This is a genomic window from Flammeovirga aprica JL-4, from assembly GCF_012844305.1.
GTDB lineage: Bacteria > Bacteroidota > Bacteroidia > Cytophagales > Flammeovirgaceae > Flammeovirga > Flammeovirga aprica.
In genome coordinates this window covers 1-50,330 of the sequence record NZ_JABANE010000064.1, presented here as the reverse complement: position 1 = coordinate 50,330, position 50,330 = coordinate 1, and the positions used below count along the sequence as shown (strand labels likewise).

At 34.7% G+C, this 50,330-nt stretch carries 34 protein-coding genes; 29 read left to right on the top strand and 5 right to left on the bottom strand.

The genetic code is table 11. The features are described from left to right. Together HHU12_RS20940 and HHU12_RS20935 are read right to left on the bottom strand one after the other, a co-directional pair. Positions 1 to 1,013: IS91 family transposase (locus tag HHU12_RS20940; protein WP_169658694.1), on the bottom strand; the 1,013-nt coding region annotated here is incomplete at its 3' end. After that, complete coding sequence (locus HHU12_RS20935) at positions 997 to 1,740, bottom strand: tyrosine-type recombinase/integrase (RefSeq protein WP_169658693.1); 744 nt, start codon at positions 1,738 to 1,740, stop codon at positions 997 to 999. The genes HHU12_RS20935 and HHU12_RS20940, both read right to left, overlap by 17 nt. Positions 1,741 to 2,059: 319 nt before the next feature. Between HHU12_RS20935 and HHU12_RS20930 the strand changes: the two genes are divergently transcribed. The 8 genes from HHU12_RS20930 (at position 2,060) to HHU12_RS20895 (ending at position 7,087) form a co-directional block, all read left to right on the top strand. Then, complete coding sequence (locus HHU12_RS20930) at positions 2,060 to 2,791, top strand: hypothetical protein (protein ID WP_169658692.1); 732 nt, start codon at positions 2,060 to 2,062, stop codon at positions 2,789 to 2,791. 79 nt (positions 2,792 to 2,870) lie between these two features. Beyond that, positions 2,871 to 3,467: a hypothetical protein gene (locus HHU12_RS20925; RefSeq protein ID WP_205959943.1), complete on the top strand. Its 597-nt coding sequence runs from the start codon at positions 2,871 to 2,873 to the stop codon at positions 3,465 to 3,467. 132 nt (positions 3,468 to 3,599) lie between these two features. Further along, complete coding sequence (locus HHU12_RS20920) at positions 3,600 to 4,088, top strand: hypothetical protein (RefSeq protein WP_169658690.1); 489 nt, start codon at positions 3,600 to 3,602, stop codon at positions 4,086 to 4,088. 45 nt (positions 4,089 to 4,133) lie between these two features. Next, positions 4,134 to 4,406: a hypothetical protein gene (locus tag HHU12_RS20915; RefSeq protein ID WP_169658689.1), complete on the top strand. Its 273-nt coding sequence runs from the start codon at positions 4,134 to 4,136 to the stop codon at positions 4,404 to 4,406. Positions 4,407 to 4,487: 81 nt separating this feature from the next. Then, positions 4,488 to 4,901 (top strand): hypothetical protein, encoded by a 414-nt coding sequence (locus HHU12_RS20910; RefSeq protein ID WP_169658688.1) that lies wholly within the window; start codon positions 4,488 to 4,490, stop codon positions 4,899 to 4,901. A gap of 232 nt (positions 4,902 to 5,133) precedes the next feature. After that, positions 5,134 to 5,607 (top strand): hypothetical protein, encoded by a 474-nt coding sequence (locus HHU12_RS20905; protein ID WP_169658687.1) that lies wholly within the window; start codon positions 5,134 to 5,136, stop codon positions 5,605 to 5,607. 155 nt (positions 5,608 to 5,762) lie between these two features. After that, positions 5,763 to 6,260 carry a hypothetical protein gene (locus tag HHU12_RS20900; RefSeq protein WP_169658686.1) on the top strand — a complete coding sequence of 166 codons (498 nt, stop codon included), beginning with the start codon at positions 5,763 to 5,765 and terminating at the stop codon, positions 6,258 to 6,260. Between the two features lie 89 nt (positions 6,261 to 6,349). Next, on the top strand, positions 6,350 to 7,087 hold the full coding sequence (locus tag HHU12_RS20895; RefSeq protein WP_169658685.1) for a hypothetical protein: 738 nt from the start codon (positions 6,350 to 6,352) through the stop codon (positions 7,085 to 7,087). 65 nt (positions 7,088 to 7,152) lie between these two features. On the opposite strand, the gene HHU12_RS20890 is transcribed toward HHU12_RS20895, so the two are convergent. Both HHU12_RS20890 and HHU12_RS20885 read right to left on the bottom strand, forming a co-directional pair. After that, entirely contained in the window at positions 7,153 to 8,571 is a 1,419-nt protein-coding gene (locus HHU12_RS20890; protein ID WP_169658684.1) for a sulfatase family protein, read from the bottom strand. Between the two features lie 260 nt (positions 8,572 to 8,831). Beyond that, positions 8,832 to 10,187: a sulfatase-like hydrolase/transferase gene (locus HHU12_RS20885; RefSeq protein ID WP_169658683.1), complete on the bottom strand. Its 1,356-nt coding sequence runs from the start codon at positions 10,185 to 10,187 to the stop codon at positions 8,832 to 8,834. Between the two features lie 402 nt (positions 10,188 to 10,589). Here HHU12_RS20885 and HHU12_RS20880 point away from each other — a divergent pair, with 402 nt between their 5' ends. The 17 genes from HHU12_RS20880 to HHU12_RS20800 all read left to right on the top strand — a co-directional run bounded on the left by HHU12_RS20880 (position 10,590) and on the right by HHU12_RS20800 (position 42,934). Continuing rightward, on the top strand, positions 10,590 to 12,923 hold the full coding sequence (locus HHU12_RS20880) for a glycoside hydrolase family 2 protein (RefSeq protein ID WP_169658682.1): 2,334 nt from the start codon (positions 10,590 to 10,592) through the stop codon (positions 12,921 to 12,923). A gap of 8 nt (positions 12,924 to 12,931) precedes the next feature. Further along, a complete protein-coding gene (locus HHU12_RS20875) occupies positions 12,932 to 14,704 on the top strand; it encodes an alpha-1,3-galactosidase-related protein (RefSeq protein WP_169658681.1) in 1,773 nt (590 codons plus the stop codon). A 485-nt stretch (positions 14,705 to 15,189) separates the two neighbouring features. Continuing rightward, positions 15,190 to 16,617 carry a hypothetical protein gene (locus HHU12_RS20870; protein ID WP_205959942.1) on the top strand — a complete coding sequence of 476 codons (1,428 nt, stop codon included), beginning with the start codon at positions 15,190 to 15,192 and terminating at the stop codon, positions 16,615 to 16,617. A gap of 31 nt (positions 16,618 to 16,648) precedes the next feature. Beyond that, positions 16,649 to 17,371 carry a T9SS type A sorting domain-containing protein gene (locus HHU12_RS20865; protein ID WP_169658679.1) on the top strand — a complete coding sequence of 241 codons (723 nt, stop codon included), beginning with the start codon at positions 16,649 to 16,651 and terminating at the stop codon, positions 17,369 to 17,371. A gap of 235 nt (positions 17,372 to 17,606) precedes the next feature. Then, a complete protein-coding gene (locus tag HHU12_RS20860) occupies positions 17,607 to 19,877 on the top strand; it encodes a beta-galactosidase (RefSeq protein WP_169658678.1) in 2,271 nt (756 codons plus the stop codon). Between the two features lie 149 nt (positions 19,878 to 20,026). Beyond that, complete coding sequence (locus HHU12_RS20855) at positions 20,027 to 21,931, top strand: glycoside hydrolase family 71/99 protein (protein ID WP_169658677.1); 1,905 nt, start codon at positions 20,027 to 20,029, stop codon at positions 21,929 to 21,931. Positions 21,932 to 22,348: 417 nt separating this feature from the next. Then, positions 22,349 to 24,262, top strand: a complete 1,914-nt coding sequence (locus tag HHU12_RS20850; RefSeq protein ID WP_169658676.1) for a hypothetical protein — start codon at positions 22,349 to 22,351, stop codon at positions 24,260 to 24,262. Positions 24,263 to 24,668: 406 nt separating this feature from the next. Further along, complete coding sequence (locus tag HHU12_RS20845) at positions 24,669 to 24,905, top strand: hypothetical protein (RefSeq protein ID WP_169658675.1); 237 nt, start codon at positions 24,669 to 24,671, stop codon at positions 24,903 to 24,905. Between the two features lie 176 nt (positions 24,906 to 25,081). Then, complete coding sequence (locus HHU12_RS20840) at positions 25,082 to 25,978, top strand: Rpn family recombination-promoting nuclease/putative transposase (RefSeq protein WP_169658674.1); 897 nt, start codon at positions 25,082 to 25,084, stop codon at positions 25,976 to 25,978. Between the two features lie 270 nt (positions 25,979 to 26,248). Then, positions 26,249 to 27,883, top strand: a complete 1,635-nt coding sequence (locus tag HHU12_RS20835) for a right-handed parallel beta-helix repeat-containing protein (RefSeq protein WP_169658673.1) — start codon at positions 26,249 to 26,251, stop codon at positions 27,881 to 27,883. A gap of 148 nt (positions 27,884 to 28,031) precedes the next feature. Further along, positions 28,032 to 32,012 carry a hybrid sensor histidine kinase/response regulator transcription factor gene (locus HHU12_RS20830; RefSeq protein WP_169658672.1) on the top strand — a complete coding sequence of 1,327 codons (3,981 nt, stop codon included), beginning with the start codon at positions 28,032 to 28,034 and terminating at the stop codon, positions 32,010 to 32,012. A 911-nt stretch (positions 32,013 to 32,923) separates the two neighbouring features. After that, complete coding sequence (locus HHU12_RS20825) at positions 32,924 to 37,789, top strand: sulfatase-like hydrolase/transferase (RefSeq protein ID WP_169658671.1); 4,866 nt, start codon at positions 32,924 to 32,926, stop codon at positions 37,787 to 37,789. 217 nt (positions 37,790 to 38,006) lie between these two features. Further along, on the top strand, positions 38,007 to 38,768 hold the full coding sequence (locus tag HHU12_RS20820; RefSeq protein ID WP_169658670.1) for a GNAT family N-acetyltransferase: 762 nt from the start codon (positions 38,007 to 38,009) through the stop codon (positions 38,766 to 38,768). A 198-nt stretch (positions 38,769 to 38,966) separates the two neighbouring features. After that, positions 38,967 to 39,908, top strand: coding sequence for a DNA-processing protein DprA (locus HHU12_RS20815; protein ID WP_169658669.1), 942 nt, complete (start codon positions 38,967 to 38,969; stop codon positions 39,906 to 39,908). A 239-nt stretch (positions 39,909 to 40,147) separates the two neighbouring features. Beyond that, positions 40,148 to 41,218 carry an L-dopachrome tautomerase-related protein gene (locus HHU12_RS20810; protein ID WP_169658668.1) on the top strand — a complete coding sequence of 357 codons (1,071 nt, stop codon included), beginning with the start codon at positions 40,148 to 40,150 and terminating at the stop codon, positions 41,216 to 41,218. Positions 41,219 to 41,435: 217 nt separating this feature from the next. After that, positions 41,436 to 42,299 carry an HAEPLYID family protein gene (locus HHU12_RS20805; protein WP_169658667.1) on the top strand — a complete coding sequence of 288 codons (864 nt, stop codon included), beginning with the start codon at positions 41,436 to 41,438 and terminating at the stop codon, positions 42,297 to 42,299. A gap of 113 nt (positions 42,300 to 42,412) precedes the next feature. Then, positions 42,413 to 42,934: a hypothetical protein gene (locus tag HHU12_RS20800; RefSeq protein WP_169658666.1), complete on the top strand. Its 522-nt coding sequence runs from the start codon at positions 42,413 to 42,415 to the stop codon at positions 42,932 to 42,934. Between the two features lie 56 nt (positions 42,935 to 42,990). Here HHU12_RS20800 and bluB read toward each other — a convergent pair whose 3' ends face one another. Continuing rightward, the gene (gene bluB / locus HHU12_RS20795) at positions 42,991 to 43,599 is read right to left on the bottom strand and encodes a 5,6-dimethylbenzimidazole synthase (protein WP_169658665.1); all 609 of its coding nucleotides are present in this window, start codon (positions 43,597 to 43,599) and stop codon (positions 42,991 to 42,993) included. 374 nt (positions 43,600 to 43,973) lie between these two features. Between bluB and HHU12_RS20790 the strand changes: the two genes are divergently transcribed. From HHU12_RS20790 to HHU12_RS20775, 4 genes are all read left to right on the top strand, one after another. Continuing rightward, the gene (locus tag HHU12_RS20790) at positions 43,974 to 46,754 is read left to right on the top strand and encodes a TonB-dependent receptor (protein ID WP_169658664.1); all 2,781 of its coding nucleotides are present in this window, start codon (positions 43,974 to 43,976) and stop codon (positions 46,752 to 46,754) included. Positions 46,755 to 46,814: 60 nt separating this feature from the next. Further along, entirely contained in the window at positions 46,815 to 48,254 is a 1,440-nt protein-coding gene (locus HHU12_RS20785) for a right-handed parallel beta-helix repeat-containing protein (RefSeq protein WP_169658663.1), read from the top strand. Positions 48,255 to 48,419: 165 nt separating this feature from the next. Further along, the gene (locus HHU12_RS20780) at positions 48,420 to 49,535 is read left to right on the top strand and encodes a sensor histidine kinase (RefSeq protein WP_169658662.1); all 1,116 of its coding nucleotides are present in this window, start codon (positions 48,420 to 48,422) and stop codon (positions 49,533 to 49,535) included. Then, positions 49,532 to 50,206: a LytR/AlgR family response regulator transcription factor gene (locus HHU12_RS20775; protein ID WP_169658661.1), complete on the top strand. Its 675-nt coding sequence runs from the start codon at positions 49,532 to 49,534 to the stop codon at positions 50,204 to 50,206. The genes HHU12_RS20780 and HHU12_RS20775 overlap by 4 nt, the downstream gene beginning before the upstream one ends. The last annotated feature ends 124 nt before the right edge of the window (positions 50,207 to 50,330 follow it).

The window sequence follows — 50,330 nt, the reverse complement described above, 5'->3', positions numbered from 1 at the left end:
ATTTTGATCCAGTCCCATTCTACCTTTTGGGGTGTTTTCTGGCCGATAGACTTTCTAATTTTCTCTATTTTGACTTTTTTGATAGCTCCATTGTAAAACCCAAAATGCCTGATCCTCCTAAAACCCTTTGGAAGCAAATGCATGCTGTATCTTTTGATAAAATCTACATCAGAGAGTGTCATCTCTTTTTTGTTTGCACCAGTTCTGTAATCCTTGTAAGAGAAAGTGACTTTTCCTTGTGAGTAATCCAATAAGCGGTGGTTTGAGATGGCAGTTTTGTGCGTGTATCTTCCAAGGTATTCGATGACCTGTTTAGCACCTCCAAAAGGTCTTTTGGCATAAACTACCCATTCTTTTTCAAAACAACTTTTCGCTATACTTTGGTCAAAATACGCTTTTGATGTATCATTCTTTCTTATTTGATCTACAAGTTTTGCTCTGAACATTTTTGCTAATGCTTTCGCTGGGAAAAGGTACTTCCCCGTTTTATCACTGCCTTTCCAATGTTTACCATTGCAAAGCGCTCCTCCCGGAATAATGCAATGCAGGTGAGGGTGCAGACTCAAATTTTGTCCCCAAGTATGAAGCACTGCGATCATTCCCATTTCTCCCTCTAGACTTTTGCTTCCGAATGTTCTGACTGTTTCCCAGACAGTTTTAAAAAGCAGATTATACATCAATTCAGGCTCATGCAGAAAGAGATCATTCAATTTATGAGACACCGTAAATACAGTATGAAAATAAGGTACGTCCAGCACTTCCTCTTCTCGTTTTGCGATCCATTTTTCTCTATAAGTTGCCTGACATTTCGGGCAGTTTCTATTTCTGCAACTGTTGTATGAAATTCTTACTTCACTGCACTTTTCACAGTAGTCGATATGCCTTCCGAGTTTAGCCGTCCTACAAAGTGTTATCGCATGCAGGTCGAATTTCTGTCTGCTGAGAAAATGAGTAGAAGTCCTCCAAAATTGTTGCCGATTGAGAATGTGACTGATCTCAATTTTTGGTTTCATAGATCTTGTCGAAAGGCGAGAAGGAATTGGATTTTTTGACGGTTGTTAGATTGATATACTCCAATGTGGTTTGAAGCGATTCATGCCCGAGCAGTTCCTTTAATGTAAAAGGGTCCATCCCCATTTCGACGCAGTGTGTAGCGTAAGTGTGCCTTAAGGTATGTGTGGTGACTTTTTTGTTAATCTTCGCCGCCTTCACTGTCTGCTTAAGCATTCTTCCAATAGAAGTCGTCGCTATATGTTTTTGAGATCCGTATCCTTGGAAAAGCCATATATTTGGATTTTCAGTTTCAAGGTATTTTTTGATACCAACTTTCCTATTTTCAGCAAGAGGCACCACTCTGTTTTTATCATATTTTGTATCTCTGACATAGATCGTCATTCTTTGTAGATCGATATCGGCAATCTTAAGCTGAGCGACTTCTCTAATTCTTAATCCCGCCGAGTAAATCAGAGCGAACATCACCCTGTACTTCAGTAAGTCAGGTATTTTAAAGATGGCTTTACATTCCTCGACTGACAAGATATCAGGAATCGCCTTTTTCTTTTTCAATACCGGAAGCTTGATGTTTTTTTCTTCCCTTCCTGAATATTTAAAGATATATCTCAATGCATAAACATAGTGTTTGAAAGCAGTATAAGAAGTTTGCTTTTTTTCTTTGAGCTGAAGTAGATAATCATTAATTTCATCATCGGAAAGTTCAAGAGGAGTCTTGTTAAAATGCAATTTTAGCAATAGACTTGATGTAGTTATCAAAGGTAGACTTCGACTTTCCACTTAGAGACATGTTACGATATAATTCGTTGTACATCTCTTTGAAACCAGGAATATTAAAGGCCTTGTCTAGTATAGTACCTATTTTTTTTTCATCTTACGAAATTTAAGGTGTTATAAAATTCATTAAGATGTAAAGGTAAAAAATAGAGGGCTTTAGCTAGCGGAGCTTTTGTTCAACAATAGCTAATCTCCATCCATCGGGTGACGCACCTGTTGGTTGTAATTTAGCCATTACATTGGAGGTTATAAGTTAACTTTATCAATATCAATGAGATATATAATTAGTGCCATAATATTAATTTCTTCATTATACTCTTGTAAAAACGAGACAAAACTTCCAGTTTTAAAGCAATCAGGATTTAAAGAAAAGTCATGGATTGAATTTGACTGGTTTTCAAAGAAAAACTATTTTGATATATTTTATATTGGAAACTTAGAAGATACATTTCTGTTAAAACCTGAAATCAAATTTCATCATGAAATAGAGTATAGTGGCATAAAGTTTAATGATACTACTTTAAGACATTCCAGAAAAATTTATGACTTATATTGTGGACATCTATTAAGTCAAGAAGAATTTAAAGCTAATAGTAAATACTACAGTGATACAACAGTATTAGAAGTGAAAATTGACACTACACAAATTATGAATTATGGTTGGGGTAAAAGTTATCCATTATTCATAATTAATAGAAGTAATAGTTTGGCTTTTATTGGACATGGAATAGATTACCCTCACGTAGGACTTGAAATACAAAACTCTCAAGGTAAATTTATAAGTGTTGGCAGGTCATATTTTAAAATAGGTTGTTCTATGGGAGAAGATGAATTCAATCTATTTCCAAATGAGGTTTTAATTAGTCAAATTCCTATTTTTAGAGGTAAGTCAACAACAAAACTAAGGGTTCGTTTTTCTAATTTTATATCAAATGAAATTACATGTGAGGTTGATGAATCTATTTTTCATCATTATACCACTCTAATACAACCCAAACAATAGCTAATCTCTACCCACCGGTCGACATGTCTGCTGGTCGTAGTTTATACGTTATGTGTCAAACCACATGTAAGAGTAAGGAATGTATGATTTTTATTCTAAAGTAAATTATAAAATTATAGTCATTGGGGTGTTAAGTATGCTTGTCGCATCTGCATTATTATATGTTTTCTATCACACTAATTGGAATGATATGAAAGTCGAAGGGACTGATAGGGAAACTGCCAAAATAATCATGTTAATTTTTTCAGGTGGAAGTTTCTTTTTTTTAGTTATTTCATGCCTGCAGGTCCTTCTTGTAAAAAAGATGGATTTAATAGGAAGTAAGCTAATTATTACATACCCCTTACTATTCACTACAAAACAAATCGATATAACTAATATAGGTCGTATTTATCGTTCAAGGTATAAAATTACTAATAATAGATCATGGTTTGAGAAGAATAATTCAATACTTTACAAGGGGAGAACACTAACAATTGTATTGATGTCAGGACAGAATATTAAACTTGATTCATTAGAAATAACAGAGTTTGAAAGATTTTATACTTTACTAAAAGCAAGGGTAAGAAGAAAAGATGTTGAGGAGAATAAAAAAAATATTATTGAAATACAGTATTTGGTCAGTATAGTTTTAACAATAATATTTGTTATCTATATGGCTAAAGTAAAGCTTTAGTATTGAAGTAATAAAAGATTGATAATAGATCTTTTTAATATTATAAAGGCAATAAACAGTAGCTAAAGCTCCAAGTCTCGACACATCCTCGCTCGTAGCATAGTAATTTCGTCAATGACAATAACAATACAAATGAAATATATTATACTTCTAACATCACTATTCACTTTTTTGGGTTGCAATAGAAAAATAAATAATGAAGATACAGTTAAATCTCTGATTCACAGTATTGATAGTTTATCTGCAATTCCTCAACATGATAAAACGTGGAAATTGTTGGTGAATAGACTTTATGAAAAAGACTCTAATAATATATATGGCATAAAACGTAAGATAAATATCGAATACAATAATGGAAATGATAGTTTAACTATCCATCTTTTTCGAAAATTATCGGATTCAATTCCAAAGTCATCTAACTATCATCTTTTTTATGTATTGAGTCTTGAAAGAATGAGTCTTAAAGATGTTGCTCATAAACACTACCAATACCTTTTAGAGAATATTTCTGATTCTCTTAACCAGAAGCCATTCAATAAATATGAACTACTTACCATTTTATATGGTAAAGATTCAGCTATGAATGAATTTAATCAATTGCCGATATCAAATTCATACTAATACTTATTTACAAAGAAAAGTATTGAAAATTATTCTAATTTAGGTATGCATGATTTTATACCTTTTCCAGACACCTCATACATTCCTGATAAATATTATGTTGTTATACCTGACTCACTTTACAATACAGGAAAACTAAATAGTATGAATAAATTATATACCTATTTTGTTCAAAAAGGGATTAATATTTATCATGTTGGTACAGATAAACGAAATCAAGCTTTTATTTTCAGATCAAAACCAACATACCAAAATAAAATAATGAATATCAAAAGTGTAAAGGTTTTACACACTAATAAAGCCTCTGATAACAGCTAACCTCTATATTAAACAAACTTGGATTTATTAAAGATGAGTAAAACTTCATTATTGTATTTTATTTTTCTAAACTTTCTTTTAATGAGTTGTGATCATGGTGAAAATCTATACATTAGAAATTTTGAAAGTGATACTTTGAAAGTACAACTACATTATCCATTTAGAATGGAGCATAAAGGCTTTATATTTAGTGATCAAATACTACCCTTGGATGAGATAAAAAATCATACTCAATATTATCAGAAATTACAATATGACTATGATAGTATAGATCGAAAATTAAAATTTAACCTATTACCGAAGTCTACAACATTTATCCCAATTAGTACTATTGGATATTTTGAGTACATCAAATTGCAACCTAATGATACCATATGGTTGACTCATAATATAAACAGTGATATTCCCGTTGAATTATTATCTAAAAAAGGTATGCAAAACTTAATTTTTGATATTAAAATGGATATTCTGAAACAGTATTTATCGGAGGACTAAATTAAACAACATCAAAATCAACCGAAATATAATTCATCACTCGACAAGCCTACTGGTCGTATTTTAGTCATTAATAGCTGAAATAATTCTCCGCCAACCTAATCTTGCACCCTCTAGAAGATTGAACTATATTTAGAGAAATATAAACTGACACTGTAGCTGAAACTTTAGTTCTCGGTTGAAAGGCCTGCTGAATGAAGTTTAGCAAATAAGCTAGCAAACATTGACAAAAATGATTTTAAGAGAAAAGATAAAAAATTATATAACCCTTCTCGAAGAAATAGGGGAGAAAGAGTTTTTAATGCCAATTGAAGAAATAAGGCTTGGAAATCAGTTTGCTGAGTTGAAGGACATTGAACTACTTAAGAAAAATTTATTGGTTGATAAATACCTTAATCACAAAAACTTTCATGTCAAAAGAGTAATTGCGATTGCATTTAGAAGGTTAGAGAAATTTGATGACCTAGAAATAAATAATGCAATGAAAAAGTTCTTGAACGATCCTGCACATTGGGTGGTATATGATGCTATTTGGTATTTCAAAGAATCCAAAACAGTTGATAAAAATATAATTCAAATTATAGAAAATCTCTCGGCAAATACTGCATTGACAGAAGAGCAATTACAAGAAACATCACCTTCATCAGATCCTACGGTAAATATGAAATGGATGGCGGATGAAACCCTAGAATCAATAAAAAAGTAATGCTTAGTTCAGGATACTTTTTTGTTGATTACAAAACAATAGATTATAATAATTAAACATAGAGTTAGCACAAGCTAATATGACAAGTCTCTTCTAAGAAAGCTATGTTTATAGTTTAGCAACTTCGTTACCACAGGCAATCAACTTGATAACTAATGCAAAAATTAATTGGACTGTTCTTACTTCTTTTAACCTCATGTGTTTATTCTGAAAAACAAAAGGATGGATATTACCATTACTCCTATTGTACTGCAGTCGCAGGTGAAGAAAGTGAATATCATTTATATAAAACCTCGTTTGAAAATGAGGTTGATTCATCTAATCTAAAAATTAAGATACTTGATAAATTATCTCAAGGGTATCTAAATTTCCCTGTGTATATTGATTATAGCTCAATTGATGGTTCTTCGGGTCGGATAACTGTGCTTGATTCTTTAACAAAATATTTTAAACCTGATACTTATGATTTGAAAGTCAGGAGTATTGGCTGTAGTGATTTAAATATCGATTCATTGTTGATAGAAAAAGAGAATACTTTTGAATTACGAATTGAAATGGGTTTCGGTAGTGGATTTGCTGATTTTGATATACAAAGTAAAAGGAGGCTTACTAAGTTTCAAATAAGACGGAAAGGAAGAAAATTTGCGAAGTAATTTTATAATTTACTTTGTACTAACATCAATAAAGTTCTATCCTTGGTTTATTCATCTTATTACACAATACAAAGCCAAAATATCAGATTATGCCTAAATTCATTCTATTATTAATTTTTATATCTCATTCTGTAATTGGACAAAATACCAGAACCGATAAACGTGTTAGTGAAAAATTCCATGAATTTTTTTATTATGTACCTAAACCTAGTACAAGTAATTCAGAAGCCAATTTGAAGTCAAAATATTCTTCATTTAATCAATTCTCTTTAGAGAAATTATTCGTGTTATATGATAGAACTTCACCTTCCATTAATGATATTATTTTTTTAGAAAGACAAATAATCAGTCTAAGTGAAAACTTATTTAAAGAAAAGAAATATATCTTATTGGAAGCTATTGGTGGGGCTAGTGGATGTGTTGAACCCTGGTATGAGGAAAAAGAAATTGATGGCAGAGATATCAAAATTATAAGGTTGTGTTCTGGCTGTAGTGACTACAGATCCAATTATCATTTAGTGGTTATTTATAATGCCGTAATGAATCAACTATTGGGGATTGAACCTGAAGCTAAACATGTGATGTATAGTTCTAGAAATTTTGTTGAAAATTCTACAACTACCTTGGACTTCGATTTGGTGGAGAGGACTTACAGCTTTATTAATATAGAAACAAAGGAAATGATAGATAAAGGGTTCTGGACTAAACTCAATGGAAATTATTTTTTAGTCTCTGCAATGGATGACTCAAAGAATTATGAATTCGCATTGACAAAAAAGAAGCATTTAAAAAGTACTGATATTGGTAAATTTAAATTGATTCAGTAACTATGATCCATAAAAAAGCCACCTCCGCAAAGCAGAAGTGGCTTCAAAAATCTATATATTAACTATTACTTTGTTGCTTTCAGAAAATCAAATTCAGGATTGATACATCGTTCTCCATAACGTTCAAATACAGCCTTTAACTGCTCTTGAGATTCAGGATATTGCCCTTTATCATCTGTCTCTTCAATCCAAAGTTCCAATGTCTTTCTATGCTGAATTAATTCCGCTTTATAATCAGGGTTTGAAGCTAAATTATGAAGCTCATAAGGATCTTTTTCAAGGTCATACAATTCTTCAGCAGGGCGAGTGTCAGAAAGCCAATCATTGCTAAACTCTACACCATTTTTATAGGCCTCCATCACCGCTATCGTACTTTTCTTATGCGATCTGTATTGTAATTGCATCAATGGACGGTCGGTCATAAAGTTCTTGATATACTTGAATTTTTCAGTTCTCACCGAACGAATTCGATCAATCGTGAAATCACAACGGTCTCTCGCTCCGATTACAAAATCTCTATGATATTTTTTATCAAATACATTTTGACTTTCCATGTATTCGGGCACTTCAATATCCGCTAAATGTAAAGTAGTAGCCGTTAAATCAAGTAAGCTCATCAGATCCTCTCTTACACCACTTTGTTTTAATAGATCAGGATTTCCTGGAGATGAAATAATCATAGGCATATGAAGTCCAGCATCATATAAAAATTGCTTGTCGCGCAGGAGGTTATAACCGTTATCAGAGAAGAAAATAATGATGGTATTTTCATATAAGCCATCCTTTTTTAATTGCTTTATCAATTCCCCAATTTCATTATCCGTCACTTTTATTTGATTATAATGATCTGCAATTTGCTTTCTGATAGATGGAATATCTGGGTAGTAAGGCATCACTTTCACATCCTTAGGATCAACCAAATGCTCTGGCTTATTTTTGTTCTTTCCACCATAAAGCTCAATTACCCCAAAGAAAGGTTGCCCTTCTTCTCTATCATTCCAGCTTCCTGTACCTGTTTTACCAAAATGCTTTTTCTCCGTGTAACTTCCAGACCAGTAATCATTCCAGTCATACGACCAGTTGAAGTCATCTTTTCCTTCACTAAAAGTATGATAACCTTGAGCCTTGAAAAGTTCTGGAAGCACTTTTACATGTTCCGGGAGTGGTTTGTTGACCATTCGTCCTGTACGATGATTATGCGTACCAATAGTTGTTGGCATTGCTCCTGTAAAGATCCCCGAACGTGCAGGAGAACATACTGGAGACATCGAAAAACAGTTGGTAAAAGTTACACCATTTTGAGCTAGGAAATCGATATTTGGTGTTTGGATAGTTGAGTCACCATACACGGGCATCCAAGGGTCAATATCTTCCCCGAAAAGCCATAAAATATTCACTTGTTTTTTCTCTTGTTGTGCTGTATTCATTGCACATTGTGAAAACAAGAAGATAAACAATATGTAAGTACAATTAATGTATTTCATTTTTTATTGATGATTTAATTTCTCGGTTCTTGCACCGTAGTTAAATTATAAGTAGTCGATCTTAATTCATTAAATGTTTCTGGTTTTTAGAAATCAGGAGATTTCTGATGATCCGTGGGCACGAATGACGCTCATGCTTAACATTCGCGCCAGTGTACCACTTCTCCCTAGCGCAAGAGTTAAGCGCTAGCGTCTCTTGTGCTTAAAAGATCTTTTGAAGTCTCTGACTTCTATCAAAAACACTTGTATTTGTACGGTTTTTAGTTGACCGGCGGATCCACCTTTTCCCAAGTTGAATACACTTCATTTTCCCAATCCAATAAAGCATCTTCCAACTCCTTCGCCACCTTTGTTTCTATCGTATATAGATCATTTTTCTCAGATTGATCCAAAGCGATATTGAATAAAGTTTTCTTCCCGCTATGGTATTTTACCATCTTCCAATCGTTTTGAATAACAGACGCATATTGATCCTCATAGCTTCTCATAAAGTACAGATTTCTATCCTTGATTTTCTTTTTTCCGTTGATAGTAGACCACAAACTGACCCCTTGAATCCCAGTATTTTTATATTTCTTATGAGAGGCAATTTCCATTAAAGTAGGAAAGATATCAATCGTAGAAACTGGAGTGTCGATTTCTTTTTTGTGGTTGGAAGGATCAGGTGTATGGATCAACATTGGTACTCTAGCACCTCCTTCACCCAGCGTATTACCGCCAATTTTACCACCACTTAATGGAGCTTGAGAGAAAAATCCACCCTGATCAGAAGTCAGAATAATGATTGTATTTTCATCCAATCCTTTTAATTTCAAAGCCTCTCTGATATGCCCGATAGATTCATCTACTGCAGTGACCATTGCTCCATATTGTTGTTCCCTTTTAGGTAAACCTTTGTATAAATCAAGGTGCTCTTTTTTGCCCACATGTGGACCATGCACACCATAGTACCAAAGCGAGATCATAAAAGGCTGTTTCTTATCGTAATCTTTAATAAAAGAAGTGGTTTGATTGGTCAAATTATCCGTTAAGAATTCTCCCTCTTTCATTTCACCAAATCCTGATTTGAAATAAGGTGGATAATAGCTTTTAGGATGTCCCCAGTTGGTCGTGCCATTTTGTTCATCAAACCCCTGATGAATGGGATGATAAGGTGCATGACCAAGGTGCCATTTTCCAAAGAAAGCATTATAATAACCATATTCTTTTAAAGCTTCTGCATAAGTCACTTCTTCCAAAGGAAGGTAATTAATAGACGGACGTTGTACAGGATCTTTCTTCCAAAAACTGAATTTATCATCATTTGAGCCATCCGGATTAGAATGTACAATATGTCTCACCATCTGCATACGTACGGCTTCTTTTCCGGTCAAAATCGACGCTCTACTAGGGCTACAAGTGGGAGTAGAAACATACGTTCTCGTAAACTCCATACTCTCTTCCTTCAGCTGATTTATATTAGGAGTGACATATTTATTATTGCGATAGCCCACATCCATCCATCCCCAATCATCTACAAAAAGTAAAATGATATTGGGCGGTTCTTTGGCGTAGGTGCTAGTATTTAATAGAAAAAATAGGAGGAAATATCCTATATAAAAAAGTTGCTTGATCATATTCATTACATTTCAATCGTAAAATTAGATTTTGTATTGTTCCCTTTCATTTCGAAGTCAGGAGACTTCACCAATAATCAGTTCCAAGTGACACTATCGTTTAACACTTGAAACATGGTTTTTAATACCATTGACAAGGTCATTTTTTTCTCTAAAATAAGGGTGTTTTTGCGTTTTTTTTATGTACTTTTTAGTCAATTCAGCTTTTTATTTCATAATGGGTTATTAGCCTGAATCAGCATAAAAGCCTCATTTTTAATACTGTCAGTTAGGTTATTTTGTATCTGATAGAAAAGTCGTACGTAAAAGGACTGATCATGTACGGAGAACAACATCAAATTTTTATTATTCATTGATATTTGGGTAGTGACATCGAATATTTTTGAATGAAATGAGATAAAAATGTTGAAGCTGATAGGATTAAATATTGTACTACTTATACTGTCATTTCAAGCCCTTGGAAGTGATAGAGTGAACTTTAATAGTTCTTGGAAATTTGTAAGAGAGGAAGCCCCTCTTAACGTAGATAAACTTCATAAATTAGACTTTGATGATAGCCAGTGGGAGGAAGTAACTTTACCACATACTACACGACTAGAGCCTTTGGTAGTGAATGATCAATGGCAGGGGGTTTCTTGGTATAGAAAGAAATTTAAAGTGCAGTCGAACCCTGCAGAGAAGAGAATTTTTGTAGAGTTTGAAGGAGCGATGAACATTGCTGAAGTGTGGGTCAATGGGCAATATGTCAAGAAACATTTTGGGGGTTATTTGCCGTTTGTCATTGATATGACGGATTACGTTTCTCCTCAAAAGGAAAATGTGATTGTAGTGAAGTTGGATAATACAGATAGTGAGATTACGGGGCCGAAACCCTTAAAAATATTAGACTTCAATACTTATGGCGGTCTTTATAGAAATGTTTGGTTGATTGAGAAAAATCCAGTGCATATTACTTTTCCATTGTTGGAAGAGAAAGTAGCTGGAGGTGGTATTTTTGTCAATTACCCTGAAGTAAATGCGAATAAGGCATCATTAAAAATTAAGACGGAAGTAAAGAATACAACTTCCAAAGTACAGGAAGTAAAAGTGACGCAAACGCTTTACTTTAAAAATAAGAAAGTGATGAAATTCCAAGGTTCAGCTTTCGAACTTTCATCTAATAATACAAAAACAGTTACACAAGATTTGAGTGTAAAGAAACCAAAACTTTGGGATACACACTCACCGAATTTATACCAATTGATGACCGAAGTGACTGTAGATGGTAAAGTGGTGGATCAACAGCGAACGACAATTGGTATTAAGAAAGTGGAATTTGTAGGGACTGAATTGTATATCAATGGACAGAAAAGATATTTGAGAGGAACGAACAGACATCAGGAGTATCCTTATGTGGGTTATGCACTATCTGAACAAGCTGAAATTCGTGATGCAAAATTGATCAAAGAAGCTGGTTTTGATGTCGTTCGTTTATCGCATTACCCGCATTCAACAGCTTTTATGAATGCTTGTGATTCATTGGGGTTATTGACAATTGATGCCATTTTAGGATGGCAATATTACAAACCAACGGACGGTTTTAGAAATCAGATTTTCCAAACGGCAAGAGATTTAATCAGAAGAGATAGAAACCATGCGAATGTATTGCTTTGGGAAGTTTCTTTGAATGAGACAAAAATGCCTTTGGAGTTTAGAAAGAAATTAAGTGCGATTGTAAAGGAAGAATATCCAATTGGAGCATCATACTCAGCAGGTTGGATGAACGAGGGGTATGATGTGTTCTTCCAAGCGCGCCAACACCGTATTTTACATCCCGACGATCAGGAGCATTGGAAGGGTCCTTACTTTGTTTCTGAGTATGGTGATTGGGAATATTACTCAAAAAATGCAGGTCTAAATCAACACCAATTAGACAAGCAAACACGATATGAAACTTCAAGCCGACAAGCAAGAGCGTACGGTGAAAAACGATTATTACAACAGGCTTACAATGTACAAGAAGCATTAAACGACAACTTACAAACTACTGCTTTTGGAGACGGGTATTGGGTGATGTTTGATTACAATAGAGGTTACCACCAGGATATCGAATATTCTGGAATTGCGGACATTTTTAGGATTGAGAAATTCGCCTATTATTTTTATCAATCTCAAAAAGACGCTTCTAAAAAAGAAGATGCCATGGTGAAAATTGCTTCTTATTGGGATGAAAACTCCCCTCTATCCCTGAAAGTATATTCTAATTGTGAGCAAGTAAAACTGTATCTTAATGATCAATTGATTGGTGAGCAAAAGCCAGATCAAGACCAAAAATCAACGAACCTTTCGCATCCTCCATTTACGTTTGCTTTGAAAGAATTTAAGAAAGGAACACTAAGAGCAGAAGGGTATATCAAAGGAAAAAAAGTAAGAGAAGATTGGGTGAAAACACCTGAAAAAGCACATCATTTATCGATTGTTTTGGCAGATAGAGCAGTGCCTTTAGCTTCTCAAGATGTGGTTTTTGCCTACATCAAAGTGGTAGATGAAAATGGTACTTTGGTACACGATCACCAAGAAGAAATTAATGTATCACTAGAAGGGGATATCCAATTAATGAATACAGAAACGCTTACAACGGATGCCGGTATCGCAACAGCTTTGATCAAAATCAATAGCTTGAAGAAAGACATCAGCATCAAAGCAGTTTCTAAATCGGAACAATTAAAAGGAAGCCTTCAACGTAAACTAAACTAACAAACGACATGAAATTATTCATAATTCAATTTCTAATTTTGGTATTCGTGGTACCATCTTATGCGGAGAAAATTATTCCTATTCCTCGTCAAGGGGATAGGGATATGACTCCCGTAATACGTGAAGCGATAGAAAATGCAAATGATAAAGAAATTAAATTGGTTTTTGAGGAAGGGAAATATTATTTCCAACCTGATTTTGCCTACGAGAAATACTGTCCTATCACCAACCATAAAAACGGAATCAAACGTATTGCATTTCCTTTTGAAAACTTTGAAAAAGTAACCATTGAAGGAAAGAATACGGAGTTGATTTTTAATGGTCAGATGTTTCCGTTCTTAATTGAAAACTGTCAGAATGTAAGCATCAAAAACATCAAAATTGATTGGAAAGTACCGTTTACAATTCAGGGAACGGTTGTAGCAGTCAATGAAAAAGAAAAGTGGATGGATGTAGTAATGGATACAGAAGGTTATTCATTTCAACTTAGAAGAGGACAATTACAATTCCCTAATATCAAGCATTTTACTTATTCCAGTTTAGGAAATACATTGACTTTTGATCCGAAAACAAAAGCAGTGGCACATGGGGGATTGGATTTAAATGGCCGACCTGAGAAAGTAGAACATTTAGAGGGCAATAAGTACCGTTTCCATGGCCCGATGAGACAGTTTCCAACATTAAACAATAAGATCAATTTTAAAGGACCTCATGGTGATAACCGATATGCACCCGCTTTTCAAATGATCTCGTCTAAAGATATTTCCTTTGATAATGTGGTTGTACACCATGCTCTAGGAATGGGCTTTTTGGCGGAGAGAAGCGAAAATGTAACATTAAAAAATAGTGGTGTTTACACAAGAAAAGACAGCGATCGATTGATTTCTTCTACTGCTGATGCAACGCACTTTTGTAATGTAAAAGGAAAGGTTTTGGTAGAAAACTGCCGTTTTGAAAATATGCTGGACGATGCCACTAACGTGCATGGAACGTATGTTTCTATTGATAAAGTAGTGAATAAAAGAAGCGTGATTGTGAAGTTGGAGCACTACCAACAATACGGTTTTCAGTTTGCCGGAAAAGGAGATGAAATTTGGTGGATCCATCAGCCAAGCCCAGATCGTCAAGCGAAAGTTTTAAAGGTAGCTTCTTATAAAGAACTCAACGAAGAGTACACTCAGTTGACGTTTGAAAATGACCTTCCATCGGCATTAAAAAGTGGTGATTTGATGGAAAATAAGACATGGAATCCTGAGTTTGTGATGAGAGGATGCACCATGCAAAACCATAGAGCAAGAAATATTGTACTGAAAACTCCAGAGAAAATTGTGATTGAAGAGAACTACTTCTCATCAAGTATGTCAGCCGTTTTCTTTAGAGGTGAATCATTCCATTGGTTTGAATCGGGGCAGGTAGAAGATGTATTGATTCAGAACAACACTTTTTATAATTGTGCCACAAGTGGGATGGAACATGCGGTGCTTTATATCACGCCAAGATTAGGAAAAGCAACCGATAAGAAAGCAATTTATGATAGAAATATCCGCTTTATCAATAACAAAATCAACACATTTGATAGCCGAATTGTATGGGCATATAATGTGGATGGTTTATTGATTAAAGGAAATGAAATCATCAAAAATAATGAATTAGAAGAGCTTCACCCTGATCGTCCAATTTTTGAATTCAACCATTGTAAAAACGTGGAAATTGGTAAAAACAAAATCAAAGGTTTTGAGGAAGTGATCATTAAAGAAGATGGTCAGTTGAGAGATATGTGATTTTTGAGGGAAGAAGGAAGAGGGGTGAGATAAGGTGGTTCGTGAGTCGCAAAGCATTGCGTCTCTACAGGAGTTGTACTTTCAATTTAATGAATTGCTAAATTGAAAAGGTATCGTCTTGTAGAGCCACAATGCCTTGTGGCTCACGAACCATTTTAAAAACCACTTTACGAACTAATATTTTTAACGTTAACCCTATGTAATCTATTGTCATTTCAATGTGCCTGATTGTACATTCATTTTTATTTCAATAGAAACATCAATTTAACGGAAAACAACGTTCATTTTGTTATTTCAATCTACATTAGATCTAGAAATCAATTCAAGCAGTTTGCAAACTAAGTTTAATTGAGATCAACAGCTAGCTATTAAAATGAATGAAAAAGTGGAGTATTAAATAGGATACTCTGTAAATGAAATGAACAATGAATTATTCTTACAATCACATTAAAAGTAACAGGATTAGCAAGTTACTTTTAATAGGCATGACTTCGTTGTGTCTGCACTTTTCTACCTATGCTCAACGAACAGTGGGTACAACACGAGCAACTGTAGGTACTAAAAACCTCACCTTCTTTATTGATAAAGTGACGGTCAATGAGACTGTTGTTTATAGAGATGGTATTGCGACAGCTTCACAAATCAATAGTGAAATTGATCGACTTTCTGGCCTTGGTGGTGGTGTAATCAAGTTCAATCCGGGGACTTATACTTTGGGGCAAATCAACCTTAAATCCAATATCAGAATTGAGATTGGCAACAATGTGAAATTTATCATTGATAGAAGTGGTGGAAACAATACCTTATTTAATTTAGGTAGAAATTCTAGTACCAATCAAGCCGTGATTTCCAATGTCGAAATTATCGGTGCTTCAGAAAGTTCTTCGACATGGTTTGAGATTGATTTAAGCAATTTTGCACCACTCGAAACGGCTACACCATTTAAGGTAGCCTATGTTAAGAATTTTGCGATTTCGAGATTTATCATCACGGATAATTACACTTTAAATCCCTCAGTGTTTTTGGTGGCCGATAGTAAATTCTTAGGAAGAGATTCCAGTGGTCGATTGAATTATGATTTATCGACTTTCAATAGAATTCCAATGCAAGGCGTAGTGAAAAACGCAAAAGCAACGGGCATTGGAACGGGATATGCCTTGGTACAACCTTTCAGTGGAAAACGTATTTATATGGAAAACTTGGAAGGGGAGCAAGGAATCACCGTAAGACTAGAGCCGGGAAGTGGAAAAGCCAATGACGATTTGAACCTGACTTCTAACCAAAAAATGGGTTCAATTGATGATATTTACATTAAAAATGTGTCGAATAAATTAGGTTTCTGCGCTTTGTTCATCAAACCACACTCAAAGATTTGTAATAACATTTACGCTACGGATCTGTATGCCGAAAACAGTTTATCGACGCTTTACATTGCGTCAGCGAGTTTATTACCACAATCAAGAAGAGGAAAATTTACAAATGCCACATTTGAGAATATCACTTTTAAACAGACTATTACCAATACGGTTTCTAATGGGACAAATAATCTTGTCGCTTCTAATTACCCAGCGGATACGGGAATTGAAGGATTGAGGTTTATGACAGAATTGGCTCGTCAGAAATTGGTGACGGTGAGAAACAGCAGATCGCCAAAACCGGGAGTGTATTCATTGATTATCAAAGATGCCGGTGGACAGCGTTATAAAACGCATCCTATAGCACCGATTATGTTTACTGCAAAATTCTCCCAAAATACAATCGGAAATATCACGGGCCGATACAATGTAAATATTCCGAACGAATCAGCGATAACAGTGCAGGGAGGAGCTTTTTCGGGAGATAAAGTAGTGTATAGAAATGAAGCCAGAGTCATCACCACCGGCGCTTCAGACGACGACTATATCTATGAGTAATCCCTTTTCTAAACTTTTAAACAAAGAAAACATGAAAAAGCTATTTTTGATTTCGCTTTTGTTGAATACAACATTTTTATTCGCACAAAATAAAACAACAGCCTTCGATACTGATATTTTATCATCCTCTGATTATGTGGTGGGTGTTCCTTATCTCTTAGAAAATGATGGGACAATCAATGGCATTCAATTAGAGAATAATGCGACCGAAGTTCAAGCCCAATTTGGGATTTACGCTGATGATAATGATGGTCCAGGGGCATTAATATACACTTCAGATATTGTACAGCTTTCAGAGAAAAATCTCCAATTGTCCATTCAAGATATCGAATTGGAAAAAGGGAAATATTGGATTATGACCAATTATAAGACGGAAGGAAAACACTTGAAAGCAGATATTTCAAATCCTTTAGCAAAGGTGTATTACATGCCGTCTCAATTTGGTCAAGCCTTTCCTTCTTTGGGTTATGATTTTGAAATGTACGAAGGGCATCAATTTCCAATTAAATTATTGATGCAACCTAAAGAAGTGCAACCTCTATTTGAAGTTTTCCCTAATCCAACTGTAGGACAATTGTATATCAATGGCACTCAAAAAGAATATAATATTACAGTTTTCGATAGTAATGCGAAAAAAGTACTTTCTTTAAGAAGCCACGATTACAATACTGTTTTGGAAATGGAATCACTTCAAAAAGGAACCTATTATGTATCGGTTGAGGGGGAAGAAACTTTTAGAGTTTTGAAGAAATAAATATACAAGGCCCACGATTGAAATCGTTGGCTTTTGGAAAGCTCCCTAATGTTTCAAGTGTTAAGCGCTAGCGTCACTTGGAACTGATTATTGGCGAAGTCTCCTGACTTCGAAATACTGAAGGAAAGTTGAAATATTCATTTCGAAGTCAGGAGACTTCGCCAATTACTAATCACAAGTGACGCCTGCCGGCTTAACACTTGCGATATCAATACTATATTAAATACTTACGAATATGAAACGACAAACAAACTATCCATTTTTTATCCTTCTATTATTGTGTATTACATTTACTGCTCAAGCACAAGATTTAAAAGAAGTGATATCCACCAAACAAAAAGCCCTTCAAACGCTGATTAAAAAGGCGGAGAAAAAAGGGATTGATGTGACGAAAGAGAAAAGTACAATCAGGACAGCTGAAATATGTGGTCAATTTGCAGATTGGGACGAAAAGAACATTGACAGAAACGAAGCCTTATTTAAGAAAGTAAAAAGGTACAAGGAAGAGGCACGCAAAACAGCGGAGGAATTACCGACTTTCGAAAGAAATGAAATCTTACTGATGTTGGAAGAGGGGGAAGAAAGATTATCGTTAGCATTAAAAGGGAAGATCAGTAAACAAGAGGTTCCTATTATTGATTGGAGCAAAACGGAGATTGTAGGAGATGATGTAATGTACAATGGTCAGCCTGTTTTCTTAGCAGATTATTCATGGAAACCAAAGACCGATTACCTTACAGAGTACCACGGTAATTTAGATGGTATTTTCCTTTCTACTCGTTTTTTAGAAGATGAAAAAGGGACTTTAAAAAAACGTTTCAAACAAGATTTGATCAATCAACCCTCAGGTAGAATTGGTACAGCATTTATCAATCACTTAAGTCCTCCGGAGTGGTTTACAGAAAAATACCCAGAAGCATCAGTAGGGAAAAGAAGGTATTTTGATTACGATATTGATCATCCTGCTTCAAGAGAATTAGTAAGTTTGCTTTTTAAAGAAGTGGTGCCTCATATCAAAGGTAAGAAGTATAGTAGTTTGGGTTATATGCTTGCGAATGAACCACATTGGCACACCAAAGCAAAATCATGGGATACGGGTACGGTTTCTGATTTCACGCTAAAAAAGTTCAGAAATTTCTTAAAAGAAAAGCATCAGACAATTTCGGCGTTAAATCAAGTTTGGGAAACAGATTATGCTGACTTTGAGAATGTGAAGGTGACGATCCCAATGGCTGGTGAATTACAAGGAACTGCTGTATGGTACGATTGGATGCGATTTAACCAACTAAGAGGAGTGGAGTGGTTCCAGTTTTTATCCGATGAAATTCATAAATATGATCCCGACGCAAATACACATATCAAAATTATGCCTCATCTTTTTTCAGAAAACACAAGAGATCACGGTATTGATTTAGAGGCTTTGACGGCTTTATCGACAGTGATTGGTAATGATGCCGGAGCAGTGTACTCGGATATGTGGCAAAAGAAAGAACCAGAATGGGCTTCGAAATATTATTTTGATTGGAGACAGATGTGTATGGGATATGATTTTATGAAATCAGTAAGTCCAGAAAAGTTAGTGTTTAATTCAGAAGGCCACTTTATCTCAACGATCCGTTTTAGGGAATTAAAAATGAAACCAGAGTACGCTAGAGCGACTTATTGGTTGGCGACAATGTTAGGTTTAGATGTGATACAAACATGGTTTTGGCCAAGAGGTGAAGACGGTTCTTTAAGAAAAAATTCAAAAGGATATGCCGCTTCTTTGACACAAATGCCACGCGTATTGAATGAAATCACACTGACGTATATGGATATGAATGCTAATGCTGAGTTGTTGACTAAGATTCAGAAATTAAGAAAACCGATCCGTATATTCCACTCCGAAACCTCAGCGATCAACATCGACAATCATATGGACAAAGAGTATCATGCCTATGAGCGTTTCTTGTTTGAAGGAAGAGCTGTCGGATTTGTAACTGAAGGAATTTTGAATACACAACCTCATCAAGATTGGGATGTAGTGGTGATTGAAGAAACACCATTTATGACCGTCGGTGAAAGAGATGCTTTACAATCTTATTTAGATAAAGGCGGAAAAATAGTGATGGATAAAAAGAGTGTTTTGAAAGATGAATACGGTCAATCCTTAACCGCTTTGAATGCTGGAAAAGGAACATTAATTATAGCTCAAAATTCGGGTGAAATTCAAGCAAAGACTTTAGGCCTGATAGTTCCAAATTCACTAAAGATTTCAGAAGAAAATGCAACGAGCCATAAAGGTTGTATTTGGCGCTACTTTGAAGATGAGAAAAAAGACAAGTGGGTCTCTATTGTCAACGTTGGAAAGTCGGAGTCAACATTGAAAATTGATCTACCAAAGGGGGAGAAAAGTATCAAAATAACAGATGTGATTACGTCAGAAACACTTCAACAAACTTTCAAAATGGAACCACTCCAGGTGTATTTACTGAGAGTAAGTACTGATCAAAAAGGAGATTTATAAAGGTAGTATTGCAAATGTTTTCTTTGCGTCCAAATAATGTTTTTATAAGTGTCTATTTGTTGATGAATCTTGATTTTTAATACTGTTATCGATGATATTGTGAATGGAACACGTACTTAGAGTCACAATTTTTTTAATACTTTATTGAAATGAAATATCAATCTATACTACACTTATTACTTTATTTCTGCACCCTTTGCAGTACTGCTTTTGCTCAAGAATCAGATCCAATTCAAGAAACGGCTGATGTATTTTTTCCTGAAAAAGTAGTTTTAGCACTCAATCATCCTTATTATAATTTCAGTATTAATGATGCTTATTTGAAAGGGATGAAATATGAATCTACCTTAGGTGAAACCGAAGTGCACAAGTACTATAGAACAACTGTTCCACAGGTTTCAATGATGGGGAATCCTATGGAAAATAGTGATTCGTATGAATACGAAATGAGGTCTGCTAAGCTGATGGGAATTGATGGATTTAAGTTTGAATTTAGACCACTGGGAACAGATTATTATATCAATCAATTCAAGAAGATTTTTTCTGCTTATGTAAAAGTAGCTGAGGATAAAAATATTGATTTCAAATTCTCTATTGCAATAGAGATGGACCGTACTAAAAACATTCCGGTTTCATATCTTTTAATGAAAGTAGAGAACACATTGAATGAGCTATTCAAGTCGACCAACTACTCGAAGAAGTGGTTGAGAACTGGAAACAATAAAGTAATTGTCTTCACAAAATTCACGCAAAAAGTAATTGATGAAGGATTGGAAAAAAAGTATACAAAGCAATTTCTTGAAGATCCAAGTTTAATGAAGAAAGTAGCAGGTGTGTATACCTCTCTTAAAAAAGGACTGCATGATGATGTCGCTTTTGTATATCAAGGAGATTTTATTGGTAACAACCGTTTCATGAATCAGGTTTTGGACCACTTCCCAGCTATTTATACCCTAAGAGGTATTCAGAGTTATGAGGTAGGCATGGACCGTTTGGCTGACGTGTGTAAGAAAAGAAATCGACCTTTTATCCAAAGTGTTTATTCAGATCTTCAAGGCGCCAATCGTCATAGTGTAAAAACCAACCGAATCATACAAAATACGAATATCACGGACAAAGAGACTTTTGTAAAAGCACACAATTATAAGATGACTTCAGACTTGCGTAAGTTGCTGGAGAAAGGCTTAAAGAGAGATACAGATATGATGTTTGTGTCTTCATGGAACTATTATGATAATGGTTCACACTTTGCACCGGAGTTACACCATGGTTATGGATTAGGATTGATTTTAAAATACTATAAAAACAAATGGCTGGACAGTAATTTTGAATCTCATGAAGACATGGTTTTTACTTCTTTTAAAAATTACTTACCAGGAGAGTTGAATCAAAATAATGGGGTTCAAATCAGATTTAGAAATAAAGAAAAGTATCAGTTGCAAGACTTGGACAGTGTAGAAATAGTGACGGTTTTGAAAGCAGGAGGAGATGTCTATTTTAATGGGAAACACTTAGGCTTTGCCCCAAAAGGGATCTATGCTTTTTATGTAGAAAAGGGGAAAGGTAAAATGGAAGTGAAGGTCGAGAGGGATAAAAATACGGTGGTAGATTATACTGTACCGAAACAAATAGTTGGTAATCAAGATAAAACCGATTTCATCACATATACTTTCAGCAATTTAGACAGAACATATGCTCAGCTGAATCAGAATATTATTCTAGATAGTGAAATGCACAAAATGAGAAATAGATTCTTGATTTCTAAAAATGACGAAATTAAATGGAGATTATCAGCTTCAAAACGTTTTTTAGATAATCTTCAAGCGATGTATGACTACGGGTCATCTTCGTCAAAATGCCTTGATATGCAAGAGAAAAACTACAAGAAGTACAAACAGCAAATCAAGGAGATTTTGCCGGAATTTAATTATGGTATCTGGCTGGAATTGGAAGAAAGTGCAATGAACAATGAGGGGATTCCAATAGTTGAAGATAATCTGAATGAAGCTTTGAAAGGGTATAATATTTTGCCGGAATATACGAAGCAGAAGTAGTGTAGATAACATTAAAATGCCTTGGAATTGTCTCTGAAAAAGAAACAGTTCCAAGGCTTTTTTTATTAATATGGGTTTAAAATGAAGCTGCGTTTCAATAAAAAGTAGCTGTCCGTACAGATTCAGACGAGGCAGTTGATTCATAGTTCTTTCAATTTTGATATTGTAACTAAAGTTTTCTGAAGTCTGAGTACTGGGACAAAAGAAAACGAGTGTTTCTTGTACCATAGTTACAACTATGGGCAGGTGATAAGCCAACCTACATCAAGAGTAAAGTCTTGAAGTTTGGTGACGGTGGTAACACTAGAGTGTTGTTGAAGTCAATATCACAAGCCCATGATTTCAGTCATGGTACACGAGTTATTGTTCCATTTCTTCTGTCCTGGTACTTGGTTACATATTTTGATATCTACTGAAATGAAAGACCATTTTTTGCTCCAAATCATACTATTATTTTTCACTGCTCAGAGTGCCTTGTACGCACAAGACCCCATTCAAAAAACAGCTGAAGTCTTTTTTCCTGAGAAAATAGTTTTAGCCCAAAATCACCCCTTTTTTAACTACAGTGTCAATGATGCTTTTTTGAAAGGAATGCAATACGAATCCATATTTTCAAAAACAGACTCCAAAGAATATTACAGAACCACTGTTCCTCTTGTCTCATTGATGAGTAATCCCATGGAAAACAGTGATGCCTATGAGTTTGAAATGAAGTCAGCAAAATTGATGGGTATTGATGGCTTTCAATTTGAATTAAGACCGCTGGGAGGTGAATACTACCTCAGCCGTTTCAAGAAGATTTTTGCTGAATATATTAAAGTAGCAGAGGTAAAAAATATAGACTTTAAGTTCTCCATCATCATTGATATGAAAAGGAACAAAAAGGTGCCTGTATCTTTGCTGTTGAGTAAAACGGAGTCAACATTAAATGAGTTATTCAAAATGACAAATTACTCCAAAAAATGGTTGAGAACCGGAGATAACAAAGTTATTTTGTTTACGAAAACACCTCAAAAGGTCATTGATCAAGGACTGAAAAAGAAATATGCTTCAGCATTTATAAAGAACCCAAATTTAATTTTAGAATTAGCAGAAGTATATCATTCACTTCAGAAAGGATTGATAGATGATGTGGCTTTTGTCTATCAAGCTGACTATGTATCTAATGATGTATTGACGAATCAAATTCTAGATTTCTTTCCCGCTATTTATACCTTAAGCAGTGCACAGAATTATGATAAAGGCATCAGTGGACTGGAGGCATTATGCAGAAAAAGAAATCGCCCTTTTATACAGTGTGTGGTACCAGATATGCAAAGTGTGAAACCCTATGATATTTCCACCAAACAGAAACTGCCATCTGGAGTAGAAGGCACCATAAAAGGACGTGGAGAGAACAACTACGTAAAGGCTCATAATTACAAAATGACTTCAGTGCTTCGTGATTTATTAGAGAAAGGAGTAAAGCGTCAGGCTGATTTACTGTATGTAACATCATGGAATTATTATAATAGAGGCTCTCATTTTGCTCCAGAATTACATCATGGATATGGGATGGGTTTGTTATTAAAAGAATACAAAAACAAATGGCTGAAAAATCAAGCAACATTAGAAGAAGAAGCTGTGATAGTTTCCTTTAAAAATTTCCTTCCTGGAGAATTCAATAAAAACAAAGGGATGAAAATTAATTTCAGGAATAAGGAAAAATATCAAATTCAAGATATGGACAGTGTAGAGGTGGTAACAATCTTGAAAGAGAAAAGTGGAGTCTATTTTAACAATCAATATTTAGGTATTGCTCCAAAAGGGACACATGCTTTTTATGTTGAAAAACCAAAAGGCAAAATGGAAGTTAAAGTCAAGAGGGCTAGACGTACGATACTTCAATATTCTGTTCCAAAAGAAATAGACGGAAAACAAACAGTTACAGATTTCTTAACCTATACTTTTTCCAACTTGGATGAAAACTATGCTCGTCAAAATCATGATATCATTTTGAACAACGAAATGAGAATGATGAGAAATCGATTCCTTATCTCGAACGAAGACGAAAAGAAATGGAGAAAAGCCTCTTCTGAACGTTTTTTTGATAACCTTCAAGCTATGTATAATTATGGTATCGCTTCTAATAAATACATTGAAATACAAGCCAAAAACTACAAGAAATTCAAACAGCAAATCAAGGAGATTCTAACGGAATTTAATTACGGTATTTGGCTTGAATTGGAAGAAAGTGCCTTGAAAAATCAAGGTATACCTATGTGGGAGGATAATCAGAATGAAGCCTTGAGGGGATATAATATTTTGCCTGAGTATTCAGAACAGAAGTAAGTAATCGCTGTGATATATTTGGGAAGTTGGTGATCAAAATTTGTTCACTAACTCTTCCACCTCATATATTTCTTTTAGAGTCATGTAAAGTTCAGGGATAAGTTATAGTACTCCTTGTAATTAAGTTTCTTAACTGAAGGTTTTATATCTTTAAATTAAGTAGTAAACTATTGATAATACTATTATTAAAGGAGTGATGAAATATATTTTTCAAAATCAATGAAATAGAAAAAGCAACTATATTATTTTATGAACAAGTTAGATAAGTTTTTTTTTACCTTTTATAGTTATAATGTGGGTCTCTGTCATTATGTATTTTTTTGAAGAAAAAAAATATGCAATTGGATATGTAAATACAATATATCCAGGACGATTACATTTTCTCCCTTTAGGTAAAAATAGAGGTATGAAATCTTTTCACACTCAAGAAAAGTACCGCTATCAAGATAAGGTATTTTATATCTATGAATTTACTGAAACATTACCTTTCTGGTTTGGTGATGTCATAGGTTGTATTAGTAAGAATCATGATTTGATTGAAAAATATGACAAGAAGGTTTATGATAAAAATGAATTACAGATACTATTGGAAACTTTTTGTGATTATTCCTCTTCTTCCACTGTAATGGAAGAAAACCATTAACTCACAGAGACAAACTATCTAAAAAGTATCTATACTCACAAAGTTTGAATCTGTAATAAGTGATATTTTGAAATTGTTAGAAGCCAACAAAAAGAAGATCAACTATAATTTTCTGATTCAAAACCATAATTAATCTTTTTCCCTTCTTATTTTTGTGATAAACAAATAGAAAGAATATGGCCACGTCAAAATATATCAATCCATTTACCTATTTTGGCTTTAAGAAACTCTTTGGAGAAGAAGATAATAAAGATATCCTTATTGACTTCTTAAATACCGTCTTGCCTGAAGAGGATAAAGTATATGATTTGACTTATAAATCCACTGAAAAGCTATCTGCTCATCAGACGGATAGAAAAGCCATCTTTGATTTGTATTGTGAAAATGAAAAAGGGGAGAAGTTTATCGTTGAGTTACAACGTGCCCACCAAACCTTTTTTAAAGACAGAACGATTTATTATTCCACTTTTCCTATTCAAGAACAAGCTACCAAAGGTCAACCCGATGGTAAAGGGTGGAAGTACGAACTCAAAGCAGTTTATGTGATTAGTTTGATGGACTTCAAATTTGACTTATCAGAAGATTTCCATCATGTGGTAGAATTGAAGAACCAACGTAATGAAATTTTTTATGATAAGTTGAAATTTATCTACCTAGAATTACCAAAATTCAAGAAATCAGAAAGTGAATTATCAAATCATTTTGATAAATGGATTTACATTTTAAATCGACTAGAAAGTTTTACCGAAGCTCCCGCTTTTTATCAAGAGTATATCTTCAAAAAAATATTTTCAATTACAGAATTTACAGCATTGGATAAGGCAGATCAGTTGAGGTATGAAGAAGATCTGAAAATTTTTAGAGATTATTTGAACACATTAGATACAGCTGTTGAAAAAGGAAGAAAGCAAGGTAAGGAAGAAGGATTGAAAGAAGGAATGAAAGCAGGTGAACTAAAAAAAGCAATTGAAACTGCAAAGTCAATGCTTCAAGATGGATTAGATATTGAGAAAGTGGCTTTGTATTCAGGTTTGAGTATTGATGAGGTGAAAGAAATAGCAGATTCAATTTAGAATTCTAGGTTTACCCATCACTCTTGCAATGTTAAGATGATTGACATCGTTATAAGCTTGAATATCGAATAAATTTTCAACTTATAACAAACCAAAACACTCATAACAATAACCAATAATAAATAGAAATGCTACGATCTTTCCATTCAAAAAGAGCCCTATAATCACCAAAAACCAACAAATTATAGAAATTCCCCCTGCTGTTGCTTAAAATAGCCCCTTTTTCATTTCGTATAAAAGCTAAGATTGTAATAAATCAAATGAATTAGTATGAAAGCAATGAATTATTACTCCTTCATCTTAGTGTTTATAGGATTGATGGGTTGTCAGACTAACACAGCTACAAAACAATCAGTTACTTATTACTTTGATGCCGAGACAGGAAAAAATACCAACAATGGTTTAAAGGAAAGTGAGCCTTTTAAGGACTTTTCTACAATAAAAACACTTACACTACAGGCGGGTGATACCTTGAAACTTAAAAGTGGAGTGACGTTTCAGGAGATGCTTCAGTTGAAAAATATTGGGCATGGATGGGACAAACCTTTGGTGATCACTTCTACAGGAAAAGAAAAGGCAATTATTGATGCGAAAGGTTTTGCGAATGGGATTTTATTAGAGAATGTTTCGAATGTAAAAGTTGAGAATATTCAGGTAGAGGCCAATGGAGGTGCAATCACCAAGGACATGAAAATGAGATGTGGTGTATTATATACTACATCAAGTGATGGGGATTATGAAAATGTGACATTAGAGCACCTTATAGTGAAAGATATTTTTTGTAATGCACCAGGATTGGAAAGGGGGAAAGATGAAGTAGTGACGGCAAATGGTACGCAATCTTATGGATGGGGTATTAGAGTACTTTTGAAAAATCAAGCATCAGTGTTGAAGGGTTTAAAAGTGAGCAATTGTACGGTGCATAATGTGGCGCATACTGGGATTAAACTTACTGGTGGAAGCAAACATAGTATTCAGGATTTTGAAGTGGATCATTGTAATGTGAGTTTCACAGGAGGCCCTGGAATTCAAATGTCGAAAGTGAAGAAGGGACACATTCATAATAATCATGTGGATCATTCTGGCAGTGATAATGATTCAAGAAAGTGGGGTAGAGGTAGTGGACTTTGGACTTGGGGATCAGATCAGGTCTTAATTGAGAAAAATAAATTTACAAATGCCAATGGTCCGGGTGACTCAGCAGGAGCGCATATTGATTATAATTGTAATAATATTGTATTACAATATAACTATTCTTCAAATAATGCAGGCGGTTTCCTAGAGATTTTGGGCAATAACTACAACTGTAGCTATAGGTATAATATTAGTGTCAACGACGGTAACAGAACCAAAGGTGTAGATGGTGCTTTCCAAGAAGGAAAAGTATTTTGGTTGTCCGGTTTCCAAGGTAAGAAAGCAAGAAAAGGGCCTTTCAATAGTTATATTTATAACAATACAATTTACGTTAATAAAGATATTACGGCCAAAATAGCTGTGGATAAAGCTACTAAAGGAGTGTATGTGGCCAATAATATTTTCCATTTTGAAGGAGAAGCTAAACTAGTATTAGGGGATCAGTATACGCCAGATAAAGGAGGTACTTCTGAAGTGGAAAATGTATTTTTCAAGAACAATGTTTTCTATCAAAAATCAAATTGGCCAAAAGAGGTTTTGATTCAACCTTCAGCATCTCATTTTGTTGATGTTTTATTTGCGAATAAGAGCGGAAATGAATTGAAAGACTTTACACCGACGAATATTGAAGCGATTAAGAATAAAGGAATAGCCATTGAAAAAATCCAAAATGACAGCATTGGATTGATATATGGTTTAGACTTGAAGTATGATATTTTAGGGAATGAAATTGCCGATCAACCTAGTATTGGGGCAATTGAAGTTTTCTAATACAATAAAAAGGTGGGTACTTATTTGATAATGAGTACCAACCTTCTTGTTACCTTTCCCAAACTCAAAATATTCCTAAATACGTTCAGAAATTATATTAATATATAGTATAATTGTATCTACTACGTTTATTATCAATTACTGTGAAATGAAATTACTTACTCTACTCTTTTTAATCACTATCTGCCTATTTTTTGATGTTAAGGCGGATCATCAACTTGACTCTTATCAATTCCAGTATTTCAATGTGTCTAATGGATTGCCTACAAATTATGCTTATAAAATCAGACAAGACAGTAGTAAGCGTTTGTGGTTGGCAACCAATAGTGGGTTGGTAATTTTTGATAGTAAAAACTTCGAAGTAAAAAGACCATCTCAAAGGTATAGCGGATTGAAAAATGAAAATATATCGGCTTTATACCTTCAATCTGATAGCATTGCTTGGATAGGTACACAGAGTGGAGGTTTGTCTTCTTACAATATCAGCTTGGATCAATTCACTTATTATGATGATATTACGCTGAAAGATAGTGATAAGAAAATCAATAGAATCACATCTATTGCTGAAGACAATGAAGGAAATCTATGGCTCTCAACATTCAATCATGGCGTGGTGGTTTATAAGGTTGGAGAAGGCATTATTAAGCGGTTTAATGAAAAAGCAAAGGTAGCACATGTGATCAAAGATAAGTTTGGAAACATGTGGTTTTCGTCTTTTAACACACTGTATAAATATGACCCCTCAGAGGAAAGATTGATAGTACAGAAGTACCTTTTCGGTGAAATGATGGAGTTGTATTATGATGCCCCTAGGGATCAATTGATATTAGGAACAGCAAAAGGACTTTATAAAACTAAAACTTCGGTACTTAATATAGAGCCCTTTGATATGGGTGAACTTGCTGGAAAAGTAAGAGGTATTAATACAGTAAAAGTAGATAAAGAAGGTTGCATTTGGATAGGTTCATGGACGAAAGGATTGTACGTGAGTAATAAAGATCAGAATTCTTTTAAGAAGCTTCCTTTGATCAAAGACTTTAAAACCAATTCCCAATATGAGGGTGTATTGGACATCTTTTTTGATGCAGATGATAATATATGGGTTGGGACTAGCAATGGTGGTTTGGTGAAACTGATCAATGAGCATTCACTTAAAAACTATCATAATTCAATCACAAACGACATTGGACTTGAGGATAACAATATCCTCTCTGTAAGTGTTGATCAGTACAAAACACTTTGGTGTGGCACATGGATGGGAGGCTTATTTTATCTCTCACCCAATAGTTCGAAATTCCATCTGATTCCAGAATCAAAAGGCCAAAGGATAAGAGAGATTATTTACTGGAAAAACTATATGATTTTTGGTGGTACAAGAGGGGTGTACGTAATGGACAGAACCAATAATCAAATGAAAATAGTAGGTCATTATTTAAATAAAATTAGAGCTAACTCTTTTTATATTGATAAGGAAGGAATGTTTTACTTGGGTACTCAGATGAACGGACTGATTGTCGTTGACCTAAAAAATGACATTACTTTTTCTAATCCTTTACGCTTTACAATCAGAGATTCAGAACTGATCAATAACAGAATCACTACTATTGGTGAAGATGACAAAGGGCGTATTTGGTTAGGTACTTTTAATGGTTTACAGCTGTTTGATAAAGAAAAGAAGACTTTCGAAAAAGTAGAGGCATTTTCAACAGAAAAGAGATCTTCACTGATTGTTTTGTCTTTGAATTTTCAGCAAAAAGGAAAACTGTGGTGTTCTACATCTCAAGGGTTGATTAAAGCAGATATTACAGATAAGTTTAGAATAGAACGTATTTTCACGGTAGAAGATGGATTGAATAATGATTATATTAACGGTATTTCATTTGATAAGAATAACCGTTTGTGGTTTAGTAATACTATTGGCATAGGCACAATCAGTCCCAACGAAAAGAATATTCTGAACATTGACAGAGAAAAGAAAGTCAATAATGTAATGAACAATGACGCTATTTTTAACGATGGCGAAAAGATCTATTTTGGGGGTACTAATGGTATTTATATTCTCAGCCCTGATAAAATCAATTTGCAGGCAGAAAGAATACCTAATATTGTAGTGACAGATTTCTTTATTCACAGGAAAAAAATCTATCCAAGGGATGAAATTAATGGAAGAGTTATCCTAAAAGAGCAAATTAATTACTTGGATGAGTTGGAATTGAAATATGACGAAAATACAATTTCGTTGAAGATGATTTCTCCAAACCATCACGCCAACAGTCACCTGTATTATCAGTTTAGAATTAAAGAATTGGAAAAGGATTGGATTGATAATGGTAAAAATGAATTGATCAACCTTATTGATTTAAAGCCTGGGCAATACCATTTACAATTAAGGTCAACTTTTGATTATAAATCTTATAGTGAAATCAAACATTTAACCCTTATTGTTCATCCTCCATTATGGTTGACGTGGTGGGCTAAATTGATTTACCTTACACTGTTCTTAGTGATTGCCTATTTTGTGATTCGTTTCTTAATATTGAAAGCGTCTTTGGAAAACGATCTTAAAATTGAGAAAATCAAAAATGAACAGGAACATGAATTGAATGAATCAAAACTAATGTTCTTTACAAATATCTCTCATGAATTAAGAACGCCTTTAACATTGATCATTAGTCCATTGTCAGAAATGGTGAAAATGGATTTGCCAAAACCAATTCAAAGTAAAATCACTAATATATATAATAATGCAAACCGTTTGTTGGACTTGATCAATAACCTGCTCGACTTCAGAAAAGCGGAAAATGGTATGTTACGTTTAAATACCAACCCTTATCGTTTTGATGAATTTATAGAGAAGATATTCAACAATTTCAAAAGCATGTCTGATGATAAAAATATCAATTTTGAATTGATTAAAAAGAAGTCCGAAGTAAAGCTAAATTTTGATCATGATAAAATGGAAATGGTGGTTTGTAATCTGCTTTCCAATGCTTTTAAATTCACTACTTTGAATGGAACGGTGCAAGTGATTGTTGATAATGATGACAACTTCGCAACACTGCATGTAAAAGATACAGGCAAAGGCATTTCATCTTCTGAGCAAGAGAAAATTTTTAATAGATACTATCAAATAAAAGATACTGAGACCATCAATATGGTGGGAACGGGTATTGGATTGGCTTTGACAAAAAAGATAGTAGAATTGCATAATGGCAAGATTGAAATTACTTCTGAAAAAGGAAAAGGAACAGAATTTATTGTAAGTATTCCACATACAGTAGTGGATAGAGATAAGGAGCAGGAGGAAGTAATAGAAGAAGTGATTGTAGAGGAAGAAAAGCCAAAAGAGAAACAAAAAGTATTGATAGTGGATGATAATGAGGAGATTAGAAGTTACTTGAAAACTATTTTTGAGGAGAGATATCATATCATCCTAGCATCAAATGGAGAGGAAGCAAAGGAAAAAGCCCTGCAAGTGATACCAGATTTGATTCTTTCTGATGTGATGATGCCAAAAATGAATGGTATTGAATTATGTCAACTTTTAAAGGATAATATTTCTACAGCACATATTCCAATATTGCTATTAACAGCCAAAACAGATAACAAACACGAGATCGAAGGATTACAATCAGGTGCGGACGATTATATCCGTAAACCGTTTGATGTAAATGTACTGAATACCAAAGTAGATACACACCTTCAAAACCGTATAAAAGTACAACGACACTTCCAGAATAAAATCCGTTTTGAGCCGAATGCCAGCCTCAATACAGAAAACAAAGACGAAAAATTCTTACAAGATCTATCAGAATTTATCAATTTGAATTTAGAAAATGATGAATTCCATGTGGAGACATTGGCAGAGCATTTCTGTATGAGTCAGTCCACTTTATACAGAAAACTGAAGGGCCTTACAGGGATGACGATCGCCGGTTTTATCCGCTCTATCCGATTAAAAAGGGCATCCGAACTTTTACTGCAAGAAGATTTAAAATTGTATGTAGTAGGTGGTTTGGTAGGTATCAATGATTACAAATATTTCAAGAAAGAATTTACCAAACAGTTTGGCGTTTCTCCAAAAGATTTTAGGGAGAAGAAGAAAAAGGAAATGATGGAAGATGCATAAATGCGTAGCAACGTAGCCTGCTACGTTTTCACAAATAGTAAGAACGTTTCAATGTATTAGAATCTCAATGATAGATTTTGAGAGATGTAGTCTATTCTTGCATTAGCGTTGCAGGCAACGCAACTACAATTGCGTAGCAACGTAGCCTGCTACGTTTTTTACAAATAGCGGAAACGTTTCAATTTTAATAATCTTAGTGATAAATTTTGAGAGTTGTAATTTATTCTTGCTTATTAGCGTTGCAGGCAACGCGTCTACAATCGAATGCTTTTAAAAATGGAGGCAATTTAAAAGTTAACATTGCAGGCATATTTAAACAGATCGCTATCGAAAAACATGAAAAACGACTCCATTTCAATTAAATATTAAGAGGATTGGGGGTAATTTCAAAATCACCTTTTTTTTAAAAAAAACAGGTAATTGAAATACTTATTTTACCCCTAATAATGCTTAAAATACCCCTAATTTTCAGTTCTATTAAACACTACTTTTGAGTTGTAAGTAACAGAACAATAGTTTCAAGAGATCATTAAGAGCATGTTTGAAACATCTACTTTTAGTGAAAATCTCCCCTTTCAGAACGTGAGTTTATTAATTTCATCAACTATAGAACCACTATTTTCTCTGAAATTAATTTCCTCACAACCTAAAATGGAAAATTTTCACTTCTAAAATATATATTCCAAACATGCTCTAAGGAAGAGGGAAAGGTTCTTTTTGTTGGCACGTTTTATTAAACCGTCCGACGAGCCATTTTTCACTCTTCCCTTAAAACCTCTTATTCATTTGCTCTTCTACTTATAAATAAAAGAGTATGAAATGAACACTATCAAAATTTAACCAGCAAAACAACACAACATACTTTGATAGTGCTACGCTCTCGATCGATTAAATAAATTATTACAAACAGTATGAAACAATTATTACTTCATGTGCTATCACTTGTGGCCTGTCTGTGCCTACAAGTCAAACATCTACACGCACAATCCAAACCAAACATCGTTGTCATTCTTGTGGATGATGCGGGACACAAAGATTGGGGATTTCAAGGTTCAGAAATTGCCATTACACCAAACATTGATGCGTTAGCATCAGAAGGAACCATTTTTTCTCAAGGTTATGTAACCAATTCAGTTTGTGCACCATCTAGGGCAGGGTTGCTGACGGGACAATACCAAAACAAGCATGGGTTTGAGTACAATATTGTCTCTTATTCTACTTCTCCTGATCATACGTTAGCTGATGTAGGGTTGGATCCAAGTGTGCCAACTATGGGTGATTATCTTAAGGATTTAGGATATACCACTTCGTTATTTGGAAAATGGCATGTTGGGGAAGAGGAGCATCACCGCCCTAATGCTAGAGGTTTTGATCATTTCTATGGATTATTGTCAGGATCAAGGAATTACAATCAAGTGGAGACGGCTTTTAATAAAAAGTTGAGACGAAATGGGATTGTAGCGGAACCTGCCGACAATAATTTTTACTTGACTGACCTTCTGACTGATGAAGCATTGAGCTTTATGACCACAGAAATTGATGGTGGTCGTCCATTTTTAGCTTTTATGTCTTATACTGCACCACATGGCCCTTTCCAAGCGAAACCTGAAGATAAGGCTTTATTTAATGCTGTGGCAGGGCTTTCTAGTGATCAGAAAAACTACTATGGCATGATCAAAAATGTGGATGACAATGTAGAACGTATGGTGGATTTGCTGAAAGCTAAAAATCAGTATGACAACACTTTATTCGTATTCTTAAGCGATAATGGTGGTGTTTCATTGACAGACAATGGCGTTTTGAGAGGGAATAAAAGTAGTCAGTATGAAGGAGGTTTAAGAGTGCCTTTCTTTGCGACTTGGAAAGGAAATATTCCTTCCAATACCGTTTACAATCAACAAATAATTTCATTGGATCTTACTACCACTTTTATCAAAGCGGCAGGTGGAGATCTTGCTGAAGCTACGTATGCTGAATTAGACGGTGCTGATCTTGTAACGGCATCCAACAATGTAAATACACCTTTGCATAATATGCTTTACTGGCGTAAGCTGGACCGTTGGGGGATTGCTTCTGATGGTGTGAATAAGCTGTTGTTTGAAGCAACTGATCCAGCAAGCAATCTATACGATACAGTGTTGTATAATTTGGATAATGATATATCAGAAGTAACTAATGTTTATGCTACAAATGCTGGAAGTGTCACCAATTTGGTAGCAAGTTATAATGCTTGGAATACTACTTTGGATCTTCCATCATGGTATGGAGATGGTATTCTGGATAAAGTTTGCCCATCTGCCAATAATGCGAAGAACTGTCAAGTTTTGGTCGATCGATTTGAGGCTTTTGGAGTTGCTACAAGATTGAAAGAAGTAAACCGTAAAAGCGTGAGTGTAGAAGAATTCAAAAAAGTAGCTATCCAACGTTCGGCATTAGAGTTTACGGACCCTATAAAAAGTGCTAATGTGGTTACTTATGAAGTGACTTCTTTACCTCAGAAGGGAAATTTAGTTAGACATGGAACGGCACTTCAGGTTGGGGACAAATTCACGCAAAGAGCCATTAACGATGGGGCTCTATATTATGAGTCCACTACTGGGGCTGGTGAAGATGATACTATTACATTTACAGTAAAGGATGGCTCTGGAAATGAGGCACTAACCAATGTGACTTTTACAGTGGCAACAACAGTACAACGCTCACAAGGAACGGACTATTATTTCAGTAGCAGTGAGGGAGATGATAGTAATTCTGGTACAAGTGAAAACAGTCCTTTTGCTTCTATTGATAAGCTGAATGAGTTAGTATTACAGCCAGGTGATTGGGTGCATTTCAAAAGAGGTGATACTTTTATTGGTCAAATCAATTGTAACTATTCAGGGGTAGACGGAGCACCGATTGTCTATAAAGATTATGGTAGTGGGGCTTTACCAATTTTATCAGGAAGTACCGGAAATGATGGTGTACCTGATCCTTTGACTACGTTTTTGATTATTGATCAATCTTACTTAGAATTTTCAAATCTGCATATTAGAAATGAAAGATTTGATGCTATGGATGGTGTAGATAATGATAAAGCTTTCGGTATTTTATGTTATACGGAGCAGTTAGGTCCTCATAAAGTAGGTGTTAATGGAGCATTGCCAACGGGCTATTCTAATAAGCAATATGAAGAAGCTATTTTAAACACCGATACATTAGCCTACAATGAGCATTTGTACTTCTCTGATTTGTATTTTGACAAAGTATATAGCTTAGGGTTAGATGGCATTCCGTTTAACAGTGTAAGATCTACAGCGATTTATTTAGAAGAAGCCTTGGCAAGAGATGTGATCATTGAAGATTCTTATTTTACAGATTTACAGCGTACAGGGATTTGGCTAAGAAGGTGGTCTTCAGATGTGATCATCCGAAATAATCAGTTTGTGGATATTGGAGGGTCAGGAGCAATTTTATCGGTTTCTAACCGCATTCTTTACGAATCAAATTATATGCAGTTTTGCGGAGCGAATTCAGATGGAAGAATGGCTAAAAGAGGAAGTGGCATGTGGACGTTTGGTTGTAATGGAGTAGTCGCACAGCATAATGTTTCTAAACACGCTCGAGGTGATGGAGATTCAAGTGGAATGCACGTAGATTATGGCAACAGCAATATTCTTTATCAGTACAATTACTCTGAAGATGCGGCAGGTGGATTCTGTGAAACATTAGGTGATAATGATAATATTATTTGGAGGTATAATATCAGTGTAAATGATGCTGATACGGACAGAGGTGGAAAGAATTTATTGTTATGGATTTCAAGGTATTCAAGTAACAATGCCAAAAGTAGAGATGTGCACATTTATAATAATACAATCTATGCAGGAACAGATTATGATAATGAAATCACAGATGCTAAAGTATTGTTTGAAGTACAGGAATTTAACTTTATCAATAATATTCTTTACTTAAAGTCAGGTTCAAAACTAGGAGTAGGGTCAGGCAAATATACCAACAGTGCTAATTCGCCAAACTTCAAGAAAAACATCTTCTTTGGTGGAGAATTTAATTCCAATTTAAAAGCTTTGGACGCAACGAGAATTGAGCAAGATCCTTTATTTATAGGTGGAGGAACGCACAATGAAAGAGGATATGTTTTACAAGAAGGTAGCCCTGCGATTGGTGCGGCGGAGTCTTTTGAAGAACCCACTTTCCCTTATGCTGGTCAAGGTGTCTTTGCTGATGTAACTGCAAAAGCAACGAAAGATTATTATGGGAATGCAGTAAACCTTGCGTCAACTACAAATATTGGAGCTTATAATGGAGTGCCGTCTACTTTAGCATTAAATGAAACAACGTATGAAGCAGAAACGGCAACTATTAATGGAGGAAGCATTATCAACTGCTCCAATGCTTCAGGTCAATCTTCTGTAGATGCTTCTTCTTCAAGCGTAAGCTTTATTGTCAATGTAGAGGAAACAAAAGAGTATATTCTGAAAGTATATTATTTAAACCCTTCTGTAAGTCAAGTAGGCGTAACGGTAAATAATGAAGAAGAGGAAATGATTTTCTTCCAGAAAAATAATGGTTTCTGCTATCAGGATGGCGTACCTACTAACTATCAAATTGTTAAGACATTGAATGCAGGCTACAATACCATTACAGTTAGTAATACAATCGTGGATAAATTGGGAGTGGTTACTTTTGAAGAAAGTGATATTACACCTCCAAATCCACCACAAAACGGCCCAATTTACGAAGCTGAGGAGGCCATTCTAACAGGAACTGCAGTGATTACATCTTGTGGAAATGCAAGTGGAGGAGAAATGGTGAAAAACCTGACGGGTGGATCAAGTAATGCTGTATTATTTAAAAATATTTCTTCTGATCAGAGTTCTACATATAACATGATTGTAAGTTATTATGCAGTTTCAGATGCTTCAATAAGTTACCAAGTGAACAACGGAACAGTACAAACAGCAACACTTCCAGCATCAGGTAGTTGGTGTTATCAAGGTGGTAGCCCTGCTGATTACACACTTACTGTTACTTTAGAAAGTGGTAACAATGATATTATTTTCTTTGATAGTCCTATCATTGATAAAATTGAAATAGCTGAAATTCCATTTGAAGGTACATGGGAAGCGGAAGAAGCATCTCTTTCGGGAACCGCTGTGATAAATAATTGTGCAACTTCATCAGGTGGACAATCTGTAAAAGGGCTGTCAGGAGGATCAAGTAATGCCGTGACTTTTGGGGCCATAGACTTGCCTGTAGCGGGTGAATTTGATCTTAAAATCAGTTATATGTCGGCTACTGCAACCACCATAACAATTGAAGTAAACGGTGTGCCTCAAACTTATAATCTTACTGCAACAGGGCAGTGGTGTTATCAAGGTGGAAGCCCAGGAGATTACACTGTATTGGTTGATTTGGTGCAAGGGATGAATACAATAAAAGTATATGATGGACCACAATTGGATAAAATAGAGATTTCTAATGTACAAACGACCTCTTCAGTACGAAGTGTTATTGATGAAATAGCTACTGATAATGAAGTTGTTATTTATCCAAATCCAGTACAAAAAGGGAATGTTTTGCATATCAATCCTACAGCTGACAATTTACAACAATCACTTTATGTTTATGATGCGTACGGAAGGTTGATGTATCAAGATATAACATCAGGTAGCGATAGTATACAAATACCAACCCATTCATTTACACCAGGAATTTATTTTATCAAAATCGAAAACAGTAAATCAAAACTTGTGAAAAAGATTATTGTGAAATAAATACCAAAATTAGTTATGAGGTATTAGGGCATATATATATCAATTTGGACTTCCTTAAGCAATTTGTTTGAGGAAGTTTTTTATGGTTTGATACAAAAAATAAGATGCATTGTTTTATCAATTTTACATCGCATTTGCTCAAACTATTTTAAATTTTATTACGATTCTCTTTTGATGTAAAGTTTTTAAATTTGCATTTCAAGAAAAGAATGGAACAATGATTAAATTAATAGATCAAAATTTTAAAGAGCACGCATCAGTTTTACCTTCTACTTGTAATATTATGCAAGTACTCACAGAAGATGGGCTGACTTATATCGATAGTGGATTGAAGGTCGATACATTTAATGTAATACATATTCATGATGGGGAAGGCCTAACAGCAGAGAGTTTAAAAACAGCAGTTTCCTTTTATGAGAATAGACTGAGAGAATCTTGTATTTGGATCAGTGAGGAGCAACTTAATGAAAATGTGAAAAATATTTTTGAGACTTTGAGTATCAAGGAATCAGGAGTAAATAAAGGTTTCTGGGCTAAAATTGAGAATCTGCAAGAAGGAACAAATGAAGCGATTAAAATAGTAGAAGAGAGACAGGACATTATTGACAATGCTTTTGTGGTGGCTAACAATTGGGAGCCATTTGATGTAAATGTATTGCATTATTATAACCATGTACATCCAGAAATTCTGAAAAAAACACATACTATTATGTTCAATTATTATCAAGAAGGGCAAGTAGTTGGTGTTATAGAGTTGTTTATTTCATTGGCTGATACCAAAGTTGCGGGTATTTATAACCTTTCAGTAATGAAAGAAAATAGAAAACAAGGTATTGGTGAGGCATTAGTGAAACAGGCCATTGCATATGCAAAAAATAATGGTGTGGAGACCATCGTGACACAAGCTTCTGAAGATTCTGAAAATATTTTTAGGAAAGTAGGGTTTACGGAAGAAGGGAAAATATTGGAATACGTATAAAAAAATAAAAGCATCCTGAAGATCAGGATGCTTTTAGTTGGAAATGAATCCAACTAGTTTTTTTTTTATAGGTGACTAACCTATGATTCTTTACCCATGTGCAATATAATATCTTTTTTTTATTACTTCATAGAAAAAATCTAAATTTTCGCCGTAATATTACATTATAATCAATGCTTCATTAATAATCTTGAAAAAATGATAGAATTTCTTATTTTGTCAATATTAAATATCCGTGGGTTCGGTCCGAAATTCTTATTTAGGAATGCAAAAGCATTACGTAATGCTGTAGAAAATACTGAATCAGTGAGGGAGGGAATTACCCTAATTTTAGAGGAGACCAAAAGAATCAATAAAACAACTTTAGAGGATATTGAAAAGGGTATTAATGTAGCTTCTCAAATATTAGATAATTGCAAGAAGTATTCTATTCAGCCAGTCTCGTTTTTGAATGAGCATTACCCGCAGAATATCTTGAAGGTAAGTGAGCTTTGGCCGGTACTTTATGTGGCAGGAAATCAGGAAATTTTGAATGAGTACAGCGTGGGGGTAATCGGTACGAAAAACCCAGATCAGCATGGACAGATCATTAGCCAGAAAATTACAGAATATAGTGATGAAGAGGAAATAACCTTGAATATCATGCATCAGAAGGGGGTTGCTTCCATTGTGAAGGAAGCAAAAGATACCTTCTTTGTAGAAGTGGTAGCATCAGGAATTGATCAGGTTTACTTGCCCGATAATGATATTTTTCATTCAGATTTTATTGTAGTAGTTTCCCCTTTTCCTCCCGAAATTACCTATGACGAATATAAGTATATAGAATCTTGTAAAGTATTGGCAAGCTTATCTAATCGATTAGTACTTATCCAAGATGCTACTTCTGATGATACACGTTTTGTTTTAAGTTATTTTGCACGTTCTGAGAAAACTTTAGGTGTGATTAAACCTATCGATTCGGCTTTGAATTATCCTATCAATGCTGGAAATAAATTATTGATTACAGAAGGGAAAGAAGGTCTGATTTCGTATTGTAGAGCCAAAGATGTTCATGAGGAAAGTGTGGTTTGTGATATTAAAATAATCACATCCAAAAACGACTATCCACAATTTTTTAATGAAGAAGAATTGCCTATTTAATAAAAAAATAAATTATCCTACATTCTAACTAAAAAATTTGGATTGAAATAAAAGTTCAAGAATGTATAAAATGTATTACTTAATTGATGAAATCGTATTATTTACAATTCTAAACACTTCCTAAAAGGCTTCTTTTATGTAAAGCAAATTTTAAGATTTAACTGAAGTTTTTTAGTTTTGTTACAAAAGTAGCATAGTGTTTTACAGTGTTACATATTACTACATCTCATAAATATTAAATGAAACTTAAATATCTAGTTCTAAATATATTTTTTTGTCTCCAATTTTTAACAGGTTGTCAAAAAGCAGAACAAATTAAAGATCAAGACCCTCTTACGCTAGTAAGCAAATCTGCTGAACAATGGACGGGAATTGCGGTGAGTAGAAACAATAGAGTATTCGTCAATTATCCTACTTGGACCGACAGTATTACTTATTCTGTAGCGGAAATAGTGGATGGGAAAACAATTCCTTATCCTTCAGAAATGTGGAACACCAAAATTGGTGATTTTTCATTTTATGCTGTGCAAAGTGTAGTCTGCGACGGAAAGAATAGATTGTGGGTATTGGATACTTACAACAAGCAGTTTAAAGGAGTGGCCGAGGGAGGGCCGGTTTTGTATGTTTTCGATTTGAGTACAGATGAACTGTTGAGATCTTATAATTTCCCTAAAGAAAACTACTTTGAAAATTCTTATTATAATGATGTGAGAATTGATATTGAAAGAGAGGTGGCTTATATCACAGATTCTGGCATCGGAGGTATTGTAGTGTTGAATTTAGAGACGGGTGCATCAAAACGTTTTCTTACAGGGCATAAAAGTGTGCAGCCGGAAGTGGATCATTTGATGTGCGATGGCATAAAATGGAAAAACAGTGTGGCTTCTGATGGTATAGCATTGTCTCCTGATTTTAGTGAATTGTATTTTATTGCTCTGACTTCTCATACTTTATATAAAGTAAAAACGTCGGTTCTTTTAGAGGAGAAAACGACAGAACAGAAAGTACAAAGTGAAGTGAAAAAAGTAACGGAAATTCCTGCCACTGACGGTATGTTGTTTGACCGAAAAGGAAATTTATGGCTGGGTGGACTGGAAAGCAACGGTATTAATGTGCTGACAAAAGAGGGGAAAATGATTCACCTTTTAAGAGACAAGCGTATCCGTTGGGCTGATTCATTTGCGAAAAACTTAGAAAGAGAAATCTTTTTTACTACTTCACAAATTCATCTTCCCGAAGACAAAAGGGGAGACTATGAAGTATATAAAATTTCAATGTCACTTCTTGATGAATATATTGAGAAACAATAGAGGTCATTGAATGTGGAAATGCTGTGAAATCCTGCTTGGTTTTACAGCATTTCTATTATAACAATCCTTACAATTTTTTCTTTTGATATATTTGGCCCCGTGATTGAAAAGAACCTAATGAATCAAATAATACTTAGCATTCTATAACTAATTTTTAAATCACAGAAATATATAATAATTTACTAATCTATCATCTGTTTAAATATACTTTATCCTAATGACAATCAGAAAAATAGCTATCGCTATACTGTTCAGTTTGTTCTCCTTTATGACTGTCTTCGCACAAGAAGAGTTAAGAAGTAAAAGAGAAATTGACAGCTTGTTTATCGAGAATTATCAAGACAAAAACTTGCCTGCAAAAGTGCTTCACGCTGAACCTTTATACATTGACCTTATCAGGGACTTGGGTGCCCGCAAAGGTGAAAAAGAGTGGAACGTGGGTATGGAACTTGTTGATAATTTGGATTATGACAGGTATGAGGCCTTGGTCGAATACGAATGGGCTCCGATCAATAGACTGGGTTTTGAAGTGGAATTACCTTTTAGTTTTTATGCTCCTCAAAAAGGAGTTTCTTCAGATTCTATTCCTGCTGACAAACTAGAAAGTATAAAGCTCGCAACACAGTGGAGTTTCTTTGTTAATGAGAAGATGGCAATGTCTATGGCATTGGGTTATATCAATGAGATTTTATTATCTGATTTTAGAAACTTTGGAGATCCGCTTGTGAGAGGAAATTTGTACAATCCATTTTTTGTTATTGCCAAAAGGTGGGGACGTAATTTTCACTCATTGATTTACACAGGTCCTAAAATCGAACAGATTTTTAATAAATCTGGGTTGGAAACTTCTTATGAGCTAAACCCAAGTGTTCACTATATGATTCCTGGTACTACAAACTTTATTGGTGTAGAATTTAACCAAAAATTTGAACATCAGGATTTTGATATGACCATCAGGCCGCAAATGAGAGTGGCTTTAGCCGATAATTTATTGATTGGTATCGTGGCGGGTATTCCAATTGCAAGAGAAAATGAAAGACTGAGTGCTTTCTGTCGTTTGATATGGGAACCGGGCCATTAATAGAGGTAGAGTAAGGAAGTTTGCAGTCTTGGATGATTACTATTTATTATTAAATATTTGATAATTAATCTTGAGGTGTTATTTTTACTTTAGATTAAACCTAACGATATAAAATGACTTCCTTACTTACCCAAGTGAAACTTTATACAGTATCCATTTTATCAATGTTTCTATTTCAAACTTGTGCTTACATTGATATGGATGTTCCAGCTCACAAACTTGTAGTTGAGTATGGTTCAGATGACCTTATTCCTATTTTTCACAAACATGTAGAACGTTTTATTGCGGAAGCAGACAAAAGAAATTATACTTTTCGCAACAAGAGAGTAAAAATACAATGGGATTCAGGTTTGGCAGCTTACATACACGGGCAGTCGAATGTAATGCGCGATATTAAGATCAATCCCGCAAGCAATAAATTAGGTATTGAACATATGGAGTGTCAATTGATTGTACATGAGCTATTTCACTCATTGTGTCAAGATTTTAGAGGGGATGTACATGATGAGAAAGAATTTATTGAAGGAACATTTTATTTCACATCATTAATGGTGGCAAGCAGTACCCGTTATAATTTTCCAACATTAGATCAAAAAGAACTGTGGGACCAGTATTTTGATACTTTATTCCGATAAAATAAAAATGGTTCTTGAGCTTTATTTATTATAACTCAAGAACCATTTTTTATTTCTTAAACATATTCTATATAAGGCTTTTCACTTCTTCTTTTCCAGTTCTCTTTCTGCAACATTGGTTCCCCACCATAATCAGTAGCAGGTTTGCCCACACACATATAACCGAGGCTTTGCCAAGTATCAGGAACATCAAAAAGGCCTTCAAACTTTTCATAATCCATAATCGAAACCCATCCGGCACCATAACCTTGTTCAGTGAGTGAGAGCCATAAATTCTGAACTGCACAAGCACAGCTCCATTCCAAAGTGCTGCTGTTACCAATAGTTCCAATCGTAAAACCTTCTAGCATGCCATGATCACAAAATAATGCAATGCCTAGTGGTGTTTCTTCTATCGCTTCAAGTTTTAGAGAGCTATAAAGTTTATGCTGTTTGTCATTATTGATTCCCAGTTTTGCCCTTTTGTTGGAATCGTCAAACAATGCTTTAATGTCTCTTTTCTTTTCCTGCGATTTTACAATCAGAAAACGCCAAGGTTCAGTTAGACCTACTGAAGGTGCCGCATGTGCCGCATCCAAAGCCTTTAATAAAACCTCTTCAGGTACTTCATCTTTTGTAAAATGCCTGGTATCTCTTCTTTTATGTATACAATCGTATAAATCCATTATGATTAGTAATATTTAGTTTCAAAATTTAATTTCTAAAATATTGAAGAATCCATTAATAATGAAACCAAAAAAGGGTAGAGCGTGATTTTCTTTTCAAAAAAGAGATGTTTAAATCCTTTAAAATTCTACCGAAAACTTAACACCATAATATTAGCTTAATAGAGTAATGAATGTAAATACTCTATAGTACAGTTATTTATCTTTTGTTTTTCAAACTTTTAACTTTAACAACCTAAACTTAACGTTACATGGTGTTTTGTGTTATAGGAAGTGTATTTTTCATTACTTAATATTCTGCTAAAAATCATATCATCTCTGCTTACTTATTTTGCAGTGTTGAAAACAAAACCATTGATTTACTACATTAAGTGATGACGAGAACAGTTACTTTATTATCTCTACTACTTCTGTTGCCTTTTTTTACACTAGCCGGTGGAATTAAAGGGGAAGTAAACGGAAGTGATGGCGAACCTTTGATTGGAGCTGTAATTTCCATAAAACCTATCAACAAAATGAGTGTTGTGGGGATGGATGGAACATATAGAATTAATGATTTGCCGGAAGGCGATTATACTATAACCGTAAAATATGTAGGGTACAAAGACCTTACGAAAACAGTTTCTATCGCAGCTAATGGATGGACAGCTTCTGATTTGATATTGGATGTGGATGCGGTTCAGTTAGATGAGGCGGTGGTTTACGGTACAAAAGAAAGAAAAACATCCGAGAGTGCACGTGCTACAGAGAGGGTTTCTTCTAAAGTAATGACGGTACTTTCTGCTCAAGATATTGAATTGTCACCTGACTTAAACGTTGCCAATGTAGTACAGAGAGTTGCGGGTGTTTCATTAGAAAGAAATAACTCCGGTGACGGTCAGTTTGCTATTGTGAGGGGTATGGATAAAAGGTACAACTATACGTTAGTGAATGGAGTGAAAATCCCTTCTCCGGACAATAAAAACCGTTATGTGCCTTTAGATTTATTCCCTTCTGATCTCTTAGATCGTTTGGAAGTAACAAAAGCATTGACACCGGATATGGAAGGTGATGCTGTTGGTGGTGTGATCAATATGGAAATGAAAGATGCACCAGAAACCTATAGTGGTCAATTGAACTTATCCTTGGGAAATAACTCATTATTTGGTGGTGGTAACCCTTTTATGACTTGGAATACTGGAGGAAATTTAAATACACCTCCAAGTTGGAATGGAATTAACAATGCAATTCCTAGTGATTTTAATACCAATCATTTATTGAATCAATATAAAAACTATGTTCCTAATATTGTAGCAGGTTTATCGATTGGTAACCGTTTTATGAATGACAAGTTAGGGGTGATGCTTGCAGGTAGTTATCAGCAAACAGCAAGAGGTTCAGAAAGTACTTGGTACAGTACTGGCCTGATGTCAGATGGTACGACTTCTTTAGATAATATGGAGGATAGAGATTACTATCAGCTTCAAAAAAGAATGGGTCTCCACGCTAAATTGGATTATCGAATCAATAATAAACATTCTATCCAATGGTACAATGCATTTGTTAACCTTAGAAACGATCAGGTAAGAGATGTGACAAGAACCAGAACTTGGGGTAGTTATGATCCTATTAATGGTAATGCCGGTGAAATGAGTTATGTGACACGTTACCGATCTACCATTCAACAGATCTTCAACTCAACGCTTACAGGACAACATGAATTAAACAACTGGTTGAAAGCAGATTGGTCAGCTGTTTATTCTAAAGCAAGTAATAATGTACCTGACAATACTAAATTCTCACGTTCGGGAAGTATGACAAACTGGGTAGAAGAGCCAGAAAGAATAGCGGCAAGGTCTTCATTGACAAGAAGGTGGGATTATAATGATGACGAAGATATTGCATTGTACACCAACTTTACTTTTACACCAGAGATCAGCTTTATTTATGATACAGAGTTTAAAGTGGGTGGTTTAGTGAGAAATAAAAACCGTTCGAATGATTTTGAGCAATACCGATTCAATGCGGGTAGTAGAGCCTTGGTAAAAGGTGAGGATTGGAATGATATCACTGATGTAGATTGGATCATTGAAAACCCGACAGGGGTAAATTATTCTCCAAACAGGTATCAATCACATGAGAACATTAGAGCCGCTTACGGTCAGTTTAAGTTTGATTTTAATCAGAAACTAGAAATGACAGGTGGTGTTCGTATGGAACATACAGATATTGGGTATTACCTGCCACAGCCAACGAACGAAATCATAGATAATGACCTGCAGGAAATGAGTCAGACTTATGTGGATTTCTTACCAAGTATTCACTTTAAGTATAAGATCAATCCAAAGTCAAACCTTAGATCATCTTATTTTAAATCAGTGATTCGCCCTGGTTTTGCAGAGTTTGTACCGATAGAAAATGGAGATACTGAAGACGATTGGACAGAGATGGGTAATCCATTTGTGGAGAGAACAATTGGTCACAACTTGGACTTAAGATATGAATTGTTCCCTAGCGGAATGGATAAGTTTATGATTGGTGGTTTCTATAAAAAATTAATCAACCCAATTGAATATTCATTGAATCGTCAAGCAGGTTATATTATGCCTGATAACTATGGTGATGCGGAGAATATGGGTATTGAAATTGATATCGTAAAGTACTTTAATAAGTTTGGTATCAGTGCCAACTACACTTATACGCACTCGAAGATCGTAACGGAGAAGGCTTTTTACGAAAGAGAGATTCCAGATGATGATACATCAGATATTGTGATTCGATCAGCATTAGAGGAGCGTCCATTGCAAGGACAAGCGGCACATATTGCCAACCTTTCATTATTGTATAAAAACCCTGAATTGGGCTTGGACATGCAGTTGGCAACCGTTTACACAGGCGATAGAATTCACAGTTTATCCGCTTTCTATGGTAACGATATGTGGCAAAAAGGGTTTTTCCAATTGGACTTATCGATTGAGAAAAGAGTTTCACCAAAGACGTTACTTTACCTTAAAGCATATAACTTATTAGATAATGCGTATGAGGTTGAAATCAGACAGCCGATCAATGAGGCACAATCTCACTTCCCACATCAAGGTGAAGTAGGCGACAACGTATTAGTACGTCAGGATTTTTACAGAAGACAATTCCTAGTAGGATTAAAATATAATTTCTAAGAAAAGATATTCCGCCTCTTAAACCAGGGCGGGAACCATTAAACTTTCAAAACTAAAACCATGAAAAAAGTTTTTATCTACAGATTATTAGCATTTTTATTGCTTGCAACGCCAGTTATTTTATCTACATCATGTTCAAAAGACGATGTAACAGTGGGTGATGATGACAGAGAACCAATTGATCCTGATGCAGGAAGACCGGAAGGCACTATCAGTATTGGTGGTCGTTTAAGTGATGATTTAACGTTGGAAACGGGTGAGGAGTACTGGTTATCAGAAAACCTGATCATTGAAGACGGTGCTACTTTAAATGTAGAAGAAGGTGTAACAGTTTGGGTAAGCCCTTACTTGAATCCTGAAATTGTAATTCACGGAAAAATGTACGCTTGGGGTACTGAAGCGCAACCTATCCTTTTCACATTATCAGAAGCACAGCCAGGTTTCTTTGACTACGGTCGTGTAAATTGGGGCGGTATCAATGGCGGTCAAGTGCCAGAAGGTACAACACGCCCAGATCAGGAAATTGGTATGACTTACGTAACTATTCAGTATGCAGGTGGACCAATGAACGAAAATTCTGAGGCAGTACGTGTAGGTAAATTAGAGCCAGGTGAGTTGGGGTACTCAGTATTCTTCAACAATAATCAAGGTAAATTATATATGGAAAACTGTACTGTGGAGCACTCAGGTGGTGATGCTATCTATGTTGAAAGAGGTCAAATCGCTCTATTCCATAATACAGTTGCTTATGCAGGTACTACAGAAGATGAAGCATTCAACTTCAAGCAAGGTACGGTTGGTGATTGTGCATTTAACTTGATGTATTCTGCTGCTACAAACGGTATTAAAATCAACAACTCTAAGCCAGTAGATGGTGATCAGCAGACGAATGTAAACATGTATAACAATACAATGGCTTACTGTGGCTGGAGAAGAGATGGTGAAAGAGGTGGATCAATCAACATCGAAAAAGATGCTAGAGGTCGTATTTTAAACAACCTTATCGTTAACTCTAAATTTGGTACTAAAGTAGATCCTTCTACAGATATCGTAGGGACAAACACATTAGTGAAAGGAAACTACTATTATGGTCACGTTGAAAATAATAATGAAAAAGGAAATGGTTATTTACCTCACCATGGTATCCAACCATATGACGACGCTGACGATGATACTTCAGTAGGCCACACTACTTTCTGGACTGTTTTTAATGGTACTTGTAACTTCTTCACTGCTCATGGTGAAAACACATGGACAGATGAGTTGGAAGATCCTCAATTTGTGAACTTCATCGATCAGACTCCTAACCCTGACGGAGATGTATCTAAAGAAATTGATTATAAAGAATTAGACTTTAGATTATCATCTTCTTCTCCTGGTATCGACTATGGTGTGGATGATATGGATTTATTATCATCACCGGTTGTTACTGAGTTAGGTGACAAGATTGTAACAAGACCTGATCTTTCAGCAACAGTTGGAGCATTTGGTTCAAACTAATCAAATCAATTAAGAGTTAAGAATGAAGAGTTAAGGTGGTTCTTGAACCATATCTTAACTCTTCATTTTTTATTTTTACCTCTTCCATAAATTTGTTCATCACCAAAAAAGCCGTGTTCACATAAAAAAATTGTAGACTTTTGGGGTAGCCTCTACCTTTGAAGTATGAATAACAAGATAATCAAATACGGAAAATCAGCCATTATAGGCTCCACTATTACAGGTTTATTATCTGTAATAATGATGTCGGTTGGTATAATTATTACTCCCATCACAGAAACAGAAGAATTTACAGTAGCCTTAATTTTTTGGTCTCTACTAGTGTCATTTATTACCCATCATTTTGCCTACCTCAAAAAGAAAATTCCTGTTTTAATGAAATTAGCAGGGTTATTATTATTTCTCATTTTCATCAATCTGTACGATGAGGCAACGGATATGCCAGAAAATCCAGTAATGATAATTTTAGTAGTGATCCTATTCAATGGATTAGTATACACTATTTTGCCAAAATTCTTTTTGAAATATTATAAGCATTTCTGGGGGTACTTCGGTGGGGTATTCTTATTTGTCTATGTTTTTCAAGGTAATGATGATACAGTAGAACACTTTGAAAAAGTAGTGAGAATGACTGCACTTACTACACCAGTGCTTTTTGGTTTGTGGATCTATGAGCAATGGAAATGGCTGCAGACTCTTAAAAATGAAAAGGCACGTGCCGAACTGCAATTGCTTAAAAGTCAGATCAACCCTCATTTTTTCTTCAATACGCTCAATAATCTTTATGGTCTGACAGTAGAAAAATCAGATAAAGCACCGGAAGTGGTTTTAAAGTTGGGTGATATGATGCGTTATACGATTTATGAAGGGAAGGAAGAAAAAGTAGATATTCAGAATGAAATCACTTATTTAGAGAACTATATTGAATTACATAAAATAAGATATCAGAAAAACGTACAGATTCATTTTATTAATTCTGTGATATCTGATTTTAAAATTGCACCTTTACTTTATATTATTCTCCTAGAAAATGCCTTTAAACATGGGGTAGAAACATTAGTAGAAAACGCTTATATTTTTGTTGAGATAGAAGAATTAGGTACTGAGGTGCGTTTCTCCATTGAAAATAATTATGATAAAGCACTGATTGACCATAGAATAGGAATTGGTTTGGATAACCTTAAGAAACGATTGGAATTGATTTATCCTAATCGTCATCACCTTGAGTTTGTCAATACAATAGATACCTATAAAGCCATTTTGACCATAGATTTAGCATGAAGTATTTAATTATTGATGACGAACCGATAGCACACAGAATCATAGAAGGCTATTGTGATAAGATCCCATATTTAGAGAAAATAGGCAACGCGTACGATGCTTTTGAAGGGATGGAGTTCTTTCATAATTCTGAGATTGATTTACTGTTTTTAGATATCAATATGCCTAAGATGACAGGTTTTGAAATGCTGAGATCGTTGCCCGTACCGCCAAAAGTAATTGTCACTTCCGCTTATCAGGAATATGCTTTAGAAGGTTTTGAGTTGAATGTGGTGGATTACCTGCTCAAGCCCTTTAGTTTCAGTAGGTTTATGACAGCCCTTCATAAAATTAAACCCCAAACAGAGGAGGTGGTAGAAAAAGATCGTTTTTTCATAAAAGTGGATAAACAATTGAAAGCCATCAATAAAAAAGAAGTATTGTTTTTGGAAGCTTATGGCAACTATGTGAAGCTTCATCTTGCTGAAGAATGCTTGGTCTGCCATCAGAAACTGTCTTATTTTGAAGAGCTACTATCTGAAAATGATGACTTTATAAGAGTGCATAAATCTTTTTTGGTAAACAACTACAGCATTGATGTGGTGGAGGGGAATAGAATTAAAATAGACGAGAAAGAAGTGCCAATTGGCCAGAAATATAAAACGGCAGTTTACGAGAAATTGAACATTTAGTTACGAACTGAGCTTTCGCTCTTTTAAAATTTTGATTTTTCATTATTTGATTTAAAGTCGATCTTTATTCTATGAAAAGATTTGATGCATTTGAACTATATAGAGATTATTTATTAGCCGAAGA

What these genes read in the sequence shown, in the direction of transcription:
- HHU12_RS20930 (WP_169658692.1), top strand. Translation starts at nt 2,060, where the DNA reads ATGAGATATATAATTAGTGCCATAATATTAATTTCTTCATTATACTCT.
- HHU12_RS20925 (WP_205959943.1), top strand. Translation starts at nt 2,871, where the DNA reads ATGTATGATTTTTATTCTAAAGTAAATTATAAAATTATAGTCATTGGG.
- HHU12_RS20920 (WP_169658690.1), top strand. Translation starts at nt 3,600, where the DNA reads ATGAAATATATTATACTTCTAACATCACTATTCACTTTTTTGGGTTGC.
- HHU12_RS20915 (WP_169658689.1), top strand. Translation starts at nt 4,134, where the DNA reads ATGCATGATTTTATACCTTTTCCAGACACCTCATACATTCCTGATAAA.
- HHU12_RS20910 (WP_169658688.1), top strand. Translation starts at nt 4,488, where the DNA reads ATGAGTTGTGATCATGGTGAAAATCTATACATTAGAAATTTTGAAAGT.
- HHU12_RS20905 (WP_169658687.1), top strand. Translation starts at nt 5,134, where the DNA reads ATGATTTTAAGAGAAAAGATAAAAAATTATATAACCCTTCTCGAAGAA.
- HHU12_RS20900 (WP_169658686.1), top strand. Translation starts at nt 5,763, where the DNA reads ATGCAAAAATTAATTGGACTGTTCTTACTTCTTTTAACCTCATGTGTT.
- HHU12_RS20895 (WP_169658685.1), top strand. Translation starts at nt 6,350, where the DNA reads ATGCCTAAATTCATTCTATTATTAATTTTTATATCTCATTCTGTAATT.
- HHU12_RS20890 (WP_169658684.1), bottom strand. Translation starts at nt 8,571, where the DNA reads ATGAAATACATTAATTGTACTTACATATTGTTTATCTTCTTGTTTTCA.
- HHU12_RS20885 (WP_169658683.1), bottom strand. Translation starts at nt 10,187, where the DNA reads ATGATCAAGCAACTTTTTTATATAGGATATTTCCTCCTATTTTTTCTA.
- HHU12_RS20880 (WP_169658682.1), top strand. Translation starts at nt 10,590, where the DNA reads ATGTTGAAGCTGATAGGATTAAATATTGTACTACTTATACTGTCATTT.
- HHU12_RS20875 (WP_169658681.1), top strand. Translation starts at nt 12,932, where the DNA reads ATGAAATTATTCATAATTCAATTTCTAATTTTGGTATTCGTGGTACCA.
- HHU12_RS20870 (WP_205959942.1), top strand. Translation starts at nt 15,190, where the DNA reads ATGACTTCGTTGTGTCTGCACTTTTCTACCTATGCTCAACGAACAGTG.
- HHU12_RS20865 (WP_169658679.1), top strand. Translation starts at nt 16,649, where the DNA reads ATGAAAAAGCTATTTTTGATTTCGCTTTTGTTGAATACAACATTTTTA.
- HHU12_RS20860 (WP_169658678.1), top strand. Translation starts at nt 17,607, where the DNA reads ATGAAACGACAAACAAACTATCCATTTTTTATCCTTCTATTATTGTGT.
- HHU12_RS20855 (WP_169658677.1), top strand. Translation starts at nt 20,027, where the DNA reads ATGAAATATCAATCTATACTACACTTATTACTTTATTTCTGCACCCTT.
- HHU12_RS20850 (WP_169658676.1), top strand. Translation starts at nt 22,349, where the DNA reads ATGAAAGACCATTTTTTGCTCCAAATCATACTATTATTTTTCACTGCT.
- HHU12_RS20845 (WP_169658675.1), top strand. Translation starts at nt 24,669, where the DNA reads ATGAAATCTTTTCACACTCAAGAAAAGTACCGCTATCAAGATAAGGTA.
- HHU12_RS20840 (WP_169658674.1), top strand. Translation starts at nt 25,082, where the DNA reads ATGGCCACGTCAAAATATATCAATCCATTTACCTATTTTGGCTTTAAG.
- HHU12_RS20835 (WP_169658673.1), top strand. Translation starts at nt 26,249, where the DNA reads ATGAAAGCAATGAATTATTACTCCTTCATCTTAGTGTTTATAGGATTG.
- HHU12_RS20830 (WP_169658672.1), top strand. Translation starts at nt 28,032, where the DNA reads ATGAAATTACTTACTCTACTCTTTTTAATCACTATCTGCCTATTTTTT.
- HHU12_RS20825 (WP_169658671.1), top strand. Translation starts at nt 32,924, where the DNA reads ATGAAACAATTATTACTTCATGTGCTATCACTTGTGGCCTGTCTGTGC.
- HHU12_RS20820 (WP_169658670.1), top strand. Translation starts at nt 38,007, where the DNA reads ATGATTAAATTAATAGATCAAAATTTTAAAGAGCACGCATCAGTTTTA.
- HHU12_RS20815 (WP_169658669.1), top strand. Translation starts at nt 38,967, where the DNA reads ATGATAGAATTTCTTATTTTGTCAATATTAAATATCCGTGGGTTCGGT.
- HHU12_RS20810 (WP_169658668.1), top strand. Translation starts at nt 40,148, where the DNA reads ATGAAACTTAAATATCTAGTTCTAAATATATTTTTTTGTCTCCAATTT.
- HHU12_RS20805 (WP_169658667.1), top strand. Translation starts at nt 41,436, where the DNA reads ATGACAATCAGAAAAATAGCTATCGCTATACTGTTCAGTTTGTTCTCC.
- HHU12_RS20800 (WP_169658666.1), top strand. Translation starts at nt 42,413, where the DNA reads ATGACTTCCTTACTTACCCAAGTGAAACTTTATACAGTATCCATTTTA.
- bluB (WP_169658665.1), bottom strand. Translation starts at nt 43,599, where the DNA reads ATGGATTTATACGATTGTATACATAAAAGAAGAGATACCAGGCATTTT.
- HHU12_RS20790 (WP_169658664.1), top strand. Translation starts at nt 43,974, where the DNA reads ATGACGAGAACAGTTACTTTATTATCTCTACTACTTCTGTTGCCTTTT.
- HHU12_RS20785 (WP_169658663.1), top strand. Translation starts at nt 46,815, where the DNA reads ATGAAAAAAGTTTTTATCTACAGATTATTAGCATTTTTATTGCTTGCA.
- HHU12_RS20780 (WP_169658662.1), top strand. Translation starts at nt 48,420, where the DNA reads ATGAATAACAAGATAATCAAATACGGAAAATCAGCCATTATAGGCTCC.
- HHU12_RS20775 (WP_169658661.1), top strand. Translation starts at nt 49,532, where the DNA reads ATGAAGTATTTAATTATTGATGACGAACCGATAGCACACAGAATCATA.